Source organism: Rhodococcus sp. NPDC078407 (genome assembly GCF_044542515.1).
Classification (GTDB): Bacteria; Actinomycetota; Actinomycetes; order Mycobacteriales; family Mycobacteriaceae; genus Rhodococcoides.
Genome location: NZ_JBITUQ010000033.1, coordinates 1 through 41,568 on the forward strand (window position 1 = coordinate 1; position 41,568 = coordinate 41,568).

A 41,568-nucleotide genomic window follows, 5' to 3' on the forward strand; every position below is an offset into this window, starting at 1 on the left:
CTGATCCTCGGTAAGCGAACTTCGTACACGCATACACACGCTCCCCAATAGTCGGAACTGAATTACTCAGTCCAACTTTCGGGGAGCGGTGCACACACGTCTGAGCCGTGCAGTGGTCCATTGACGCGAACTGGGGTGAGCACGCGAACTGGGGTGAGCGGACGGCAGATGAAAGTCAGGCGATAGCGGGCGGTTGCTCCGGTGGCGGTGCTGCGGTACGGCCGCGAAAGAGTTCGGTCGGCAGAGTTTCGGCGGCAACGATGCCCGAGTGCGAGGACGAGAGCACCAGCTTGCCGGCTCGGCGGCCTTTTTCCTCGGCGTCCTGGCGCACGGTGGTGAGGTTCTCGCGAATGGCGTCGGAGATGCCGTCGAATCCGGTCACCGAAAGTTGGCTCGGCACATCGATTCCGGAGACGCGAGCGAAGTTGAGTGCACCGAGCGCGATGACGTCGGTGGTGCAGAGCAGCGCCGTGGTCTCGCGGTTCGCCTGCAGAGCTTGCGCGGCGGCGGAGTGGCCGGAGCGCACGGTGTGGTCGAATCGTTCTACGACAGTGAGAGTGTCGGGGTCGAGTCCGGCGTCGATCATCGCGGCTTGGACTCCGGCGATGCGTTCGCGTTGCACGTGAAAGTGACTGTCTGCCAACCGACCCGGGGGTACGACGCCATCGCGGCGGTCACGTCCTAGCCGCATGCACAGCACGGCGAGATGCTCATGACCGAGCGAGATCAGGTGTGCGGCGAGCATTTTCATGGCTACGCGGTCGTCGATGGCGACGAGGGCGGCCTCGGGGATGTTACGCGGTTGGTCACACACAACGATCGGTAGGTGGCGTTCACGAACGGCGGCGAGGTACGGGTCGTCGTCGGCCACGGAGTACACGACGAATCCGTCGACTCCGGCTTGTTGCACCACTGCAGCGGCTTGCACGTCGTCCCGTTCGGCTCCGGCGGGGATGAGCAGCAGACCTTGGCCAGCGGCCTCGCAGGATTCGGCGAGGCCGGCCAGGAAGCTCATCGCGGCCGGGTCGCGGAAGGAGTAGCTCAGGGCTTCGGTGAGGAGCAGCCCGATTGCTCCGGCCTTGCGGGTGCGCAGCGAGCGTGCGACCGGGTCGGGGCCCGCGTAACCGCGACGTTTGGCGGCCTGCAGGACGCGTTCACGGAGCTCGGGAGAGAGCTGATCCGGGCGGTTGTAGGCGTTCGAGACGGTGGTGCGCGACACCTTCAACTCGGCGGCGATCGACGCCAGCGTCGCCTGACGTCGGGGTTCACTCGACCTTGCCATTACCGGGACGTTAGTCCCACAACACACTCCGAAGAAATTCGAGGTGTGTTCGTCCGATTCGATCGAGAGCCCCACCGAGCTATAGAGTACAACGGTAACGGTTTCCATTAGCGTCAAATCTTGCCCATCAGGAGAACATCGATGTCGTCCATCCACCGCGTGTCCCGGACCAAGCTCACGGCCGTGCTGGGCCTGACCTGCGCTGCAGCCCTCACCCTGAGCGCATGCAGCTCCAGTGAGCCCGCGGCCACCGAGTCCGCGCCGGCCACTGCCGTCGACGGACCGGTCACGATCGTCGCGTCCACCAATGTATGGGGAAGCGTCGCCGAGGCGGTTGCCGGCGACATGGCGACAGTGACGTCGATCATCTCCGATCCCTCCGCCGACCCACACTCCTACGAAGCGAGTCCGGGCGACGCTGCTGCCGTCGCCGAGGCGTCGCTCGTGGTCTACAACGGCGGTGGCTACGACGAGTTCATCGAGGACATCCTCCGCTCCGAGGGCCAGAACGTACCGTCGATCGCTGCGTTTTCCTTACTCGAGGACAGCCACGATCACGAGTCCGAAACGACGACCGAGGCAGCAACCGAACCCGCAGCGGAGGACGGCCACGAGCACGGCGAGGTCAACGAGCACGTCTGGTACAACGCCGAGGTGGCAGCGCACACCGCCGAAGAGATCGCCGAGAAGCTCGGTCAGCTCGATCCCGACAACGCCGCGCAATACACCGCCAACGCCGAGGCCTTCCACGAGCAGGCCCACGCCATCACCGACGTGACGGACAAGATTGCCGCCGATTTCTCGAATACACCGGTGGCACAGACCGAACCGATCGCGCACTACCTCATCGAGGAATCCGATCTCGACGATCGCACCCCCGAGGACTTCAAGGACGCCATCGAAGAAGGCAACGATCCGTCGCCGGCATCCATTGCCGCCACGCGCGATCTGTTCACCTCCGATTCTGTTCGCGCGCTGATCTACAACACCCAGACCGAGGACGCAGTCACCCAGGACATTCGCTCCACCAGCGAGGCCGCGGGGATCCCCGTCGTCGAGGTCACCGAAACGCTGCCCGCGGGCATGACGTACATCGAGTGGCAGACCAAGGCCGCGACGGATCTCCAAGCCGCCCTCACCACTGCCTCCTGATCCGAACCCGTGTGATGGAAAGCTGTAGTACATGCCTGCTGTAGAACTGCGCGACGCCGGATTGGCGTTCGGTGAGCGCACGCTGTGGCAGAACCTGGACCTGACGGTCGACAGGGGCGAGTTCGTTGCAGTTCTCGGCCCCAACGGGTCGGGTAAGACGTCTCTGCTCAAGGTGCTGCTGGGCCAGAATCAGCTCACGTCCGGCACGGCCGCGATCGACGGCAAGACCGTCCGGCACGGCCAGTCCGGCGTCGGGTACGTGCCTCAGCAGCGCAACATCGACGACGATCTACCGCTGCGCGGACGCGACCTCGTCGGCCTGGGCTGGGACGGCCACAAGTGGGGCATGGGCTTGCGTGGCATGCGTCAGCGCAAGGAGACGGTGCAGCACGCGATCGATCAGGTCGACGCCAACTCCTTCGCCGGTGCGCCCGTCGGCTCGATGTCCGGCGGCGAGCAGCAGCGGCTGCGTATCGCCCAGGCGCTCGTCGGCGATCCATCGGTGTTGCTGTGCGACGAGCCCCTGCTCAGCCTCGACCTCGCCAACCAGTCTCTGGTCTCGAGCCTCATCGATCGCCGACGGCGGGAGCACGAGACGGCCGTGCTGTTCGTCACCCATGAGATCAATCCGATTCTCCCGCTCGTCGACCGCATCGTCTACATCGTCGACGGCCGTTTCCGCATCGGCACCCCCGACGAGGTGATGACCACCGAGGTGTTGTCGGAGCTCTACGCCACCGAGGTCGAGGTGCTCGAGGTCCGCGGCCGGCTCGTCGTCGTCGGCACCGGCGACTCCATCGACGCTCTCGGCTCGGCGGGCGCCCACCACCCACCCGTGCCGCACGACAGAGAAGACAAAGCATGAACGAGAAGGTTCTCGACGCATTCTCGAAGATGCTCGACTTCGACACCACCGCGAATCTGCTGAGCTACGACTTCGTCCAGCAGGCGCTCATCGCCGCCGCGATTCTCGGGCTGCTCGCGGGAGCTCTCGGACCGTTGATCGTCAGTCGTCAGTGGGCGTTCGCCGTGCACGGGTCCAGTGAACTCTCCCTCACCGGCGCTTCGGCTGCCCTGCTCGTCGGCATCACCGTGGGCCTCGGAGCCATCGTGGGATCCGTTGTCGCGGCGGTGATGTTCGCTCTGCTCGGTACCAAGGCCCGCGACCGCGACTCGGTCATCGGCGTCATCATGTCCTTCGGTCTGGGCCTGTCGGTGCTGTTCATCTGGCTCTACCCCGGCCGCACCGGAACCAGCTTCTCTCTGCTCATCGGCCAGATCGTCGGCGTCGGACAGAGCGGTATCCAGCTGCTGCTCGTATGCGCCGTACTGGTCCTGATCGTTCTCACCGTCGTCTACCGGCCGCTGCTGTTCGCCAGCACCGACCCCGAGGTGGCGCTGGCCCGAGGCGTCCCCGTCCGAGCGCTCTCGGTCGTGTTCGCCGTACTCGTCGGCGTTGCCTGTGCACTCGGCGTTCAGATAGTCGGCGCACTGCTGGTGCTCTCACTGCTCATCACCCCTGCCGCAGCCGCCGCGCGAGTGACCGCCAGCCCACTCAAGGCCACGTTGCTCTCGATCCTGTTCGCCGAGATCGCCGCTGTCGGTGGCATTCTGCTCTCCCTCGCTCCGGGTCTGCCGGTCTCGACGTTCGTCACCACCATCTCGTTCGTGATCTACCTCCTCTGCCGCGTCGTCGGCGGAACCCGCAAAGCCAATTCCGGACGGCTCGTCGCCGCCCAGGATGGCAACGCCGCCTAGAATGCCAACGGTGACGGCCATCGACCTCAATGCCGATCTCGGCGAAAGCTACGGTACGTGGACTCTCGGCGACGACGACGCCATGCTGGCCGTCGTGTCGAGTGCCAACGTGGCGTGCGGCTTCCATGCCGGTGACCCCACCACCTTGTTGCGCACGTGCCGCTCTGCTGCGGACGCAGGCGTGCGGATCGGCGCGCAGGTGGGCTATCACGACCTCGCCGGTTTCGGCCGACGCTTTCTCGACATCTCCCCCGCCGACCTCACCGCCGACGTGATCTACCAGATGGGCGCACTCGATGCCCTCGCCCAAGTCGCCGGCTCTGCCATCGCCTACGTCAAACCGCATGGGGCGCTGTACAACGCTATCGTGCATCACCGCAGCCAGGCGAAAGCCGTCGTCGACGCCGTTCTCGCCTACGATCCCACGCTGCCGGTCCTGGGACTCCCCGGTTCGGTTTTTCTCGAGGAAGCCGAACAAGCCGGGTTACGTACTGTTGCAGAGGCTTTCGCAGACCGCGCGTACACCCCGCAGGGAACGCTGGTCTCGCGCTCGGAACCCGGGGCCGTGCTGTCCGATCCCGGCGCAGTCGCCCAGCGCGTGCTCACCATGATCACCGACGGCACCGTACCGGCGGTGGACGGCTCGACCATCGACATCCGGGCGGAATCGATCTGCCTGCACGGCGATTCTCCCGGTGCCGTTGCGATGGCCACAGCCGTATCGGAGCTGTTGCGAACCAACGAAATCGACATCACCGCCTTCGTCTGATGCGCATCCACTCGGCCGGCGGGAACGCAACCCTCGTCGAGTTCGACGGGCTGGACGAGACGATGGCCTACTACCGGGCGCTCACACTGGACCCACCGGGTGCCGTCGTCGACGTGGTTCCGGCCGCCCGCACCGTCCTGGTGACATTCGACGGGCCGCGGCAGCCGATACTGGACTGGATCGCGGCTGCCGAACCCGTCGTAGCCACCGACGCCGAACCGCCCGGCAGCGTGACGATCGCGGTGGTCTACGACGGCGACGACCTCGACGAAGTTGCCCGTCTGACCGGACTGTCCACCACCGAAGTCGTTGCTGCACATACCGGGCAAACGTGGACCGTCGCCTTCGGCGGCTTCGCGCCCGGGTTCGGTTACCTCGTCGGCACGGATACACGGCTGCACGTCTCGCGACGCTCGTCGCCGCGCACCAGCGTTCCGGCCGGTTCGGTGGGGCTGGCGGGGGAGTTCTCGGGTATCTATCCGCGCTCCTCCCCCGGCGGCTGGCAACTGATCGGGCATACCGACGCGCCACTGTGGGATCTGGACCGCGATCCTCCCGCATTGCTGCGGCCCGGCACCACCGTCCGATTCGAGCAGGCATGAGAGCCGTGACGGTGCTGCAAACGGGACCGCTGTGTACCGTGCAGGATCGCGGTCGAGCAGGATATGCGTCGATCGGTGTCGGCCGTTCGGGTGCAGCCGATCGACTCTCGCACGATGCCGCAAACCGTCTGGTGGGCAACCACTCCGACTCCGCCACGCTCGAGGTGACGTTCGGTGGCCTGGCACTGCGCGCCGAGTTCGACGCCGTTCTCGCTGTCACCGGCGCGCACGTCACCTGTCGCATCGACGGAACGGAGCAGGGACTGTATTCGACACTGGTGATGCGCGCCGGGCAGAGACTGCAATTGAGCACGCCCACAAGCGGTCTACGCAGTTATGTTGCAGTGCGGGGCGGAATCGACGTCCCCGCCGTCCTGGGTAGCCGATCGACGGACACGATGTCGGGCCTCGGCCCCGCAGCGGTCTCCCCCGGCACCGTGCTGAAGGTCGGCAAAGACCGAACGGATTGGCCCGCAGCAGATTTCGGCATACCGACGACGACCCGAACAGCACTGCACGTCACGTTCGGGCCGCGCGACAACTGGTTCACCGAGCATGCCCGATCGCTACTGCTCGAGCAGCCGTGGACGGTCACGCAGGATTCGGATCGCGTCGGCATCAGACTGGACGGTGCCGAACCCTTGCACCGCACAAGAGACGACGAATTGGCCAGCGAAGGAATGGTTCTCGGGGCCTTGCAGGTTCCGCCGTCCGGGAAGCCGGTACTGTTCCTCGCCGACCATCCCGTCACCGGCGGATACCCGGTGATCGCGGTGGTCACGGCGGCCGACGTCTCCGCTGCCGCGCAGCTGACGCCCGGAGCGCAGATACGGTTCCGCGCTGCCGGTTGACCCCGCCGCACCTCACACCTTTTTTCCCAACCTCACACACCTATTCGAGCAATAGCAGGGGTGTGAGGTGTGCAGAAAGGGTGTGAGGTTCAGCCCCGTCGCTGACGCGCGATGTCGGCCAATACGACGCCCGCCGCGACGGATGCGTTGAGCGATTCCACCGGGCCTGCCATCGGGATCGACAGGATGTGGTCGCAGGTCTCGCTGACCAACCGTGAGAGACCCTTGCCCTCGGATCCGACGACGATGACGACCGGGCCCTTACCGTCGAAGGTGTCGAGGTCGGTGTCGCCGCCCGCGTCCAGGCCGACGACGGTGACGCCCTTGGACTGCCAATCCTTCAGCGTGCGAGTGAGATTGACTGCTCGCGCGATGGGCAGTCGGGCCGCGGCACCGGCACTGGTTCGCCACGCCACTGCCGACACGCTTGCGCTGCGACGCTGCGGGATCACGACGCCATGGCCGCCGAAGGCAGCCACCGATCGCACGACGGCACCGAGGTTGCGCGGGTCGGTGATGTTGTCGAGCGCCACCAGCAGCGCCGGCTCCTGGTGCGTGCGCGCGTTCGAGATCAGGTCGTCGGGGTGTGCGTAGCGGTACGGCGGCACCTGCAGGGCGAGGCCCTGGTGCAGTCCGTTGGCGCTGAGCTTGTCCAGATCCGAGCGAGGAACTTCGAGGATCGAGATCCGCGCATCGCCGGCGCGCTGGACGGCTTCCTTGAGTCGATCGTCGCTGTCGGTGCCGACTGCGACCCACAGCGCTGTAGCAGGCACGCCTGCGCGCAGGCATTCGACGACCGGGTTGCGACCGAGTACCACCTCGGGGCCGTCTTCTGCCTTGCGTCCGGCAGGCCGGCTACCGGTCCGTCCACCGGTGGTGCCGCCACGGTTCTGCGCGGACTTCTCGGCGAGCTTGGCCCGACGCGCCGCGGGATGCTTGGTGCGCTCGGAGGCGGGGGGCGTCGCACCGCGGCCCTCGAGGCCCTTACGACGCTTGCCGCCGGAACCGGCGACCTGCCCCTTCTTGGTGCCGTCCTTGCGGATTGCGCCGCGCCTACTCGAATTGCCTGCCATCACAAACCTGCTTCGTCGGTCTTGCTCGTACCCAGCGACCATTCGGGCCCGTTGGGTGTATCTGTCACGTCGACTCCGGCTTTCGCCAGCCGATCGCGTATTTCGTCGGCGACGGCCCAATCCTTGGTCGCCTTCGCCGTTGCTCGACGCTCCAGCTCGGCCTCGACGAGCACGCCGAGCGCATCCAGAGCTGCTGCATCGGAACCGCTCTCGCCCGACCATTGCGGATCGAGCGGGTCGACGCCGAGAATGTCGAGCATCGCCCGCACACTGCCTGCATGCTCCACCGCTGCCGATAGATCACCCGACTCGAGCGCGGTGTTGCCTAGGGTGACGGTGGCGTGAATCTCGGCCAGCGCCTTGGGAACTGCGAGGTCGTCGTCGAGGGCCTCGGCGAATCCGGCCGTCCACTTACCCATCGGCACTTCACCGGCACGCTCGACGGCTCGTCGAACGAACCCTTCGATACCCCGGTACGTCACGGCCGCCGTCTCGAGCGCGGTGTCGGAGTACTCGAGCATCGACCGGTAGTGGGCACCACCGAGATAGAACCGAAGCTCTTGCGGGCGAACCTTTTTCAGGACATTGGGCACGGAGAGAACGTTGCCGAGGGACTTCGACATCTTCTCGCCGCCCATCGTCACCCACCCGTTGTGCAGCCAGTACCGCGAGAACCCGTCACCGGCCGCCATCGACTGGGCGCGCTCGTTCTCGTGGTGCGGGAACACCAGATCGAGTCCGCCGCAATGGATGTCGAAATCCGCGCCGAGGTAGTTCTCCGCCATCGCCGAGCATTCGAGGTGCCAGCCCGGACGGCCCGGGCCCCACGGCGTAGGCCACGACGGCTCGCCGGGCTTGGCACCCTTCCACAGCGTGAAATCGCGGGGGTCCCGCTTTCCTTCGGCGACGCTCTCGCCCTGATGTACGTCGTCGAGCTTGTGACCCGACAACGCGCCGTAGCTTGGGAAGCTCTGCACATCGAAGTACACGTCTCCACCGTCGTCGGCGTAGGCGTGGCCGCGCTCGATCAGTCGCTCGATCATCTGGACCATCTGGGTGATGTGTCCGGTGGCGCGCGGCTCGGCCGACGGCGGCAGCACCCCGAGCCGGTCGTAGGCCCACGTGAAGGATCGCTCGTACGTCGCGGCCCACTCCCACCACGGACGACCTGCGTCGCGCGCCTTGTTCAGAATCTTGTCGTCGATGTCGGTGACATTGCGGACGAAGGCGACGTCGTAATCGTGAGCCAACAACCACCGGCGCAACACGTCGAACGCCACACCACTACGTACGTGGCCGATATGAGGCTCGCCCTGCACTGTTGCCCCACACAGGTATACCGATGCATGGCCAGGGACCAAGGGGGTGAATTCCCGCAGGGCCCTCGTCTCGGTGTCGTGTAGGTGAAGGGTCACGACCAGCAATGCTACCGGTGGTTTTACCTCGTCATGACAAGTGCGGTCGCGACCGCCGCGATTCCTTCACCGCGGCCGGTCAGCCCGAGGCCGTCCGTGGTGGTCGCAGACACCGATACCGGCGCACCAAGGACCCGCGAGAGAACTTCCTGCGCCTCGACTCGGCGCGGTCCGATCTTGGGCCGGTTACCGATGATCTGCACTGCGGCGTTGCCGATCGCGAAGCCGCCGGCGTCGAGCAGGCGCTTGACCTCGGCCAACATGGCCGCTCCGCTGACCCCGTCCCATTCGGGACGACCGGTCCCGAAGACCGACCCCAGATCGCCCAAGCCTGCGGCCGAGAGCAATGCGTCGCACAGCGCATGGGATGCGACATCGCCGTCGGAATGGCCCTCGAGCCCGTCCGCGTCCTCGAACAGCAATCCGGCCAGCCAACAGGGACGGCCGAGAGCGATCGGATGGACGTCCGTGCCGATGCCGACTCTCATAGCGCGCCTCTCACAGCAGGGCCTGTGCCAGTAGTAAGTCGTGTGGGGTGGTGATCTTGAATGCGAGGGCGTCGCCGACGATGGTGTGCACCGTCTCGCCGATGCGCTCGACGAGACCCGCGTCGTCGGTGGAGATGTCGGTCGCGGCGGCATATGCGCGGCGCAGGACCGCGGCGTCGAAACCCTGAGGAGTCTGTACCGAGCGCAGACTCGCACGGTCGGGAGTGCCCACCACCGCTCCCATGACGTCGACGGACTTGATGGTGTCCACGACCGGAAGTACCGGAATGACGGCCGAGCGCCCGGCTCGCACCTCGGCAACGACGCGGGCGATCAACGCCGGTGGGGTGAGGGCGCGAGCCGCGTCGTGGACCAACACGACGGACGCGTCGCCGACGGCCGCAAGGCCGGCCCGCACCGAATCGGTGCGTTCGACGCCACCCGCCACGACGAGGACATCCGTACCGACGTGATCGCGGGCCGCGTCGAGAAGATCAGCGGGGACGACGACGACGATCCGATCGACGGCACCCGATGCGCGCAGCCCGTCGACGGACCGCGTGAGAAGAGAGTCGGTACCCAGACAGACGAATGCCTTCGGCTCGTTCTGTCCGAGCCGAAGGCCTTTGCCTGCAGCGGGTACCAGGGCGACCACGTCGCCGGAGGTACGTTTCACTCCAAAAAGCTGTTCACTCTAGGAAGCTGCTCACTCTATGAAGCTGTGGCGAGAACTTCGTCGAGCATGGTGTCGGCCTTGGCCTGATCGGTACCTTCTGCCAGTGCCAGCTCGCCGACCAGAATCTGACGTGCCTTGGCGAGCATCCGCTTCTCGCCTGCCGACAGTCCACGATCCTGTTCGCGTCGCCAGAGATCGCGGACGACCTCGGCAACCTTGTTCACGTCACCGGACGCCAACTTCTCCAGATTTGCCTTGTATCGGCGCGACCAGTTGGTGGGCTCTTCGGTGTGCGGCGCGCGAAGAACCTGGAAAACCTTGTCGAGGCCTTCTTGTCCGACGACGTCGCGAACGCCTACGTATTCCGCGTTGTCTGCGGGAACTCGAACGGTGAGGTCGCCTTGCGCGACCTTGAGAACGAGATACTCTCTCGGTTCACCCTTGATGGTGCGTGTCTCTATCGCTTCGATCAGCGCCGCTCCGTGATGGGGGTAAACGACGGTGTCTCCGACCTTGAAAATCATGTGACAAGTGCCCCTTTCGATTTGCCCAGAATACCACGCCTGATATCAACGGTGCAGGTCAGGGGCACAGCGACGCCGAATCAGGGGTTGACACAGACGGATCGACGTGTATCCGGGACCACATTTTCACCTCGACATTGCCGCCACCCCGAGGCCTGACAGGCACCCTTACCTGGCATCCTGCGACTGCCGACGGACCCCACGAGCGGCCGTTCGACGAGAACTACTACTCTCCCTAGTGGACGAGATGGATCGAGCCGGCCCGGCACCACATGGAGGACGACCGAAGTGACTGCAAACGACGTTGCGACACCGCTTGGCCGCCACCGCAGAGTGGCCACCAGCCTCGCCCTCCTGGCCGGTGGCGCACTCGCCCTCACCGCGTGCGGTGCAGGCCAGATTTCCCAGACCGCAACACAGGTCGCCGCTGTCAACGGCAACTCCGTCGACGTCGGAGACATCCAGCTGCGCAACGTTCACGTGGTGTACCCCACTTCGGAGGAGTACAGCATTGAGCCCGGCGGCACCGTCGAGCTCGGCTTCACCGCCATCAACTCCAGCTCCTCAGTCGCCGACGAACTGACCGGCATCTCGTCGCCCGAAGCACAGGTCACCATTGTCGACGAGGCCGAACCGGGTAGCACCGAAATTGCGCCGCAGACTGCTCTCGGTGCAGGTTCGTCCGTCGACACCACGTTCGCCGATCCACTGCTGCCGATTCAGCTCATCACCGTCGAGATGGCCGACATCAGCGAGAACGTTCGACCCGGCCTGACCCTGCCGGTCACGTTCGAGTTCGCCAATGCAGGCGAGGTCGTCATCGATGTGCCGGTCGATGCCGGCTCCGAGCTCGAGCGATCCGAAGACGCGGTCTCCGAGCACAGCGAAGGCGAATAACGACTCGTACGGCCGAGGACAGTCGACGACGCCCGAGATTGTCGGTACCGATCGTTAGGCTCCCGACGTGGTCAAACTGAAGTCGAGCTACCGCTGCTCTGCGTGTCATCACTCGGTCTCGAAATGGGTCGGGCGCTGTCCCGAATGCGGCAACTGGGGATCGATGGACGAGGTCCAGGCAACGGCCGCTCCCCTGACCACTCGGGCGGGTGCCTCGGCATTGCGTTCCGGCGGCGGGGCGATGATCCCGACCACGCCCGCTGCCGCTCTGACGACCATCAGCAGTGCCACCTCGCAGGCCAACACCACCGGAATCGACGAGTTCGACCGCGTACTCGGCGGCGGGCTGGTACCCGGTTCCGTCGTGCTGCTCGCGGGCGAGCCCGGAGTCGGCAAGTCGACCCTGCTGCTCGAGGTGGTTCACCGTTGGGCCCGCTCGGCACCGGATCGCCGCGCGCTCTATGTCACGGGCGAGGAGTCGGCCGGGCAGGTCCGGTTGCGCGCCGACCGCACCGGCGCGGTGCACGAGCGCGTATTTCTCGCCGCCGAGTCGGATCTGGCCACGGTGTTCGGCCATGTCGAGCAGGTGAAGCCGAGTCTGTTGATCGTCGATTCGGTACAGACGATGCTGGCCGCGGACGTCGACGGCGTCATCGGCGGGGTCACTCAGGTGCGCGCCATCACCAGTGCCCTGACGACCCTGGCCAAGACCACCGGCGTTGCGGTGTTGCTGGTAGGACACGTCACCAAGGACGGTGCGGTGGCAGGCCCACGGTCGCTCGAGCACCTGGTGGACGTGGTGCTCAACTTCGAGGGCGACAAGCACTCCACGCTGCGCATGATTCGCGGCGTCAAGAATCGTTTCGGCGCATCCGACGAGGTGGGGTGCTTCGAGCTGCGCGAAACCGGGATCGTCGGTATCAGCGATCCCTCCGGGTTGTTTCTCCATCACCGCAGCGACGCGGTGCCCGGCACGGCCGTCACCGTCACGATGGACGGCAAGCGGCCGCTCCTGGCCGAGCTGCAGGCGCTGATCGTCGACACCGCGATGCCGTCGCCGCGGCGTGCGGTCAGCGGACTCGACCACGCCCGCGTGGCGATGATTCTCGCCGTCCTGGAACGCCGCTGCGGAGTCAAGGTCTCCAAAGCAGAGGTCTACGCAGCAACCGTCGGCGGCATGCGTACCAGCGAACCGTCCGCTGACCTCGCTCTCGCGGCGGCGGTGGCCTCGGCCGTGCGTGATCAACCCCTCCCTGCAGGAATGGTCATCCTGGGCGAAGTGGGTCTGGCTGGCGAGGTACGACGCGTGGCGGGCCTGGGTCGCCGCCTCGCCGAAGCGTCACGACTGGGCTTCGACTATGCCATCGTTCCCGAGGACGCCGGCCCCATCCCCGCCGGCATCAAGGTCAAGACCGTCACCAACGTCGGCGAAGCCTTGACCTACACGCGTATGCGCGCCGTATGACACCGGGCGGTATCGTTCGTCGGGCTGGTCGCAGGTAGCAGCGCAGTATTCTGTGTTCGCACGAGCAGTGGACGGCACGAGTCCGTGACGCCGATACGACAGGAGGGGGTTGGCCATGGAGGGCACCACGCCATCCCCGGCGTTGCGCGAGACCATTGCGCGGCTCGCACCGGGAACGGCCCTGCGCGACGGCCTCGAGCGAATTCTGCGTGGGCGCACCGGCGGCCTGATCGTCCTCGGCTACGACGAAGAAGTGGAAGCGATCTGCGACGGCGGCTTCGAGCTCGATGTGGAGTTCGCCCCCACCAGGCTTCGAGAGTTGTCGAAAATGGATGGTGCAGTGGTGCTTTCGACCGACGGCAAGCGCATCGTTCGCGCCAATGTTGAGCTCGTCCCCGACCACAAGATTCCTACCGTCGAATCCGGCACCCGGCACCGCGCGGCCGAGCGTACGGCCATGCAGACCGGTTATCCCGTGGTGTCCGTGAGCCAGTCGATGAGCATCGTCAGCGTCTACATCGGCGGCATCAGACACGTGGTCGAGGGCTCTGCCACCATCCTCTCGCGCGCCAATCAGGCCGTCGCGACCCTCGAGCGTTACAAGGCACGTCTCGACGAGAACACGCGTCAGCTGTCGGTGGTCGAGATCGAGGACTTCGTGACTCTGCGCGACGCCCTCACCGTCGCACAGCGGCTCGAGATGGTGCGCCGAGTGTCGGTGGAGATCGAACAGAACGTCCTCGAACTCGGCACCGACGGCCGCCAGCTCGCCCTGCAGCTCGAAGAGTTGTTGGGCGACAACGACATCGATCGCCAGTTGATCGTGCGCGACTACCTGGCCGGCAACGAGCCGTCGAGCACAACCGGGGTCGAGAAGGCGCTCGCCGCCCTCGACAAGCTGACCGACGTCGATCTGCTCGATCTGACGACGCTGGCCCGCGCCTTCGGCTATCCCGCGACCATCGAGGCCCTCGACACCCCGATGAGTCCCCGCGGGTACCGGGTGCTGACGCGGGTTCCGCGATTGCAGTTCACCCAGATCCACCGCCTCGTCGGCGCATTCGGCACGCTGCAGGGCCTACTCGCCGCCACCGCCGCCGACCTGCAATCGGTCGACGGAATCGGCGGACTGTGGGCTCGGCACATCAGGGAGGGCCTGTCCAGGCTGGCCGAGGCCTCGATCTCCGGACCCTACGACTAGCGCTTCTTGGTTCCCGGCAGGAAACCGGCGTCGATCACTGCCTTCACGTACGGCCGCGCGCTGGTGATCAACTGCTCGGCGTCCGGGACGTTCTTCCACACTGACGACGCCATCGCATCGGTGCGTTCCTCGATGTGCTGATCGAGGGCGGTGCCGGCGTCGGTCAACGTCTCGCCCTCGTCGGAGGTGGTGAGCAATCCGCGGGTGGCCAATCGCTCTGCAGCAGAATCCCATTCACTTTCCGACCACTGCCTCGTCAGCTGCGTGATGCGCTTGCCGAGAGCGCGGCGACCGGGCTGCGGGGTCGGTCGGACGGCCTCGTGGAACACTGCCGCTTCCGTCGGGTCGAGTTCTGCGTCGATCAAGGCGGCGAGGTGGCCGTCGCCGCGCCATTCGCGCAGGACGGTGATCGAATGCCAGAGCGCGAGATGCGGCGTGTCGGGTCGTTCGGCGGAATGCCATGCCGCCGCGAGAGGGCGGCCGGCGAACGATGCCGCGTCGCCGATCTCGCGCAGACGCCCAGCCAACGTTGCGAGCGCTGGATCGTCCGCCAGAGAGCCGAGAGCCGCTCCGAGAACGGAATCGAGCAGTGCCCATCGACGGTCGGACACCGCATCGAGACCGACGGCCACCGCGGCCGGCCACGCGCGCTCGATCAGCACCGGGTTGAAGTTGTAGAACGCGGCCGCAACGACGCTCGGCGCGCACGGACCCATCGGAGCGGCCCGTGCACCGACGTACCAGGCGTGACCGTCGAGTCCGGTGTCCTCGTAGGCCGTCCCCAACTCGGGATTGAAGTACGCGGCAACGTGGAACGGTTCGAGAGTCGTGTAGGCGGCGCGGGCGAGGGCTGTGGAGGTGGTCATGAGAGTCGACCGTACTCAGCCGGTGATGTTGAACGGCTCCGGCACACTCTTGAGCTCGCCGAGCTGGGCGATCGCCTGGTATGCGCCGACCCCCACCGGAATGCGCTCTTCACCGCAACCGGGAACGGAGTTGGTACCCGACCACTTGACCGTGAAGCCGGCCTGCTCGCCGGGCTTGAAGGTACGAAGATCCGACGCGGCGTTGGGGAAGCAGTCGATGTTGGACCAGATGCGCTGATTGTCCAGGGTGTAGACGAGCGCCTGCTGCAGACCGGCACCGACGTCACGCTGGCATTCGGTCGAACCGATGTTGGTGATGACCACGGTGAACACCGGCTCTTCGCCCAGACGATAGGTGGCCTTCTCCGGAGTCACCTTGATCGCCAGCGACTGATCCGGGCACTGATTGGCAAGCACTGGAGCAGGTGCATCGCTGGTGGTCGCAGCCGATCCGCCACCGGCTGCCGAGTCGGTGCCTCCGCCGGATCCGCCGGAACCGCCGGACCCACCAGAACCGCCGCCGGACCCACCGGAATCACCCGGGGTCGCGGACGAACTGGGCGACGGCAGCGCCGAGGATGTTGCCGGTGCCGCGACGACGCCCGCGGGAGAAGCCTCGGTGTCGTCGGACCCACCGCTGAGCGACGCGATGAACCACACGATCAATCCGAGGACGACGACGGCCGCACCGATAGCGAGCGCGCGACGTCGCCAGTAGATTTCGGGGGGCAGAGGCCCGCTCGGTTCCAACACGAATCAACCGTATGCGGCCGAAGCCACGCTATCCCTGAGCCCACACGGCGTGTCAGGCAGGAATCTCGCCGATATCGCCGATGACCTCACGAAGCTGCGCGTGGCCCTTCGACAGCTGGTACGTCAATCCGACGATCGCCAGATCACCGGACTCGACCTTGTCGGCGACGATGCGCGAACGCTGCATCAGCAGATTCGCAGTCTCTTCGACGTGCCGTGCCTCGAACTCGTCGACGGCCTCGTAGCCGTCGCGCCGGGCCGAGAGCACCGACGGGGTGACGCGTTCGACGACGTCGCGAATGTAACCGCCGGGTACGTCTCCACTGGCGAGTGCGTCGACGGTCGCCTGGACCGCTCCGCAGTGGTCGTGTCCGAGCACCACGATCAGCGGGGTGTTCAGCACCGCGACGCCGTACTCGATGGAGCCCAGAACGGCCGAGTCCACCACATGACCTGCGGTGCGCACGACGAACATATCGCCGAGGCCCTGATCGAAGATGATCTCGGCGGCCACACGAGAGTCGGCGCAACCGAACAGGATGGCACCGGGATGCTGCGCGCTCTCGAGCCGGGCGCGATCCTCGATCCCCTGCGACGGGTGTTGCACCTCTCCGGAGACGAACCGTTGGTTGCCTTCCTTCAGTGACTTCCAGGCGGCGATCGGATTAGAAGCAGGCATGCGCATCATTGTGCACGCGCAGCGGGCGCGAGGCGAGTCGGGTTCACTACTGTTGGTACCGATCACAGACACCAGAAGAAGGGCGCACAGTTGCCGATCGATGCCGACGCTCTGCTCGGGTGGTTCGACACCGACGGACGCGACCTGCCGTGGCGTCGTCCGGGCGTCAGCGCCTGGCAGATCCTGATGAGCGAGATCATGCTGCAGCAGACGCCCGTCGTGCGGGTGGCTCCTATCTGGGAACAGTGGGTGGAGCGCTGGCCGGTGCCGTCGGCGATGGCCGCGTCCTCGCAGGCCGAGGTACTGCGGGCGTGGGGGAAGTTGGGCTATCCGCGTCGCGCATTGCGTCTGCACGAGTGCGCTCGAGTGCTCGCCTCGGACTACGGCGACGAGGTTCCGAGCGACGTCGACACGCTGCTCGGCCTCCCCGGCATCGGGGCCTACACGGCGAGGGCGGTGGCAACTTTCGCCTACGGCCAGCGAGTTCCGGTGGTGGACACCAATGTTCGACGCGTTGTCGCGCGTGCCTCGCACGGCAGCGCTGAGCCCGGAAACCCCTCGACCACGAGGGATCTGGCCGATGTGGAGCGACTGCTCCCGGTAAGCGTTCCCCGGGCCGCTCGATATTCGGCGGCACTGATGGAGCTCGGCGCGTTGATCTGCACTGCCAAGAATCCCGCGTGCCTGCTGTGCCCGCTGCCCGAGTGCGCCTGGATCGAAGCAGGCAGACCGGCGCACACCGGGCCGGCGAAGAAGGTCCAGAAATTCGCGGGCACCGACCGTCAGGTTCGCGGCAAGCTCATGTCGGTGCTGCGCGAGAGCGCCGGACCGGTCGAGCGGGCTCAGCTCGACATCGTCTGGCCCACCGATACTGCGCAACGCGATCGCGCACTCGATTCGTTGCTCACCGATGGATTGATCGAACAGACCGAATCTGGATTGTTCGCCCTCGCCGGCGAGGGGTCGGACGGCTAGGACGCCAGAAATTCGACCAGAGCCGCATTGACCGCGTCGGGGCGTTCGAGGTAGCCGAAGTGTCCGGTGTCGGCTATTTCGACATAGCGCGCACCGGGTATCGCGGCCGCCACGTCGCGGCACTGCTGCACCGGGATCATGCGGTCATCGGCAAATCCGATGACCAGAGATTTCGCCCTGATCGCTCGGTATGCGGCCAGTCGATCTGTCCCAGAGCGCATTTCGAGCCCGATCTGCGCTCGCATACCCGCTGTTCGACGGCCACCGGAGTACTCGAGTACTGCGAGCCAATCGCCGATCGCGCTGTCGTCGGCCAGGGTCTTCGGTGAAAAGTTCTGCATCGCAGTCATTGCCGCGCGGTACGACGCGGGAAGCTCGATTCCGGCGTCGTGCAGATCCTTCTCGCCCTTCGACATCTGCGCGCGAAAGGTGGTGGTCTTGCCGAACGTGGCCATCAGCACTGCATGCGACACCAGATCCGGCCGCGCCAACGCGAGTTCCTGGGTGACGCGGGCACCCATGGAGGTGCCCACGACGCGCGCGGGGCCACCACCGAGGTGCTCGATCAGAGCGGCGGTGTCGGCCACCAGGTCGTCGAGCGCCATCCCGCCGGCGCACTCGGAAGACGGTGCGATACCGCGATTGTCGAAGGTGACCACTCGGTACCCCTGCTTCACCAGAGTAGGCACCTGATGGGTTCGCCAGACCCGTCCCGGACTACCGGTGCCCATCACCAACACGACGAGCGGTCCATCTCCGGTGACGTCGTAGTTCAGGTCGATTCCGTTGAGCTTCGCGAGCGGCATTCGGATCATTCTAGTGCGCGCAGGAACTCCTCGACCGCCGTGCGATACCGCTCGGGTGCCTCGTCGTGAATCAGGTGCGCTGCGTTCTCGATCCGCACATACCTCGATCCGGGCTTGCGTGAATGCATCTGCCTCATCTGACCGGCCGGGGTGATGGTGTGCTCACCCTCGATCAGCAGCGCCGGGGCCCGGATGGCATCCCACTCGTCCCAGAAATGACGCGTCCCCCATTCCTGCGAGATCGCCTCGAACGTATCGATGTCGCCGTGCAAGCGCCAACCGTCGTCAGCGCACTCGAAGGAGTCCAGAAAGTATTGTCCTGCAACATCTCCGAAGAAGGAACGCACCGCATCGGCGTCGGGAAAAGGTTGCGGCCAGGCCCGCATCATCGTGGCCCAATTCTCGGCGGTGCGTCCCCTGAAGTCCGGCGCGATGTCTTCGATCACGAGCGCGGTCACCAGGTCGGGTTGCTGCGCGGCCGCACACCAGGCGTGCAGCGCACCCATCGAATGGCCGATCACCACACTCGGACCGAGCGACTCCAGATTCTCCAGCAGGTCCGCGACGAACGCCTCGGTCGTGAGTTCCGACGGCGGCGGTCGACGGTGCCCGGGGGCGTCGTAGGTGTGCACGTGCCCGAGTTCTCGAAGCCACGGAACCTGCCGACGCCAGGTGGCGGCACTGCCCATCAGCCCGTGCAGCAGCAGTATCGAACGGCCGGATCCACCCTCGTCGTAGAGCATCACTGCCGAGCATAACGGCGGGGTAATCTCGCGAGCATGCCCATTGTGAAGATCAACGCGATCGACGTACCGGAGGGCGCAGGCCCCGAACTCGAGAAGCGCTTCGCCGCGCGAGCCGGAACGGTCGACGGCTCCCCCGGATTTCTCGGATTCCAGCTACTCCGGCCCGTCAAAGGCGAGTCGCGCTACTTCGTCGTCACTCAGTGGGAGGACGAGGAGTCGTTCCAGGCCTGGTCCGGTGGACCGTCTCGCCAGGCCCATGCCGGTTCCGGTGAGGGCAAACCGGTGGCGTCGGGAGCATCGTTGCTCGAGTTCGAGGTCGTATTGGACGTGCCTGCCAAGTCGTGATCGACGCCGGTCAGATACGCGCTCGAGCGAGATCCCACTCGAGCTTCGTCGGCATCTCCGAGTCCAGCTTCGCCACGGCGTCGGCGAGGAACTCCGCGGGCATCGGCCTGCCCAAGTAGTAGCCCTGAGCGCCGTCGCACCCGAGCAATCGCAGCGCATCGAGGGTGCCCGCGTCCTCGACCCCTTCTGCCATCACCCGCACCCCGAGGCTTCGGGCCAGGTCGATGGTCGAGCGGACGATCGACGCATCGGTGTCGTCGGTGTTCATCTTCGACACGAACGAGCGATCGATCTTCAGTGTCTGCACCGGCAGGCTCTGTAGATAGGTCAGCGAGCTGTAGCCGGTGCCGTAGTCGTCGATCGCGATGGTCACCCCCAGGCCGCGCAGGGAATTCAGCGCGTTCACCGAGCGCACCGGGTCGATCATCGCAGTCGTTTCGGTGACCTCGAATTCCAAGGTGTGCGCGGGCACTGCGTACTTGGCGAGCGCGGCGGAGACCTGTTCGGTGAGGGTCTCGTCGAGCAAGTTCCGCACCGAGAGATTGACCGAAACAGACAGATTGATGCCGCGACGACGTAGAGCGCTGCACTGCGCCAACGCCTCGTCGAGTACCAGCGCGGTGATGGCGGGCAGCATCCCGGTGCGCTCGGCATCCGGTAGGAACATCGACGGGCCGATCAAGCCCTCGCGCGGATGCTGCCACCGCAATAGGGCTTCGACGCGATCGACGCTGCCGGATTCGAGGTCCAGGCACGGCTGAAAGAACACCCGGAGCTGATGATCGCGAATCGCCGTGTCGAGTTCGCCCAGCAACCGCATCTGATCGTGCCGGTCACGATCCATGTCGGGTTCGTATCGACCGACGCGGGTGTGGCCGGCCTTGGCCGCGGTCAGCGCCACGTGAGCCCGCTGCATCATCGCCTCACCATCGACCGGCGTCGCCGACGGGCAATCGTTTCGGTGTGCATCTGCCGACGAGTCCTCGATGACGGCTATTCCGACCGTCGCATCGAGGGCCACGTTGATGTCGTGGACGAACATCTTGCGACTGACCGCGAACTGCAGCTGTGCAGCGGTCTCGTTGACGTCGAGGCGGCCGGGCCTACGGCTCATCGCGACCACGAATTGATCGCCGCCGAGGCGTCCGACCAGATCGTCGGAACGAACGGATGCGACGAGTCGATGGCCGATCTCGCGCAGCACACTGTCGCCGACGCTGTAACCGAAGGTTTCGTTGATTTGCGCGAAGCGATCCACGTCCACCACCAGCGTGAAGACGTCCGAATCACCGCGGGTGGCGAGCATGGAGTCCAATCGCTCGCGAAGCAGACGCCGACTGGCGAGTCCGGTCACCGCGTCGGTGCGCGCAACATCCTCGAGGATGGCGGCCTGCCGTCGCAGCGTCCGCACGAAGCGCGCCATCCGGAACCCGACGAGCACTATCACCAGGGCCGAGGATCCCACGATGACCCAACCCCATTGCTCGACGGGAATGCCGCGCGCCAATTGCACGGTCATCACCGCCGGTGTCACCGCTACCGCAACCGAGAGGACGGAAAACCGTCCCCGGCCGAATTTGAGCGGACCGGGCCGGGGGGCCCGGCTGACCGACTTCTGCGCGTCGTGCAGGGCGACGACGCCGAAGCATACGTACGCGGCCAGCCACATCGCGTTGGGAAGCGTCGACCGATAGATCTCGACGTCGATCGCGGCGGCGTAGGACGAGAAGTCCGCCGCAACAAGCAGTACAACTCCCACTGCCGCGGCGACGAGGGGGACTGTGGTCGAGCGCGTGATGAGGTACAAACTGCCGACGAGGGTCAACAGGAACGCGTCGACAGTGAGGTACGCCGTTGCCGGCCAGAGGGCCATGGCCTCGGAGAACGATCGTGCCGAGCCGTCGGGCACGACGAACACCCAGGTGATGAGACCGAAGCCGACAGCGACGATCAAGCACTCGTACAGCTCCTCGAGCCCGAACACCAGACCGTTCTCGTCGGCGGCCCGCGCGAACCCGACAGCGATGATCACGTAGCCGACCAGATAGAACACGTCCGCAGCGGAGAACGTCGGCATCCGACCGCCATCGACGTCCATCACGGCTATCAGTGCGTCCCCGATGCCCCAACTGCCCATGCCGATGGCCATGTACTTCCACGTCCGCTTGTCCGGGCCGGGTTCGCGGACGTAGCGGTATACGAATGCACCCACTGTGGCCGAGACCACGATTGTGTAGATCGCACTTTGGGGTAAGCCATGCGGGGCAATCAGGTAGACCACCACCGCGACCGCGCCTAGGCCCAGGAAGCGTGTCCACAACATAGTGGGCCGATCCTTCCTGGGCCGGTCGGTGTGTGCCCCGAACGCACGCATGAGCCGATCGAACCCGACGTTTGACCTCGATTCGTCACAGAATCATCCATGGATGGGTCGAGAGACGAACTATTTCAAACCTGACGATGGTTCGCCAGTCTCACATCGGGCATTGTGTCTGTTCAGCCCTCCAAAGAAGCATCCAACGTGATCTCGACGCCCGTCAGCGCCTTGCTGACAGGGCACGATTCCTTTGCCGCCTGGGCCGCCTTCGCGAAACCGTCGGCGTCGAGACCCTCCACCTCGCCTCGAACCGTCAGTTTGATGCCGGTCAGCTTGAACCCCGGCTGATCGGGACCGAGCGATACGTCGGCGGTGACCTCGAGGCTCTGCGGCGTGCCACCTGCCTCGGCGATCAGGGCCGACAGCTGCATCGCGTAGCAACTCGAGTGCGCTGCCGCGATCAGTTCCTCGGGGCTGGTGGTGCCGTCGGCATTTTCGGCGGCGCGCTTGGGAAACGACACGTCGAAGGTTGCTGCGCCAGAACTGGACAGTTCGACCTGGCCGGAACCTTCCTCGAGGGTGCCATTCCATGCAGTGCGTGAGGTACGAGTTGGCATCGAACTTCAGTCCTTTCGTTGTCGACCCTGTGCAGGACCGATACTCAGGCTAACGTCGGCGACACAGCCGGGCCATCGAGTGCGGGAATCTCGACACGAAGGATGCAACAGATGGGGAACTGCGTGCGAGCAGTGATGATGGTGTCGGCGGTGATGACGGTGGTGGCAGTGTCGACGCCCGTTGCGAGCGCCGATTCACTGCGGGACTTCTACGACGCACCGGTGCCCACCATCGCCGCAGCGGCTCCCGGCGAGGTGATGCGGACCAAGGCAGTCAACTCGCCCAAGGGGTTCGGCCTGGGCTTCGACATCGAACGCATCCTCTACCGATCCACCGATACGCACGACGAGCCCATGATCGTGTCCGGCTACTCGATGACACCTACCGCCCCGTGGCCCGGACCCGGCCCGCGGCCCGTCATCGCCTATGCGCCCGGCACCTCCGGAATGGCCGACCGCTGCGCCGGATCGGCAGTGCTCGGCACCGTCGGATCCTCCCCCGCCATCCTGCCGTTGCTGTTGGCCGGTTACCGCGTCGTCGCTACGGACTACCAAGGCCTGGGCACCCCCGGCGGGCACACGTATCTGAACCGGCTCGCCTCGGGCCGCGCTCTGCTCGACGTAGCAAGAATCGCCGACGAGGACGCCCCGGTGGTGCTGTACGGGTACTCCGAGGGCGGGTTCGCGTCGGGGGCCGCTGCCGAACTGGCCGCCACCTACGCCCCAGACCTCGACATCGTCGGAGCGTATGTCGGGGCACCGCCGGCGGATCCGACGCTCAACATCGACAACCTGGACAACACCACCCTCGGCAGCGCTGTGCTCTTCGCCGTCGACGGCATGATCAACGCCTACCCCGAACGCGCGGAACGCATCCGGAGCCTGTTCGACTCCGACGGCAATGCCGCGCTCGACGCCGCCCAGAACTGGTGCAGCACCGACCCCGCCGCCGGGGACATCGTTGAAACCAGCGACCTCACGCGCGACGGACGACCCCTCGCCGAGCAGCTCGGCAACCCGGTGTTTGCCGAGGTGACCGCGGTGAACACCGTCGGCCGCATCGCGCCGTCCATGCCGGTGTACCTGTCACACGCAGTACGGGACGACACCGTGCCCATCGAACAGAGCCGAACGCTGCTGCGGCGCTGGCAAGAATCGGGTGCCGACGTCACCTACCGCGAGTACGACTTTCCGGCCCTCCCGGTCACGGGCGCGAACCACTCACCGGGGGCGCTGGCTGCCTATGCCGACGTGCTGCCCTGGATCGCCGACCTCGTTCGCGAGAGCTGATCTCAGGCGCGAAATCAGGGTGTTCACCGAGGCGTCGACCTCTGTCGGGTTGATTCACTTCCGTCATGCGCATCGTGCACGCTCTGCTCACCCTTGCTGCAGTCCTGACCGCAACCCCGATCATGCCGGGCGATGCCACCACCTCGGACGTCACGGTGATCACCGAAGAGCTGGGCATACCGGGAGCAGCCTTTCGCGTCGTCTCCGAACGCGAGGTGATCGAGACCGTCGATTACGGGCTGGACGGGAACGGTGCCCCGATCGACGACGGCACGCCCTTCGTCTGGGGATCGGTGTCGAAGTCGGTGACGGCGGCGACGGTGCTCGCGCTTGCCGCGCAACTCCGCCTGGATTTGTCTGTGCCCGTCCATTCGGTTCTGCCGGAGAGCGGTTCGCTCGTTTCGCATGACGTCACCATCGACGACCTGATCCACCACACCAGCGGACTCCCCCACGACGTCACCCACCTCGATGTGTGGGGGAGAACCGAACGAGCGCTCGACGTCATACCCACCCTCGATGTCCCGGCCGGCGACCGCGGCACCTTTCGGTACTCCAGCCTCAACTACCTGCTGCTGCAGGCCGTCGTCGAAAAGATCACCGGTAAGCCGTTCGCGGACGTCGTGACTCGGGAAACCGGAGTGCACGCCGTCGACGCCGTCGCACCCGGGCACGTGCCGTTCTTCACCTTCCCCCGCCGCATCGACACCGGCATCGATGCGGCCGGACTCGGCTACGGCTACCTCGCCGGTTCCATCGACGAACTCTCGCGCTACGCCGCCCGGCAACTGACTGCCCCGGCGTCGAACAGTCCCGACACGGTGCCGACGGGTTTCGGCACGTCCTACGGACTCGGGTGGTACGTCGAAACGCTGCCCGACGGTACCGAGATGCGCTGGCATTCCGGCGCAGTTCCCGGCTACTTCACGCACGTCGCGCTGATTCCCGAACGAAATTTGGCTGTGGTGTTCGCGGCCAACCGATACGGCGAACTCGAAGCCGACAAGCTCGCATCCGCGGCTCGATCGCTCGTCCTCACCCGACTCGGTATGGACGAGCCTCGTGCCGCAAGGTTCGGCACGTACGAGATTGCGTTGATCGCGTCGAGCACCGTTGCGGTATTGCTGGCTCTGTGCGCGGGCCGAACCCTGTTTCGCATCAGGACTAGCCCGGGTCGATGGGCACCTGCGCAGATTCTGATGGCCGCCGTCGCCGGAGGAGCGCTGTACTTCGGAATGCCGATGGTTGCCGGGGCACCGATCTCGACCCTTGCCCGCTGGGCTCCTGATGTGACCCTGTTGTTCTGGATCGTGCTCGCCGAACTTGCCGTCATCGCCGTTGCCCTCGCCGCTCGGGTCTTCCGTCAATGGACCACTGCACACGTCTGAGCGGTACAAGGGTTCATTCACCCGCGGAGCTGATCTGCGTGAATGAACCCTTGCATACGTCTGAGGAGTGCAAAGGTCCATTGACGCGAACGGGGTGGGCGGCGGGCTGGGCCGGGACGAACGGGGCGGCGGGTGAGAGGGCAGGGGCGGCGGGTGGACACACGACAACGGGCGACCCTCCGAAGAGGATCGCCCGTTGGTGGAACTGGTGAAACTTATTCGCTGTCGCTGTCTCCGCTGGCCTTGGCCAGGTCGACCGGGACCTCGTCGGGGACGATGATGGACTTCTTCTCGCCGCGGAACGTGAACTTCGCGTCCTCGCCTGCGCCTTCGCCATCCCAGTTCTCGACGTCGACCAGGATGATCTGGCCGGCCTCGATCTCGCCGAAGAGGATCTTTTCCGACAACGCGTCCTCGATCTCGCGCTGGATGGTGCGACGCAGTGGCCGCGCACCCAGGACGGGGTCGAATCCGCGCTTGGCCAGCAACGACTTGGCCTTCTCGGTGACCTCGATGGCCATGTCCTTGTTCTTGAGCGCACCCTCGACTCGGTTGAGCATGAGATCGACCATCTGGATGATCTCGTCTCGCGTGAGCTGGTGGAACACGACGATGTCGTCGATGCGGTTCAGGAACTCGGGGCGGAAGTGCTTCTTCAGCTCGTCGTTGACCTTCAGCTTCATCCGCTCGTAGTTCGAGCCGGTGCCTTCACCCGAGGAGAAGCCGAGACCGACAGCCTTCGAGATGTCTGCGGTACCGAGGTTCGAGGTGAAGATGAGCACGGTGTTCTTGAAGTCGACCGTGCGTCCCTGTCCGTCGGTCAGACGACCGTCTTCCAGGACCTGAAGCAGCGTGTTGTAGATCTCCGAGTGGGCCTTCTCGATCTCGTCGAACAGCACGACGGAGAACGGCTTGCGGCGGACCTTCTCGGTGAGCTGGCCACCCTCTTCGTAGCCCACGTATCCGGGAGGAGCACCGAACAGACGCGACGCGGTGAAGCGGTCGTGGAACTCGCCCATGTCGATCTGGATCAGTGCATCGTCCTCGCCGAACAGGAAGTTAGCGAGAGCCTTCGACAGCTCGGTCTTACCGACACCGGACGGGCCGGCGAAGATGAACGAGCCCGACGGACGCTTCGGGTCCTTCAGACCTGCACGGGTACGACGGATCGCCTTCGAGACGGCCTTGACTGCTTCGACCTGGCCGATGATCCGCTTGTGCAGTTCGTCTTCCATGCGGAGCAGACGAGTGGTCTCTTCCTCGGTGAGCTTGAAGACGGGGATGCCAGTCCAGTTTCCGAGGACCTCGGCGATCTGCTCGTCGTCCACCTCGGCGATGACGTCGAGGTCACCGGAACGCCACTGCTTCTCCCGCTCGGCACGCTGACCGACGAGTGTCTTCTCCTTGTCGCGCAGGTTCGCAGCCTTCTCGAAGTCCTGTGCGTCGATGGCCGATTCCTTCTCCCGGCGCGCGTCGGCGATCTTGTCGTCGAACTCGCGCAGGTCTGGCGGCGCGGTCATGCGGCGGATGCGCATCCGCGCGCCCGCCTCGTCGATGAGGTCGATTGCCTTGTCGGGCAAGAACCGATCGTTGATGTACCGGTCGGCCAGTGTGGCGGCCGCGACGAGTGCACCGTCGGTGATCGAGACGCGGTGGTGAGCCTCGTAGCGATCGCGCAGACCCTTGAGGATCTCGATGGTGTGCTCGACGGTGGGCTCGCCGACCTGAACGGGCTGGAACCGACGCTCGAGAGCGGCGTCCTTCTCGATGTACTTGCGGTACTCGTCGAGGGTGGTGGCACCGATGGTCTGCAGTTCGCCACGAGCCAGCTTCGGCTTGAGGATCGACGCTGCGTCGATGGCACCTTCGGCGGCACCTGCGCCGACGAGCGTGTGCAGCTCGTCGATGAACAGGATGATGTCGCCGCGGGTGTTGATCTCCTTGAGCACCTTCTTCAGGCGCTCCTCGAAGTCACCGCGGTAACGGCTGCCGGCCACGAGCGAACCGAGGTCGAGGGTGTAGAGCTGCTTGTCCTTGAGCGTCTCGGGGACCTCGCCGTTGACGATGGCCTGAGCCAGGCCCTCCACAACTGCGGTCTTACCGACACCGGGCTCACCGATGAGGACGGGGTTGTTCTTGGTACGACGCGACAGCACCTGCATGACGCGCTCGATTTCCTTCGCGCGTCCGATGACCGGGTCGAGCTTGCCTTCGAGAGCGGCCTGGGTGAGGTTGCGACCGAACTGATCGAGGACCAGCGACGTGGACGGGGTGCCCGCCTCGCCGCGTCCGCTGCCGCTCTCGGACGGTTCCTTGCCCTGGTAACCCGACAGCAGCTGGATGACCTGCTGGCGCACGCGGTTGAGGTCGGCTCCGAGCTTGACCAGTACCTGAGCTGCGACGCCTTCGCCTTCGCGGATCAGGCCGAGCAGGATGTGCTCGGTGCCGATGTAGTTGTGGCCGAGCTGCAGTGCTTCACGCAGGCTGAGCTCGAGTACTTTCTTGGCGCGCGGGGTGAACGGGATGTGACCGGACGGAGCCTGCTGGCCCTGGCCGATGATCTCCTCGACCTGGCTGCGTACTCCTTCGAGGGAGATGCCCAGCGACTCGAGAGACTTGGCTGCGACGCCTTCGCCCTCGTGAATGAGGCCGAGCAGAATGTGCTCCGTGCCGATGTAGTTGTGGTTGAGCATCCGGGCTTCTTCTTGAGCCAGGACGACAACACGCCGCGCGCGATCGGTGAACCTCTCGAACATCGCTCTCCCTCACTTCTTGGTGGGTGGTAGCTCGCCCACCAGTTCTTCCAGCTCCGCAGTGTCCATACGCTGAGGTCGCTTGTGCATTTGAAGGTAAGACCGATTCTCACTGTAGTTGGCCGACGTGACGAACGCCGACCCTCCACCCCTGAAATGCTGCGCAACCATCCGCGATCACGGACTGCCTTGCCTGCTTACTGTTCATAACGCAGGCACTTTGCAAAACGTTTCCCAATCACTGTCCGCTGCTGGCGAACAGCTTTTCGCCGTCCAGTCAGGCCTGAGACGGCTTGACGATGGGGAACAGGATCGTTTCTCGAATGCCCAGCCCGGTCAACGCCATCAGCAAACGGTCGATTCCCATGCCGGTTCCGGTGGTCGGCGGCATGCCCTGCTCCATCGCGGCGAGGAAGTCCTCGTCGAGCACCATCGCCTCGTCGTCGCCTGCTGCGGCCTGACGTGCCTGGTCCTCGAACCGTTCGCGCTGGATGATCGGGTCGACCAACTCCGAGTAGCCGGTCGCCAGTTCGAAGCCGCGGACGTACAGATCCCACTTCTCGGTGACTCCCGGCTTGCTGCGGTGCTGACGGGTCAGCGGGGACGTCTCGACGGGAAAGTCGCGGACGAACGTCGGTTCGGTCAACGCGTCACCCACCTGGTGTTCCCACAGTTCCTCGACGAGCTTGCCGTGGCCGTAGATCGGGACGCCGTCCTTGCGGGGTACCTCTACCCCGACCTTGTCGGCGATGGCGAGCAGCTCGTCGACGGTGGTGTCGGGGGTGACGTCGAATCCGAGGGACTCCGACAGTGACGGGTACATTTCGAGCGTCGTCCACTTGCCGCCGAGGTCGTAGGTGGTGCCGTCGGGCAACGTGACCACGGTGGATCCGAGCGCAGCCATGGCCACTTCCTGGACGAGTTCGCGCGTCATCTTCGCGGAGTCGTCGTACGTGCCGTAGGCCTCGTAGGTCTCGAGCATCGCGAATTCCGGCGAGTGCGAGGAATCTGCACCCTCGTTGCGGAAGTTGCGGTTGATCTCGAAGACCTTCTCGATACCGCCGACGACGCAGCGCTTGAGGAACAGCTCCGGTGCGATGCGTAGGTACAAGTCGGTGTCCATCGAGTTCGAGTGGGTGACGAACGGCCGTGCGGCCGCGCCGCCGTGCAGCGTCTGCAGCATCGGGGTTTCGACCTCGAGGAAGCCGCGACGCTCGAGCGCATTACGCAGTTCGCGGACGACCGCGATGCGCTTGCGTGCGGTCTCCCGGGCCTCCGGACGCGTGATCAGATCCAGGTAGCGCTGCCGAATACGCGTCTCTTCGCTGAGTTCCTTGTGCGCGACGGGCAAGGGCCGCAACGACTTCGATGCGATCTGCCACGCGTCGGCCATCACCGAGAGCTCACCGCGACGGGAGCTGATGACCTCGCCGTGGACGAACACGAAGTCGCCCAGGTCGACGTCGGCCTTCCAGGCTGCGAGGGCGTCCTCGCCCACACCTGCCAGGCTGATCATGGCTTGGAGCTGGGTGCCGTCGCCCTCCTGCAGGGTGGCGAAGCACAGCTTGCCGGTGTTACGGACGAAGATCACGCGGCCGACGACGCCGACGATCAGGCCGGTCGTCGTGTCGGCGTCGAGCTCGGGAAACTGGGTGCGGATCTCGAGCAGCGAATGGGTCCGCGGAACCGACACCGGATACGCCTCGACCCCGCGCTCGAGCAACGCAGCGCGCTTGGCGCGACGAATCCGTAGCTGCTCCGGGGTGTCGTCGGCCGGCTGGGTAGAAGCTGTATCACTCACGCGCACACACTTTACAGTCCGAGACTGTCGGGACGATCAGTGCGCTGCGACGGCCTCGGCCTCGCGAACGCAGTGCTTGGCCTGCGTCAACACCCCGAGCAGCCCGGCCGACTTCAGTGCCTGATAGCCGCCGACCAGATCGGTGGCCTTGTGCAGACCCAGCAGCTTGAGCGACGCGGCCGCGAGCGAGGAGGTGTAGCCCTCGGAGCAGATGACGATCCACTCGACGTCGTGGTCGGTGGCGATCGCCAGCCGCGCGTCACTGGTGGGATCGAGACGCCATTCGAGGACGTTGCGTTCGATGGCCAACGCACCGGGCAGGGTGCCCTCGACTGCGCGCTGCGCCTGTGGGCGAATGTCGACGACGACCGCGCCGCGGTCGACAGCGTCACGGAGTTCGAAGACGGTCATGCGATCGATGGTCTCGCGAGCGGATTCGAGCATTTCGACGATGGTCATCTCGTGGCCTTCTCGGGTTCGGCGGTGAGCTCACTGCGGGTACGGCGCAGCGTGGCGCGCTCGGTCACTTCGTAGTACGACATCGCCGTCAGCGGCGGTGAGTAGGCGTGCACGCTGAGGGTGGGCCCGGTCGTGTTCGACGCCGGATCGTGCATCACGTCGTGCACCCAACCGAGCGGGAACGACGCCTGATCGCCGGAACCGAGGTGACGCTGCTTCAATTGGGTTCCCGCCCAACGATATTCGAGCAGCGACCCACTCAGGACGGTGAGCGCGCCGAGCGAGCCGGCGTGATCGTGCAGTTCGGTGGAACGTTCAGGAACCCAGCTGATCAACCACACGTCGAGATCGTCGTCGGTATGCAGCCGGGCGGCCCAGCGCTCGTCGGTCGGCCAGCGGCCACCGCCGGGAAGCAGGTGGTCGAAGCGGCCCTCGAGGACGTCGGACGCACCCTGGTCGGTAATACGCAGCAGGTCGGGTGGACGCAACCGGGTCGGGAGCGTCGAGACCGAACGGGACGACGATCGGGTGCGCGAGGGTGCAGAAAATACAGGTGTGGAAAGCATGAAGCTCTACTCCAGGGGTGTGTTTCGAACGAGGCAGGATTCAGCCTCGACAACACTCCTGGGTGGCCATGCACGTCATCACGCCGAGAATTCTGACACACGAACGCCGGATGCGCTACCCGCTCACCGAAACACTCAGCGTGGCCGCCGCTTTGCCATGTTGCGTTCGTAGACCAGTCGTAGCCCTTCGAGCGTCAGGTCCGGTTCGTGGTGCTCGATGGTCGTCGACTCGGGCAGGATCAGCGCCGCGATGTCGCCGGTACCGATGATCGCGACATCCGTGCCGGTCACCTCGGGAACCTCGCGCCGGATGCGCCCGACGAGACCGTCCACCAGGCCGGCGAATCCGAAGATGGTGCCCGACTGGATGCATTCGACCGTGTTCTTGCCCAGCACCGAGCGCGGCCGAACCATCTCCACCTCACGCAGGGTGGCGGTTCGGGTGGACATGGCCCACGCCGACATTTCGAGTCCGGGGGCAATGGCACCGCCGAGGAATTCCCCCTTGGCGGATACGACGTCGACGCAGGTGGTGGTTCCGAAGTCCACCACGATGCATGCAGACCCGTACAGGTCGTGCGCCGCAAGGGTATTGACGATGCGGTCGGCGCCGACCTCTTTGGGATTGTCGACCAGCAACGGCACTCCGGTCCGCACGCCGGGTTCGACGACAACGTGCACCACATGATCCCAGTAGCGGGTGAGCATGGTGCGCATCTCTCGCAGCACCGACGGCACCGTCGACAATGCCGTGATTCCGGTGATCTGTTCCGCATCGACTCCGAGCAGCCCGCGCAACATCAGTGCCAACTCGTCGGCCGTTACATGCGGGTCCGTGCGAATGCGCCAGTCTCGCAGTAGCTTCGAGTGATCGCCGGTTCCGGTGAACAGCCCGACCACGGTACTGGTGTTGCGCACATCGATCGCGAGGAGCATTGGATTCAGACCAGCACGGTATCGGCCCGAAGATCGCGCGGCGTGATCAGACCCGAGCCTGCGGGCGCATGCGCCGGATCACTGCCCAGCTCGACCGGCCGATTCTTCTCGTCGACGAACACGACGCGAGGCGCGTAGGCGGCAACCTCCTGCTCGTTCATCATCCCGTAGGCGATCAGGATGACCAGATCGCCCGGGTTCACCAAGTGCGCTGCTGCGCCATTGATTCCGATTACGCCGCTGCCGCGCTCACCGGTGATCACGTACGTTTCGAGTCGAGCACCGTTGTCGATGTCGACGATGGTGACCTGCTCGCCTTCGAGCAGATCGGCGGCCTCCATCAACTCCTGGTCGACGGTCACCGAGCCCACGTAGTGCAGATCTGCATGCGTGACGGTGGCGCGATGGATCTTGGACTTCATCATGGTACGAAACATCGTGTCACTCTCCACTTTTGGGATCGTCGGGACTAATTTTCTCTGGTCGTTCCGCAGGCTCCACTCCTGCCTCGAGGAAGCCGGTGCCGACTGCGACACCGACGTTGTCTATCAATCTCGTGGTACCCACCTTGGCGGCCACGAGCAGTCTTCCGTCCCCACGTTCGGGTGCGGGGCCGAGATGCGGGTCGCGCACCTCGAGGTAGTCGACCTGCACCAGCGGTGCCTGATCCAGAACGGCACGCGCAGTAGCAAGGATGGCGTCGACGCCTCCGGCCGCAGCGTGCGCGCCGGCGACCAGCGCAGCGGACAGAGCCATCGCCGCATCGCGCTGTTCGGCATCGAGATACCTGTTGCGTGAGGACAATGCGAGACCGTCCTGCTCACGCACCGTCGGTACCCCGATAACCGAGACGTCGAAGTTCAGGTCGCGCACCATCTGCCGGATCAGCGTCAGCTGCTGGTAGTCCTTCTCCCCGAAATACGCGCGATGCGGAGCGGCGATCTGCAGCAGCTTGGCGACGACGGTGAGCATGCCCGCGAAATGGGTTGGCCTGCTTGCACCTTCGAGTTCACTGCCGAGCGGCCCGGGATGGACAGTGGTGCGCGGACCGGACGGGTACATGTCCGACGCGGACGGCGCGAAGACCAGTTCCACACCTTCGCCGCGGAGCAGTTCGACGTCGGCGTCCAGGGTCCGTGGGTACGCGTCGAGGTCCTCCCCCACGCCGAACTGCAGCGGGTTGACGAATATCGACACGATCACCACCGCGCCGGTGAGCTTGGCCTGGCGCACCAGGTGCACGTGCCCGGCGTGCAAGGCACCCATGGTCGGCACCAACGCCACCTGCTTGCCGACACCTCGCAGTGCTTTCGACACCGACGTGATCACCGCAGGATCGTGGTGAACCGTCAACTGCCCCTTGGTGTAGCTACCCGCGAGGGTCATCGATTTCCTTCCAGAAGTTCGATCAGGTCCGCCTCGGCCCCGATACGCTGCGCCGATCGCAACGACAGCGCGCGGTATCCGGCGGCGATTCGCGAATCCACGGACTCGAGCACGTCGAGATGCTTACCGACTGCGGCGGTATCGCCGCGGGCGACCGGTCCCGTGAGTGCCGACTGTCCGTTGCGCAGCGCATTGTCCAACGCAGCTTCGAGCAGCGGAGCCAGAACACGCTCGGGCACACCGCGTTCGGAGTCGGAACCGGGAAAACCCGGTCCGGCCAACGCAACTCGAAGCGCGTCGACCGCGTCGACGACGAGGGTGACGAGGTGATTGCTACCGTGCGCGAGCGCAGCGTGGTACAGCGCACGATTGCCCTCGGCCACATGCACCGGCTCGCCGCCGATCTCGAGCACCAGGGCCTGCGCGACGGCATAGCCGATCTCGTCGCCCGCGGTGATACCGAAGCACGCCGCCGTCATCCGGTCGGTGTCCTCGGGTCCGCCGCCGAAGGTCATGGCCGGATGGATTGCCAACGGCACGGCACCGAGGGCTGCCAGCGGTTCGAGGACCGACACACCGTTCGCACCGGAGGTGTGCAGCACCAACTTCCCCGGTGCCACCGCGCCGGTAGCTGCCAAGCCCGCGACGATCGACGCCAACTCGCTGTCCGGGACGGCAAGAATCAGCAATTCGGCGCGGCGCGCCACCTCGTCGACCGGCAGAACCTGAGACTCCGGCAAGCGATCACGCACGCGAGCGAGGGAGGCGTCCGATACAGCAGCGGCACCGACGACGACATGGCCGACGCGTTCGAGCGCCTCACCGAATGCAGTACCCACTCGCCCGGCCGAGACGACACCTACGGTCAAACGGGCCGGGGACAGACCACCAGTGAACCCTGATGAGGTCACCGAAAACTTCCTCTCGTTCGTTCCAGTCCCGCGCGGCGGGTACCAGACGTCCTACAGGGAACTCTAGCGACCGGGACCTGCCCGGGCCATGAAAGAGCAGTGTGATCTGTTTCTCAGTCTGCGCGGCGGCGACGACGCCGCGTTCCGGGGTCGGTGGTGGCCGCATCGGAGCCGCCACCACCTTGCAGACCGGCCATGATCTCGGCAACCGATCGACCGTTCGAGTGTGCGCCGGTGGCATCGTCGTCGGTCGACTCTGCACGCCTGCGACCGCGTCGAGACGTACTGGACGTGTCCACAGCGGGAACTTCCTGGGTGCGGTCGTCCAAGAAGAACGCATCGGCCGACTCGCGCAGAGCACCGCGAGGTGCCGGATATGCATCGCCGTCCCGGGAAAAATCCGTTCCAGGCTCGGACTCGTCGGTTTCGGCCTCGTAGCCCTCGGACCGGTAGCTCTTGGGCTCGTACGTCCCCACCTCATCCGCGTCTGCGGCGGGCTGATCCTCGTACTCCGGCGCGTCCGGCTCCGCGTCCGGCTCCGCGGCCGGCGGACGTGTCTGCTCGAAGTTGTACGCGGTGAACGGCGAGCTGGGCGGAGTGACTCGTGCAGCCGGCCTCGGCGCGCTGTACGAACGCGGACGCTCTGCAGGTGGCTCGAACTCATCGTCGGCCGTGGACTGCCCGTAGCTCGGCTCCGCGGTGTCGGACGAGTTGGCTGCATAGGGACCCTGCGCGTCGGAGACCGGCGCCGCTGCGGTGGCCTGCGGCATCTCGTCCGGATCCTCGGGATACACCACCGCTGTTTCGGCCGTGACCGGCTCGTCGTAGGGAGTGCCGACGCCGTTGACGCCGTTGCCCGCCATCGGACCGTTACCGTTCCCACCCGGAACGTAGAGTCCCGACGGCGCAGGCTGGTAGCTGTCGTATCGCCGACCGCCGAGTTCCTGCATTCTCATCGCCTCGGCGCGCAACGCGACGCGTTCGGTCGGCAGAGCGCCGTCGAACAGCACCTGCAGGTTCTGGCGGAGCGCGGCCAGTTCGCTACGCAATGCCGCGACCTCGTCGATCTCCATCCGAGATTCGTTGCGTACCCGGGCCTCGACGCTCATCTCGTACTCGCGTCTCGCAGAAATTTCACGGGCCAACTGCAACTCGTAGACCGTTTGCAGATCCTTGGCCTTAGTCTGGTCCGCAGCCGATTCCCGGCGATACTTGGTCATCGCGAAAGCACCGATCACGGCAGCCCACAGAGCCGACAGAACGCCGACCCGCATCCACTGCACACTCTCGGTGAACAGCATGAACACACTGGCGACGATGCCGAACACGACGAGCGCCGCAAGGAACAGCTGGCTCGCACTACGCCGGTTTCGGCGCCCCTTCTTTGCGCGAGTCTGATCTGTCATGGTTCCCAGGGTAACTGGCAACACGCCCGCAAACAGTCATCCTCGGCCCATCACTTACACAACCGAGGTAACAATCGAATGTTTCGCGCGTTACCGCGAACGCTCGTCGTCCCGATCTTTCGGGGTACGGCAACACTGTTCGAGCCACACCGCAGCGGCGACCACAGCCACGCCCGCGATCAGCGCGACGATGGCTCCGACGCGATCGGACGACGCGGCCCGTACCGTCGCCGCGCGCGGCATCACGTACACCAGGAATCCAACGCACACTCCGACGACACCCGTGCCGACCAGCATCGATGCCTTCGCCAACACGAGCGCTCGGTACACCGTCAACGGATTCAGATCGTGCAGACCGGTGCCCACGCGATGCTCTGCGATGCGGTTGCGAACGATCACCGCGGTCACCACTTCCACCACCGCCACCAGATACAACGACGCCCCGGCATACACCGGAATCGGCGGCAACGAACCGTAGAAGACCCGGACCAGCAGCCAGGTGCCGACCGAGGCGATCAGGAACAGACCCAAGACATCCCCGACCTTGGTGGGATTGGTCACCACAACCCATCACCGACGCCTTCTTGCTTCCGCACTCCCGCGCGCTCCTCCGCACTCAACCGCTCGAGCAACTCGGCGAGCGGGACGTCGCGGTCACCGACGCGCAAGGCGGCGTCGGGTTCGATGTCCACCCACGGCAGCAGCACGAACGCCCGCTCGTGGGCGCGAGGATGGGGAAGAATCAGGCGCGGATCGTCGCTGATCACGTCGTCGCATGCGATCACGTCCACGTCGAGACTGCGCGGACCCCACCGCTGCACTCGAACGCGATCGGCCGCTTCCTCGAGCTGCTGCCCCAGGCGCAACCAATCCCAGGGGTCGTACGCATCGTCCTCGGCCACCAGCACCGCGTTGAGAAAATCCTGCTGCTCGACGCCACCCCACGGCGCAGACCGGTACACGGCCGAGCGGGCCACCAGTCGTGACCCCAATGCCGTTGCCACAGAACGCAAGTGACTCAGTGAGTCGCCGATGTTACTGCCGATCGACAGCACCGCACGGGTCACGTTCGTTCCCGGTACGCCACCACGGCCACATCGCCGAATGTCAGCGGGATGGGGGCCGACGGCTTGTGCAGCGCCACCTCCACCGCGTCGACGCGGGAGTCGTATGCCAGCACGACCTCGGCGATCTCGGCCGACACGGTTTCGATCAGGTCCCGAGGCGGGCCCGAGATCACTGCCGCGGCTCGTTCGGCCAATTCGCCGTAGTGCAGCGTCCGGGTCAGGTCGTCGGTTTCGGCTGCGGGCCGCAGATCCATCCACACGGTGATGTCGACGACGAAGTCCTGACCGTCACGCTTCTCGAAATCGAAGACTCCGTGATTGCCGCGCACCGTCAGTCCACGTAGTTCGATGCGGTCGCCGCGGCGGGTGCCGGCACCGGGGCCACTGATCTCGGGGCCTGTGCTCTCGCTCATGCCCGATCACCCTGCCACGCCCTGACGACGGCAACCGCGTCGAGGGAGGCTTGGACGTCGTGCACCCGTACACCCCACGCGCCGCCGGCGACCGCGAGAGCCGACACGACCGCCGTGGCGATCTCCCGTCCGTCCGGTGGCCGCGGCGAGCCGTCTCGTTCGGCCAACAGCGACCCGAGGAAGCGTTTGCGGGAGGCTCCGACGAGCACCGGGAAGCCGGCCGCAACCAGATCGGGCAGGCCGCGGAGTAGTTGCCAGTTGTGGTGGGCGTTCTTGGCGAATCCCAGGCCCGGGTCGAGCACGAGGGCGGATTCGTCGACGCCCGCGGCCACCGCGAGGTCGACTTGTTCGAGCAGTTCACTGCGCACGTCGGCGACCACGTCGTCGTACCGGTCGGCTGGACCGGTGTGCCGATACTCGGCCCCGGCTGCCCGCCAATGCATGAGGATCCACGGCAACCCGCCGTCCGCGACCACCCCGGCCATGGCCGAATCGGCTCGGCCACCGGAGACGTCGTTGACGATCGAGACACCTGCCTCGATCGCGGCCCCGGCGACCGAGGCGCGCATCGTGTCGACGCTGGTCACCACACCCTCGGCCGCCAGCGCGGTGATCACCGGCACCACGCGCTGAGCTTCGACGAGCGGATCGATGCGGTCGGCTCCTGGGCGTGTCGATTCACCACCGACGTCGACGATGTCGACTCCCCGGCGATGCATCTGCAACCCGTGCTCGACAGCGGCGTCGACGTCGAGGTATCGACCGCCGTCGGAGAAGGAATCGGCAGTGACATTGAGAACGCCCATGACGACGGGAGCCGACGGGATACTTCGCGCGAGACTCATCGGGGATCGACCGGTCGCGTCATTTCCGCAGAATCAGGTCCAGCGCTTCCGAACGCGACGCCGCACTGGACTGCAGCAGACCGCGCACGGCCGAGGTGGTGGTGCTGGCACCCGGCTTGCGAATTCCGCGCATCGCCATGCACAGGTGCTCGGCCTCGACGACGACGATCGCCCCGCGCGGGTCGAGCTTGCGCATCAGGGCGTCGGCGATCTGGCTGGTCAGACGTTCCTGTACTTGGGGGCGCTTGGCGTACATGTCCACCACGCGCGCGAGCTTCGACAGGCCGGTGACCTTGCCGCTCTTGCCCGGGATGTAGCCGACGTGGGCAACGCCATGGAACGAGACCAGGTGGTGCTCGCACGTGGAGTACATGGGGATATCGCGGACGAGGACGAGTTCCTGATGTCCTTCGTCGAACGTCGTGTTCAATGCCGTGTCCGGGTCGGTGTAGAGGCCGGCGAAGATTTCACGGTAGGAGCGCGCGACGCGAGCCGGGGTATCGAGCAGGCCCGGGCGATCGGGATCCTCGCCGACGGCGATCAACAACTCACGCACTGCCGCTTCGGCGCGAGGCTGGTCGAAGACCGCGCCGGTGGCGTAGGCAACCGTCTGCTCGACCGATTGTTGCGCTACTGCCGGGACTTCTGCCGAGTCGATGGTCGACTCGTCGGTCCGGTTGACTGACACGTGAACGTACCTCCGTTTGGGCTCCACGAATGTGACAGCTGGACTCGACCGCAACGGTCCGAAGGGACCATCGCGCCGACCCACAGCATGGGTTCGAACGACGTGCTGGGCCGACCTTCACGATCGACCCAGCAAGCCTAATGACAGGCCTAACGGTACGAACCGCCCGGCCCTTCCCAGCGTTGCGTCCGTGGACCTTCGTCGCCGTCGTCCTCGGATCGGGCGTCTCGTCCCGTGTCCTCGGATGGAGCACTGTCGGAACGATCCTCGCCCGGCAGCGGGTAGTTCTGCGACGGATTCGGAACCTCCCACGAGGGTTCCTCGTCCGCAGGCATGTCCGGGTTGTCTCCGTAGGGGGGCGCATGTCGAGACGTCCGACCTTGGTCCCGTGTGTCCGGCCGGAACGGATCCGGCTGATACTGCGGCGGCTGGTACGCCTGCTGCTGGTTGGTCGGGGGCTGGTACGTGGGCGGCTGCCGGTACGTCGACTGGTGCCCCGAGGACGGGGAGTCCGGGCCCGGCTGCTGCGGCTCGTACCGGTTCCGATCCGGTCGATCCGATTCCGGCTGCTCGCGACTCGGCTGGTTCTGGGCCGGCGGAGCAGACGGGCCCTGGTACCGCGGCACCGACGGCTGATCACGCGGAGGCCAGCCCGGGGCCGACCACCCGGCCGGAGCGCCGTAATCGGGCCGTGAACCGGGGTTGGGGGCCGGGCGAGGTTCCGGTCGGCGATAGCCCTCGGAGTACCCGCCACCGTTGGCAGCACCGTTCGGGCCACCACCGTTGACCGGTCCGCCGTAACTGCCGTTGGGGCCGCCGCTGTTCGGGCCGCCCCCGTTGTAGCCGCCGTTGTTGGGAGCACCGGCGTTCGGGCCACCCCCGTTGTAGCCGCCGCCGTTGACCGGTCCGCCGTTGACGGGACCACCGTTGACCGGACCGCCGTTGACGTGAGCTCCATGGCCCGGCGCTCCGTTGGCTGGAGCACCGTTGGCTGGAGCGCCGTTGGCCTGGCTGCCGTTGTATCCGTTGCTTCCGTTCGGGTATCCGCCCTTGGTCATCTGCGGAGACCCGGAGTAGCTGGGCTGCGGAAACTGTTGCGGCGGAAGCTGCTTGGGAGCCGGCGGCGTGGGAGGCCACGGCTCGCCACGCTCGGCGGCGAGTTCGCGGGGAGTCTTCACCGGTGGCTTGTCCGAGGGCTTCCGGTCTCCGAAATCGTTGAACAGGGTGATCCGCGGCCGCTTGGTGACGCTGTGGAAGATCTTCTCGAGATCCTTGCGGGTGAGCGTCTCACGTTCGAGTAGCTCGGAGGCAAGGGTGTCGAGCAGGTCGCGGTACTCGTTGAGGATGGCCCACGCTTCGGTGTGGGCGGCCTCGATGAGTTTGCGCACCTCCTCGTCGATCTCGCGGGCGACCTCGTGTGAGAAGTCGGACTGCTGGCCCATCGAACGACCGAGGAACGGGTCGCCCTGTTCCTGCCCGTACCGAACGGCTCCCAGCTTGCTGCTCATGCCGTACTCGGTGACCATCGCGCGGGCGATCTTGGTGGCCTGGTCGATGTCCGAGGACGCTCCGGTGGTCGGCTCGTGGAAGACGAGTTCCTCGGCAGCGCGTCCGCCCATCGCCATGACGAGACGAGCGATCATCTCCGATCGCGTCATCAGCCCCTTGTCGTCCTCGGGCACCGTCATCGCGTGGCCGCCGGTGCGGCCGCGGGCGAGGATGGTGACCTTGTAGACAGGTTCGATATCAGGCATCGCCCAGGCGGCGAGGGTGTGTCCGCCCTCGTGGTACGCGGTGATCTTGCGCTCGTGCTCGCTGATGATGCGGCTCTTGCGGCGCGGACCACCGACGACGCGGTCGACGGATTCCTCGAGCGACGCCTCGGTGATGACGGTGCCGTTCTCGCGCGCGGTGAGCAGTGCCGCTTCGTTGATGACGTTGGCCAGGTCTGCACCCGACATTCCGACGGTTCGCTTGGCGAGACCCTCGAGGTCGGCGTCCTGAGCAACGGGCTTGCCTGCCGAGTGCACCTTCAGGATTGCTCGACGGCCGGCCAGGTCGGGGGCACCGACCGGGATCTGCCGGTCGAAGCGGCCCGGACGGAGCAACGCCGGGTCGAGGATGTCGGGGCGGTTGGTCGCGGCGATGAGGATGACGCCGGTGCGTTCACCGAAGCCGTCCATCTCGACGAGGAGCTGGTTGAGCGTCTGCTCGCGCTCGTCGTGTCCGCCGCCCATACCTGCGCCGCGCTGGCGGCCGACGGCGTCGATTTCGTCGACGAAGATGATGCAGGGGCTGTTCTGCTTGGCCTGCTCGAAGAGGTCTCGCACGCGCGATGCGCCGACACCGACGAACATCTCGACGAAGTCCGAGCCCGAGATGGTGAAGAACGGGACGCCGGCCTCTCCCGCGACGGCGCGCGCGAGCAGCGTCTTGCCGGTTCCGGGAGGGCCGTACAACAGAACACCACGCGGGATCTTGGCACCGAGCGCCTGGTAGCGGGACGGGTTCTGCAGGAAGTCCTTGATCTCGTAGAGCTCTTCGACTGCCTCGTCCGCGCCGGCGACGTCGGCGAACGTGGTCTTGGGCATGTCTTTCGTCAGCTGCTTGGCCTTGGACTTGCCGAAGCCCATGACTCCGCCGCGGCCGCCGCCCTGCATACGGCTCATCACGAAGATGATCACGCCGAGGATCAACACCATCGGAAGGATCAGCAGCAGGAACGAACTGAACCAGCTTTCCTGGGTGACGGTGGTGTTGTAGCTGTCGAGGCCCTGCGAGTCGACCTTGTCGAAAATCTGCTCGGACGCCGAATCCGGGTACTTCGCGATGATCTGCGTCTGATTGTCGGTGGCGTCGGACGCCTCTTTGAGGGTCAGCCGAATCTGTTGCTCGCGATCGTCGATCTGCGCGGATTCGACGTTGCGATCGTCGAGCTGGGCGATCGCCACCGAGGTGTCGACCGTCTTCCAGTCCCGCGTGTCGTTACCGAAGTAACTGAAGGCATAGATCACCAACAGAATGCCGAAAACGATGGCAAGATTTCGTATTACTGTCTTCCGATTCATACGCTTCAGCCGAGTCGGCCGTGTCCTTTCAGTCCGCTCCCGCGCGCTGGCTGCTCCCTGCCCGCCGGATGCTCCAGGCTACCGCGAGACTCGGACATCGGACTCGCTCTTACCTGGCGCTCTGCGTCGACGCACCTGTCGGCGTCGACGCTTCTACCCCTCCAACGACCGCACTCCCCCGGCAGTTCCCCGTATCTCGCCGCACACTATCCCCATCGATGGACCATTGCACACGTCTCGGCAGTTTCAAGCGGTCGTTGCAACAACTAGCTCGTTGATCACTTTTGCTGGTGAGTTCCAGCCTAGCGTTCGGCGGGGGCGGTCGTTGAGTTCG

41 protein-coding genes are annotated in these 41,568 nt (G+C 65.6%); 13 read left to right on the forward strand and 28 right to left on the reverse strand.

Translation table 11 applies throughout. The features are described 5' to 3' along the window. Positions 1-175: 175 nt before the first annotated feature. On the reverse strand, positions 176-1,282 hold the full coding sequence (locus ACIGGF_RS23340) for a LacI family DNA-binding transcriptional regulator (protein ID WP_397523487.1): 1,107 nt from the start codon (positions 1,280-1,282) through the stop codon (positions 176-178). A gap of 141 nt (positions 1,283-1,423) precedes the next feature. Between ACIGGF_RS23340 and ACIGGF_RS23345 the strand changes: the two genes are divergently transcribed. From ACIGGF_RS23345 to ACIGGF_RS23370, 6 genes are read left to right on the forward strand one after another with little or no spacing between them, the layout of a single operon-like run. Further along, positions 1,424-2,434 (forward strand): metal ABC transporter solute-binding protein, Zn/Mn family, encoded by a 1,011-nt coding sequence (locus ACIGGF_RS23345; protein ID WP_397523488.1) that lies wholly within the window; start codon positions 1,424-1,426, stop codon positions 2,432-2,434. Positions 2,435-2,465: 31 nt separating this feature from the next. Next, positions 2,466-3,299: a metal ABC transporter ATP-binding protein gene (locus ACIGGF_RS23350; RefSeq protein WP_397523489.1), complete on the forward strand. Its 834-nt coding sequence runs from the start codon at positions 2,466-2,468 to the stop codon at positions 3,297-3,299. Continuing rightward, positions 3,296-4,192, forward strand: a complete 897-nt coding sequence (locus ACIGGF_RS23355) for a metal ABC transporter permease (protein ID WP_397523490.1) — start codon at positions 3,296-3,298, stop codon at positions 4,190-4,192. The genes ACIGGF_RS23350 and ACIGGF_RS23355 overlap by 4 nt, the downstream gene beginning before the upstream one ends. A gap of 10 nt (positions 4,193-4,202) precedes the next feature. Further along, positions 4,203-4,961, forward strand: a complete 759-nt coding sequence (locus ACIGGF_RS23360; protein WP_397523491.1) for a LamB/YcsF family protein — start codon at positions 4,203-4,205, stop codon at positions 4,959-4,961. Then, a complete protein-coding gene (locus ACIGGF_RS23365) occupies positions 4,961-5,563 on the forward strand; it encodes an allophanate hydrolase subunit 1 (RefSeq protein ID WP_397523492.1) in 603 nt (200 codons plus the stop codon). The genes ACIGGF_RS23360 and ACIGGF_RS23365 overlap by 1 nt, the downstream gene beginning before the upstream one ends. Continuing rightward, positions 5,560-6,414 carry a biotin-dependent carboxyltransferase family protein gene (locus ACIGGF_RS23370; RefSeq protein ID WP_397523493.1) on the forward strand — a complete coding sequence of 285 codons (855 nt, stop codon included), beginning with the start codon at positions 5,560-5,562 and terminating at the stop codon, positions 6,412-6,414. Before ACIGGF_RS23365 ends, ACIGGF_RS23370 begins: the two co-directional genes overlap by 4 nt. An 89-nt stretch (positions 6,415-6,503) precedes the next feature. Here ACIGGF_RS23370 and rlmB read toward each other — a convergent pair whose 3' ends face one another. The 5 genes from rlmB to ACIGGF_RS23395 are packed head-to-tail and all read right to left on the reverse strand — an operon-like array spanning position 6,504 to position 10,590. Next, on the reverse strand, positions 6,504-7,487 hold the full coding sequence (gene rlmB / locus ACIGGF_RS23375) for a 23S rRNA (guanosine(2251)-2'-O)-methyltransferase RlmB (RefSeq protein ID WP_397523494.1): 984 nt from the start codon (positions 7,485-7,487) through the stop codon (positions 6,504-6,506). Next, complete coding sequence (gene cysS, locus ACIGGF_RS23380; RefSeq protein ID WP_397523495.1) at positions 7,487-8,902, reverse strand: cysteine--tRNA ligase; 1,416 nt, start codon at positions 8,900-8,902, stop codon at positions 7,487-7,489. The genes rlmB and cysS overlap by 1 nt, the downstream gene beginning before the upstream one ends. A 23-nt stretch (positions 8,903-8,925) precedes the next feature. Next, the gene (ispF, locus tag ACIGGF_RS23385; RefSeq protein ID WP_397523496.1) at positions 8,926-9,390 is read right to left on the reverse strand and encodes a 2-C-methyl-D-erythritol 2,4-cyclodiphosphate synthase; all 465 of its coding nucleotides are present in this window, start codon (positions 9,388-9,390) and stop codon (positions 8,926-8,928) included. Positions 9,391-9,400: 10 nt separating this feature from the next. Continuing rightward, positions 9,401-10,066, reverse strand: coding sequence for a 2-C-methyl-D-erythritol 4-phosphate cytidylyltransferase (gene ispD, locus ACIGGF_RS23390; RefSeq protein WP_397523497.1), 666 nt, complete (start codon positions 10,064-10,066; stop codon positions 9,401-9,403). Between the two features lie 35 nt (positions 10,067-10,101). Beyond that, the gene (locus tag ACIGGF_RS23395; protein WP_027494344.1) at positions 10,102-10,590 is read right to left on the reverse strand and encodes a CarD family transcriptional regulator; all 489 of its coding nucleotides are present in this window, start codon (positions 10,588-10,590) and stop codon (positions 10,102-10,104) included. A 288-nt stretch (positions 10,591-10,878) separates the two neighbouring features. Between ACIGGF_RS23395 and ACIGGF_RS23400 the strand changes: the two genes are divergently transcribed. The 3 genes from ACIGGF_RS23400 (at position 10,879) to disA (ending at position 14,153) form a co-directional block, all read left to right on the forward strand. Beyond that, on the forward strand, positions 10,879-11,487 hold the full coding sequence (locus ACIGGF_RS23400) for a hypothetical protein (RefSeq protein ID WP_397523498.1): 609 nt from the start codon (positions 10,879-10,881) through the stop codon (positions 11,485-11,487). 67 nt (positions 11,488-11,554) lie between these two features. After that, on the forward strand, positions 11,555-12,952 hold the full coding sequence (radA, locus tag ACIGGF_RS23405; RefSeq protein WP_397523499.1) for a DNA repair protein RadA: 1,398 nt from the start codon (positions 11,555-11,557) through the stop codon (positions 12,950-12,952). A 115-nt stretch (positions 12,953-13,067) separates the two neighbouring features. Continuing rightward, positions 13,068-14,153 (forward strand): DNA integrity scanning diadenylate cyclase DisA, encoded by a 1,086-nt coding sequence (gene disA / locus ACIGGF_RS23410; RefSeq protein ID WP_397523500.1) that lies wholly within the window; start codon positions 13,068-13,070, stop codon positions 14,151-14,153. Here the strand turns inward: disA and ACIGGF_RS23415 are convergent. Genes ACIGGF_RS23415 through ACIGGF_RS23425 form a run of 3 tightly spaced genes read right to left on the reverse strand, consistent with a single transcriptional unit; the run spans position 14,150 to position 16,451 of the window. Then, the gene (locus tag ACIGGF_RS23415) at positions 14,150-15,019 is read right to left on the reverse strand and encodes a hypothetical protein (RefSeq protein WP_397523501.1); all 870 of its coding nucleotides are present in this window, start codon (positions 15,017-15,019) and stop codon (positions 14,150-14,152) included. The two genes, disA and ACIGGF_RS23415, sit on opposite strands and share 4 nt — an antisense overlap. A 15-nt stretch (positions 15,020-15,034) precedes the next feature. After that, entirely contained in the window at positions 15,035-15,772 is a 738-nt protein-coding gene (locus tag ACIGGF_RS23420; RefSeq protein ID WP_397523502.1) for a hypothetical protein, read from the reverse strand. A gap of 52 nt (positions 15,773-15,824) precedes the next feature. Further along, positions 15,825-16,451, reverse strand: a complete 627-nt coding sequence (locus ACIGGF_RS23425; RefSeq protein WP_397523503.1) for a carbonic anhydrase — start codon at positions 16,449-16,451, stop codon at positions 15,825-15,827. Positions 16,452-16,541: 90 nt separating this feature from the next. Between ACIGGF_RS23425 and ACIGGF_RS23430 the strand changes: the two genes are divergently transcribed. After that, the gene (locus ACIGGF_RS23430) at positions 16,542-17,426 is read left to right on the forward strand and encodes an A/G-specific adenine glycosylase (RefSeq protein ID WP_397523504.1); all 885 of its coding nucleotides are present in this window, start codon (positions 16,542-16,544) and stop codon (positions 17,424-17,426) included. On the opposite strand, the gene ACIGGF_RS23435 is transcribed toward ACIGGF_RS23430, so the two are convergent. Both ACIGGF_RS23435 and ACIGGF_RS23440 read right to left on the reverse strand, forming a co-directional pair. Then, positions 17,423-18,232, reverse strand: a complete 810-nt coding sequence (locus ACIGGF_RS23435; protein ID WP_397523505.1) for an alpha/beta fold hydrolase — start codon at positions 18,230-18,232, stop codon at positions 17,423-17,425. The genes ACIGGF_RS23430 and ACIGGF_RS23435 overlap by 4 nt on opposite strands. Positions 18,233-18,237: 5 nt before the next feature. Beyond that, positions 18,238-18,975, reverse strand: a complete 738-nt coding sequence (locus tag ACIGGF_RS23440; protein ID WP_397523506.1) for an alpha/beta fold hydrolase — start codon at positions 18,973-18,975, stop codon at positions 18,238-18,240. 36 nt (positions 18,976-19,011) lie between these two features. Here ACIGGF_RS23440 and ACIGGF_RS23445 point away from each other — a divergent pair, with 36 nt between their 5' ends. Then, positions 19,012-19,323 (forward strand): antibiotic biosynthesis monooxygenase family protein, encoded by a 312-nt coding sequence (locus tag ACIGGF_RS23445; protein ID WP_397523507.1) that lies wholly within the window; start codon positions 19,012-19,014, stop codon positions 19,321-19,323. Positions 19,324-19,333: 10 nt separating this feature from the next. Here the strand turns inward: ACIGGF_RS23445 and ACIGGF_RS23450 are convergent, their stop codons facing one another. Together ACIGGF_RS23450 and ACIGGF_RS23455 are read right to left on the reverse strand one after the other, a co-directional pair. Next, a complete protein-coding gene (locus ACIGGF_RS23450) occupies positions 19,334-21,646 on the reverse strand; it encodes a putative bifunctional diguanylate cyclase/phosphodiesterase (RefSeq protein WP_397523508.1) in 2,313 nt (770 codons plus the stop codon). A gap of 173 nt (positions 21,647-21,819) precedes the next feature. Then, positions 21,820-22,257, reverse strand: a complete 438-nt coding sequence (locus ACIGGF_RS23455) for an OsmC family protein (protein WP_397523509.1) — start codon at positions 22,255-22,257, stop codon at positions 21,820-21,822. A 111-nt stretch (positions 22,258-22,368) separates the two neighbouring features. Between ACIGGF_RS23455 and ACIGGF_RS23460 the strand changes: the two genes are divergently transcribed. Continuing rightward, on the forward strand, positions 22,369-23,547 hold the full coding sequence (locus ACIGGF_RS23460) for a lipase family protein (protein ID WP_397523510.1): 1,179 nt from the start codon (positions 22,369-22,371) through the stop codon (positions 23,545-23,547). A gap of 65 nt (positions 23,548-23,612) precedes the next feature. Further along, positions 23,613-24,935: a serine hydrolase domain-containing protein gene (locus tag ACIGGF_RS23465; RefSeq protein ID WP_397523511.1), complete on the forward strand. Its 1,323-nt coding sequence runs from the start codon at positions 23,613-23,615 to the stop codon at positions 24,933-24,935. 215 nt (positions 24,936-25,150) lie between these two features. Here ACIGGF_RS23465 and ACIGGF_RS23470 read toward each other — a convergent pair whose 3' ends face one another. The 15 genes from ACIGGF_RS23470 to ftsH all read right to left on the reverse strand — a co-directional run bounded on the left by ACIGGF_RS23470 (position 25,151) and on the right by ftsH (position 41,234). Continuing rightward, positions 25,151-27,691, reverse strand: a complete 2,541-nt coding sequence (locus ACIGGF_RS23470; protein WP_397523512.1) for an ATP-dependent Clp protease ATP-binding subunit — start codon at positions 27,689-27,691, stop codon at positions 25,151-25,153. Between the two features lie 274 nt (positions 27,692-27,965). Next, complete coding sequence (gene lysS, locus ACIGGF_RS23475; RefSeq protein ID WP_397523513.1) at positions 27,966-29,489, reverse strand: lysine--tRNA ligase; 1,524 nt, start codon at positions 29,487-29,489, stop codon at positions 27,966-27,968. A 36-nt stretch (positions 29,490-29,525) separates the two neighbouring features. Continuing rightward, the gene (locus tag ACIGGF_RS23480; protein WP_032364474.1) at positions 29,526-29,948 is read right to left on the reverse strand and encodes a rhodanese-like domain-containing protein; all 423 of its coding nucleotides are present in this window, start codon (positions 29,946-29,948) and stop codon (positions 29,526-29,528) included. Then, entirely contained in the window at positions 29,945-30,514 is a 570-nt protein-coding gene (locus ACIGGF_RS23485) for a cysteine dioxygenase (RefSeq protein WP_397523514.1), read from the reverse strand. Before ACIGGF_RS23485 ends, ACIGGF_RS23480 begins: the two co-directional genes overlap by 4 nt. Positions 30,515-30,649: 135 nt before the next feature. Next, a complete protein-coding gene (locus ACIGGF_RS23490; protein WP_397523515.1) occupies positions 30,650-31,450 on the reverse strand; it encodes a type III pantothenate kinase in 801 nt (266 codons plus the stop codon). Positions 31,451-31,455: 5 nt separating this feature from the next. Continuing rightward, the gene (panD, locus tag ACIGGF_RS23495; protein ID WP_397523516.1) at positions 31,456-31,887 is read right to left on the reverse strand and encodes an aspartate 1-decarboxylase; all 432 of its coding nucleotides are present in this window, start codon (positions 31,885-31,887) and stop codon (positions 31,456-31,458) included. Between the two features lie 4 nt (positions 31,888-31,891). Continuing rightward, on the reverse strand, positions 31,892-32,836 hold the full coding sequence (panC, locus tag ACIGGF_RS23500; RefSeq protein ID WP_397523517.1) for a pantoate--beta-alanine ligase: 945 nt from the start codon (positions 32,834-32,836) through the stop codon (positions 31,892-31,894). Continuing rightward, entirely contained in the window at positions 32,833-33,747 is a 915-nt protein-coding gene (locus tag ACIGGF_RS23505) for a Rossmann-like and DUF2520 domain-containing protein (protein WP_397523518.1), read from the reverse strand. Before ACIGGF_RS23505 ends, panC begins: the two co-directional genes overlap by 4 nt. Positions 33,748-33,860: 113 nt before the next feature. Then, entirely contained in the window at positions 33,861-35,153 is a 1,293-nt protein-coding gene (locus tag ACIGGF_RS23510; RefSeq protein WP_397523519.1) for a DUF6779 domain-containing protein, read from the reverse strand. A gap of 90 nt (positions 35,154-35,243) precedes the next feature. Beyond that, a complete protein-coding gene (locus ACIGGF_RS23515; protein WP_397523520.1) occupies positions 35,244-35,714 on the reverse strand; it encodes a DUF3180 domain-containing protein in 471 nt (156 codons plus the stop codon). Continuing rightward, positions 35,711-36,220, reverse strand: a complete 510-nt coding sequence (folK, locus tag ACIGGF_RS23520) for a 2-amino-4-hydroxy-6-hydroxymethyldihydropteridine diphosphokinase (RefSeq protein ID WP_397523521.1) — start codon at positions 36,218-36,220, stop codon at positions 35,711-35,713. Before folK ends, ACIGGF_RS23515 begins: the two co-directional genes overlap by 4 nt. Beyond that, positions 36,217-36,633, reverse strand: coding sequence for a dihydroneopterin aldolase (gene folB, locus ACIGGF_RS23525; protein WP_397523522.1), 417 nt, complete (start codon positions 36,631-36,633; stop codon positions 36,217-36,219). The genes folK and folB overlap by 4 nt, the downstream gene beginning before the upstream one ends. Next, complete coding sequence (folP, locus tag ACIGGF_RS23530) at positions 36,630-37,478, reverse strand: dihydropteroate synthase (RefSeq protein ID WP_397523523.1); 849 nt, start codon at positions 37,476-37,478, stop codon at positions 36,630-36,632. The genes folB and folP overlap by 4 nt, the downstream gene beginning before the upstream one ends. A 19-nt stretch (positions 37,479-37,497) precedes the next feature. After that, positions 37,498-38,166, reverse strand: coding sequence for a GTP cyclohydrolase I FolE (gene folE / locus ACIGGF_RS23535; RefSeq protein WP_397523524.1), 669 nt, complete (start codon positions 38,164-38,166; stop codon positions 37,498-37,500). A gap of 149 nt (positions 38,167-38,315) precedes the next feature. Beyond that, the gene (ftsH, locus tag ACIGGF_RS23540; RefSeq protein ID WP_397523525.1) at positions 38,316-41,234 is read right to left on the reverse strand and encodes an ATP-dependent zinc metalloprotease FtsH; all 2,919 of its coding nucleotides are present in this window, start codon (positions 41,232-41,234) and stop codon (positions 38,316-38,318) included. Between the last annotated feature and the right edge of the window lie 334 nt (positions 41,235-41,568).

Coding starts and splice junctions, on each gene's coding strand:
- ACIGGF_RS23340 (WP_397523487.1), bottom strand. CDS start 1,282: ATGGCAAGGTCGAGTGAACCCCGACGTCAGGCGACGCTGGCGTCGATC.
- ACIGGF_RS23345 (WP_397523488.1), top strand. CDS start 1,424: ATGTCGTCCATCCACCGCGTGTCCCGGACCAAGCTCACGGCCGTGCTG.
- ACIGGF_RS23350 (WP_397523489.1), top strand. CDS start 2,466: ATGCCTGCTGTAGAACTGCGCGACGCCGGATTGGCGTTCGGTGAGCGC.
- ACIGGF_RS23355 (WP_397523490.1), top strand. CDS start 3,296: ATGAACGAGAAGGTTCTCGACGCATTCTCGAAGATGCTCGACTTCGAC.
- ACIGGF_RS23365 (WP_397523492.1), top strand. CDS start 4,961: ATGCGCATCCACTCGGCCGGCGGGAACGCAACCCTCGTCGAGTTCGAC.
- ACIGGF_RS23370 (WP_397523493.1), top strand. CDS start 5,560: ATGAGAGCCGTGACGGTGCTGCAAACGGGACCGCTGTGTACCGTGCAG.
- rlmB (WP_397523494.1), bottom strand. CDS start 7,487: ATGGCAGGCAATTCGAGTAGGCGCGGCGCAATCCGCAAGGACGGCACC.
- ispF (WP_397523496.1), bottom strand. CDS start 9,390: ATGAGAGTCGGCATCGGCACGGACGTCCATCCGATCGCTCTCGGCCGT.
- ACIGGF_RS23395 (WP_027494344.1), bottom strand. CDS start 10,590: ATGATTTTCAAGGTCGGAGACACCGTCGTTTACCCCCATCACGGAGCG.
- disA (WP_397523500.1), top strand. CDS start 13,068: ATGGAGGGCACCACGCCATCCCCGGCGTTGCGCGAGACCATTGCGCGG.
- ACIGGF_RS23415 (WP_397523501.1), bottom strand. CDS start 15,019: ATGACCACCTCCACAGCCCTCGCCCGCGCCGCCTACACGACTCTCGAA.
- ACIGGF_RS23425 (WP_397523503.1), bottom strand. CDS start 16,451: ATGCCTGCTTCTAATCCGATCGCCGCCTGGAAGTCACTGAAGGAAGGC.
- ACIGGF_RS23435 (WP_397523505.1), bottom strand. CDS start 18,232: ATGCCGCTCGCGAAGCTCAACGGAATCGACCTGAACTACGACGTCACC.
- ACIGGF_RS23440 (WP_397523506.1), bottom strand. CDS start 18,975: ATGCTCTACGACGAGGGTGGATCCGGCCGTTCGATACTGCTGCTGCAC.
- ACIGGF_RS23445 (WP_397523507.1), top strand. CDS start 19,012: ATGCCCATTGTGAAGATCAACGCGATCGACGTACCGGAGGGCGCAGGC.
- ACIGGF_RS23450 (WP_397523508.1), bottom strand. CDS start 21,646: ATGTTGTGGACACGCTTCCTGGGCCTAGGCGCGGTCGCGGTGGTGGTC.
- ACIGGF_RS23455 (WP_397523509.1), bottom strand. CDS start 22,257: ATGCCAACTCGTACCTCACGCACTGCATGGAATGGCACCCTCGAGGAA.
- ACIGGF_RS23460 (WP_397523510.1), top strand. CDS start 22,369: ATGGGGAACTGCGTGCGAGCAGTGATGATGGTGTCGGCGGTGATGACG.
- ACIGGF_RS23465 (WP_397523511.1), top strand. CDS start 23,613: ATGCGCATCGTGCACGCTCTGCTCACCCTTGCTGCAGTCCTGACCGCA.
- ACIGGF_RS23470 (WP_397523512.1), bottom strand. CDS start 27,691: ATGTTCGAGAGGTTCACCGATCGCGCGCGGCGTGTTGTCGTCCTGGCT.
- ACIGGF_RS23480 (WP_032364474.1), bottom strand. CDS start 29,948: ATGACCATCGTCGAAATGCTCGAATCCGCTCGCGAGACCATCGATCGC.
- ACIGGF_RS23485 (WP_397523514.1), bottom strand. CDS start 30,514: ATGCTTTCCACACCTGTATTTTCTGCACCCTCGCGCACCCGATCGTCG.
- ACIGGF_RS23490 (WP_397523515.1), bottom strand. CDS start 31,450: ATGCTCCTCGCGATCGATGTGCGCAACACCAGTACCGTGGTCGGGCTG.
- panD (WP_397523516.1), bottom strand. CDS start 31,887: ATGTTTCGTACCATGATGAAGTCCAAGATCCATCGCGCCACCGTCACG.
- panC (WP_397523517.1), bottom strand. CDS start 32,836: ATGACCCTCGCGGGTAGCTACACCAAGGGGCAGTTGACGGTTCACCAC.
- ACIGGF_RS23510 (WP_397523519.1), bottom strand. CDS start 35,153: ATGACAGATCAGACTCGCGCAAAGAAGGGGCGCCGAAACCGGCGTAGT.
- folB (WP_397523522.1), bottom strand. CDS start 36,633: ATGAGCGAGAGCACAGGCCCCGAGATCAGTGGCCCCGGTGCCGGCACC.
- folP (WP_397523523.1), bottom strand. CDS start 37,478: ATGAGTCTCGCGCGAAGTATCCCGTCGGCTCCCGTCGTCATGGGCGTT.
- ftsH (WP_397523525.1), bottom strand. CDS start 41,234: ATGAATCGGAAGACAGTAATACGAAATCTTGCCATCGTTTTCGGCATT.